Consider the following 55,333-nt stretch of genomic DNA (forward strand, 5'->3'; position numbering starts at 1 on the left):
GTGCTTGCCGCTCAGGCGCTCAAGGTTTTTTGCGGCGGCGGTAGGGATGATGCCGTGGTGGGCACTGACTTTGGCATCGTTCCACGCTCGTGAACGGCGTTTTGGCTCAAGGTATTCAGCCAGAGGCGCAAGGCTTGGATCGGCTTGGCGCAATGCGGCCAAAATTGAGGCGGCCTCGCTATGCTGGCTGAGGGGTAAGTAGCCGCAATCGCTGCGCGGGTAGGTCACGACCTTGTAGGTTTCGTAGAGCGCTTGGGCGACGTCGAGGGTTTCTTGCGCACCAAGACCGAGTTTTTTTGAACACACTTCTTGCAAGGTGCCGAGGTCGAAAGGCAAGGGCGCGACCTCGCGCATGCGTTCTGTGTGCAGCTTGTTGACCCGCGCATGGCCGGCCTGTTGAATTGCAGCCGCTGCTTGTTGGGCGTGGGCCTGATTGAGACAACGGTCTTGATCGTCGCAGGTCTGCGGGTCGGCCCGCCATTGGGCCGTGAACAGGTGTTGGTTGTGATTAAGTTGCACGTCAATCGCCCAATACGCGATGGGCACGAAGTCGCTGATGCTGCGGTCGCGGTCGACAACCAGTCGCAGGGTAGGGGTTTGCACCCGGCCGACCGGCAGCACGCCTTGGTAGCCAGACTGGCGCCCCAGCAGGGTAAACAAACGGCTCATGTTCATGCCGATGAGCCAGTCGGCCCGCGAGCGGCCCAATGCGCTGTGGTACAGGTTGAAGGTCTCGCTGCCAGGCTTGAGGGCCGCCAGCGCCTTGCGAATAGACGCGTCGTCCAGTGCAGACAACCATAGACGCTGGATCGACCCACGGTACCGGCAATGCTCGACCAGTTCCCGGGCGATCATTTCGCCTTCGCGGTCGGCATCGGTGGCAATCACCAGTTCACTGGCCTCACCGAGCAAGCGTTTGACGGCTTTGAATTGGCTGGCGGTTTTGGGCTTGACCCGCATCTTCCATTTATCAGGAATGATCGGCAGGTCGGCCAGCACCCAGCGTTTGTAACGCTCGTCGTAAGCGTCTGGCGGAGCGGTTTCGAGCAAGTGGCCAATACACCAGGTTACGGTTGCATTAGGCCCTACCCAGCAGCCATCACCGCGTCGGCTTGCACCGAGCACCGCAGCAATATCTTTGGCTTGGGAAGGTTTTTCACACAAAAACAGCCGCATAGCTCCGCTCATTCATCAGGTTGCCCAGAAGGTGCACAGCATGAGCAGAGAATGCAAAGAGGGCAACAGTTTTTACTGTGTTTTTGTACAGGTTATGTTGTTGGACGTGTCGATGAGCTTGCCTCGCGACCTTTTAAAAATCAAAAGATCGCGAGCAAGCTTGCTCTTACGGGACTAAGGCTTATTGAACGGTGTAAATCTGATCAAACACACCGCCGTCGCTGAAGTATTTTTTCTGCACTTCACGCCAGTCGCCGAAGGTTTTCTCAACCGAGAGGAAGTCGACTTTCGGGAAGCGATCGTTGTACTGGGCCAAAACCTTTTCATTGCGTGGGCGCAGGTAGTTCTTGGCAGCAATTTCTTGGCCTTCTGGCGACCAGAGGTATTTCAGGTATTCCTCAGCCACTGCACGCGTGCCCTTTTTGTCGACGACTTTATCGACCACAGTCACTGGCGGCTCAGCTTCAGCGGATACGCTTGGGTAGATGACTTCGAACTGGTCACGACCAAACTCGCGAGCAATCATTTCTGCTTCGTTTTCGAAGGTCACCAGCACGTCGCCAATCTGGTTAGTCATAAAGGTGGTGGTGGCTGCACGGCCGCCAGTGTCTAGCACAGGCGCTTGCTTAAACAATTTGCCGACAAAGTCGCGGGCTTCAGCTTCGTCCGCACCATGTTTGAGTTTATAGCCCCATGCAGAGAGGAAGGTGTAGCGGCCGTTGCCCGAGGTTTTCGGGTTAGGGACGATCACTTGCACGCCGTCTTTAAGCAGATCAGGCCAGTCCTTCAGGGCTTTAGGGTTGCCTTTGCGCACGATAAATACGGTGGCTGAGGTGAACGGTGCGCTGTTGTCCGGTAGGCGGGTGACCCAGTTTTCTGGCACCAGTTTGCCGTGGTCGGCGAGGGCGTTGATGTCGGTGGCCATGTTCATGGTGATCACGTCAGCTTTGAGGCCGTCGATCACGGCGCGCGCTTGTTTGCTCGAGCCCCCGAAGGACATTTGCACAGTTTGCTTTTCGCCCTGCTCTTTTTCCCAATGCTTTTGGAAGGCCGGGTTGTAGTCTTTATAGAAGTCGCGCATCACGTCGTAAGACACGTTCAGCAACGGAGGATTGGCGGCGTGCGCGAGGCTGCTGAGGGCCAGGCCGGCGGCCAAGACGGAAGCGCTAAAGAGTTTTTTCACTGCGTGTTCCTTGTTATAGGGGCAATAGGGGCCATTTGCCATCGACTATAGCGGGTGTCGCATAGTCCTTAAAAGATTAAAAAGCACTTTGGTTATACGTTTTTGACGAATAGCGCGTTACCACATTGCGAACAAAAAGAGGCTGAAGCTTCGTGCTGGCTTTTCTTGCAGGTTGAGCACGTGTGTTTGAGCTGTTCGCCGCGCATGGCGTTGGCCAGCTCGGCGGTGAAAATTCCGGTGGGTACGGCAATGATCGAATAACCCGTGATCATCACCATGGCCGAAATGACTTGGCCGGGTACGGTGATGGGCACGATGTCGCCATACCCCACGGTGGTCAGGGTCACAATGGCCCAATAGATACTGACCGGGATGCTGGTAAAGCCGTGCTCGGGGCCTTCGACCACGTACATCAACGTGCCGAACACGGTGACCAAGGTGGAGACTCCGAGCAAAAATACGATGATTTTCTGTTTGCTGCCGCGCAACGCTGAAAGCAGGTAGTTAGCCTGGCTCAAGTACGGCACCAGCTTTAGGATTCGGAAAATACGCAGCATGCGGATCACCCGAATAATCAGCAGGTACTGCGCGTCGCTGTAATAGATCGCCAAAATCCCCGGCACAATGGCCAGCAAGTCCACCAGCCCATAAAAGCTGAGAGCGTAACGCAGGGGCTTGGGTGAGCAGTACAAGCGCAGGGCGTATTCGACGGCAAATATGAAGGTGAAGCCCCATTCGATAGCCGCGAGCAGGTTGCCGTACCGGATATGAATGCTGTTGATGCTGTCGAGGACCACCACCACCAGACTCGTCATGATGATCAGCAGCAATGTGGTATCGAAGCGACGCCCGGCCGGTGTGTCGGACTGAAAGACCATCACGTACAGGCGCTGACGCCAATCCTGATTATTCATGTAAGTTGCTCGATACCCAAAAGTCAGAAGATTCGGGTATTAGCGCTCGATGCGCAACCTGCTTTGCGCTTTGGTTTCGACGCTTTTGCGGCTCAACAACCGCACACCGCTACTGACCAGCCAGCAACTGAGCACAAAGGGAGCGGTTAAAAGAGGCAGCCCTAATGCGCTAATCGCGGGTGTGAGCAGCAAGGTCACGACGATACCGATCAATGGCAGCCACAGGCGTCGCGTTTGTAGGCTTAAGGCCAATGCCGTTAACGCCGTGTTGTAGCCTCCAAGCCCGCTGAGTGCAGTCCCTACGTCTTGTTGATAGAGACTCCAGGCAAGCCCTGCAAGTGAGCCGATCACTACCCAAACCGCCGAGCGCCAGTGGCTTAAGCACAGGCCGATAACAATCAGCAGCCCGGCGAGCGAATGGTTTAGCAGCATGACCTGACCGACGCCTTTAAAGAGCGCTTGCGCGAGGGTTAACGCGTTGACGGTGTGCAGTTCAATCACCGGCTCAGGCGCTGGGTGCAGGCCGAGCAACAACCAGCCCAGCCCCACAAACGGTGCGGTGTAGAGCATCAGCCCGTAAGGTTGAGTGATTCGTTTGAGCCATTGATGAACCAACAGGCTGCTGAAGCCGGCGCTGGCGATGATCAGCAGTGGCAAGAGGGCCGACCACGCCAGTTGATGGCTCAGTAATAGCCCCAGTAGGACGCCGTTGTAACTGTAGAGTCCGGCTTGGCGTTGAGACTTTTCATAGCCACGCCGCTGCGCGGTCAACAACCCTGCAACCGCGCCCAGTAAAGCGCCGCCGAGCAGCGTGGGGTTGCTGATCAAAATGGCCAGTAGGCACAGGACACCACATAAAGGGTGACGTTGCAGGAAGATCTGGCTGAAGCCATTGCACAGGGCAGTGGCCCAATCTGGGCAATGATTCATGGCGCGATCAACTTTCTTGGGGATGAGCGAATGCCCCGTAGGCGCTGCAGAGATCTGCGGCCGCGCCTACGGTGGGTGGGATCGCTAGTAGTTATTTGTCGCGGATAGAGAAGTTGGCCATGTGTTCCAGACCTTTGATCAGCCCGGAGTGGTCCCAGTTACTGCCGCCAAGCGCTGCGCAGGTGCTGAAGACTTGTTGCGCGTTGGCGGTGTTAGGCAGGTTGATCCCCAACTCACGAGCGCCTGCCAGTGCTAGGTTGAGGTCTTTTTGGTGCAGGCTGATGCGGAAACCTGGGTCGAAGGTGCCTTTGATCATGCGTTCGCCATGCACTTCGAGGATTTTCGACGAGGCGAAACCGCCCATCAGGGCTTCGCGAACCTTGGCCGGGTCTGCACCGTTTTTGGCGGCAAATACCAGGGCTTCGGCCACGGCCTGAATGTTCAGTGCCACGATAATCTGATTCGCGACTTTGGCGGTCTGGCCATCGCCGTTGCCACCGACCAGCGTGATGTTTTTGCCCATGCTTTGCAGCAGGGGCAGGGCGCGTTCAAAGGTTTTCTCGTCGCCACCGACCATAATGCTCAGCGTGCCAGCCTTGGCCCCGACTTCACCGCCGGACACCGGCGCGTCTAAGTAGTAGGCGTCTTTGGCGTTGATTTTTTCAGCGAAGGCTTTGGTGGCGCTTGGGGAGATCGAGCTCATGTCGATCACCACTTTATTCGGGCTCAGGCCCGCCGCGATACCGTCCTCGCGAAACAGCACGTCTTCGACCTGTGGGGTGTCTGGCACCATAACGATGATGAATTCGGCTTCTTGGGCAACTTCTTTAGGGCTGGCTAATGCAACAGCGCCCGCCGCCAACAGGTCGGCCGGAGCCGCACCATGATGGGTGGATAAGAACAGCTGATGACCGGCTTTTTGCAGGTTGCTGGCCATGGGTGAGCCCATGATTCCGGTGCCGATGAATCCGATGTTAGCCATGACAAATCCTCTTGTTTTTATTGATTCTAGGCGCGCGTTTTGATCGTTTAAAAGATCGCGAGCAAGCTCGCGCCTACAGTAGTTTCTTACACAGCGTTGTGGGTTTTGAGCCATCCCAGCCCAGCTTCGGTGCTGGTCAGCGGCTTGTATTCGCAACCCACCCAGCCGTCATAGCCAATGCTGTCCAGATGCTCGAACAGGAAGCGATAGTTGATCTCGCCTGTGCCCGGCTCATGGCGACCAGGGTTGTCAGCCAATTGAACGTGGTTGATCTGCGGCAGGTGCGTTTGCAGTGTGCGCGCCAAGTCGCCTTCCATGATTTGCATGTGGTAGATGTCGTATTGCAAATACAAATTGGCACTACCAACTTTGTCCTGAATCGCCAGCGCCTGCTGGGTGTTGTTCAGGTAAAAGCCTGGAATATCGCGGGTGTTGATGGCTTCCATCACCAGCTTGATACCCACCGCTTGCAGTTTGTCAGCCGCGTAGCGAAGGTTGCTGATGAAGGTTTTTTCGACTGTGGCATCGTCAACGCCTTGTGGGCGTATCCCGGCCAAGCAGTTGATTTGGTCATTGCCCAGGACTTTGGCGTAGGCGATGGCTTGGTCGACCCCCGCGTGGAATTCTTCGACCCGGTCGGGGTGGCAAGCAATGCCACGTTCCCCTTTGGCCCAATCACCAGCAGGCAGGTTGAATAACACCTGAGTCAGTTTGTTGGCATCTAGATGGGTTTTGATTTCTTCAGCGCTGTAGTCGTAAGGAAACAAGTATTCAACGCCGTGGAAGCCAGCGTTGGCAGCCGCTTGGAAACGGACAAGGAAATCCTGTTCGGTGAACAGCATGGACAGGTTGGCGGCAAAACGCGGCATGGTGAACTCCTGCTTTCGAGCCCCCTGCCTAATGGCAGAGGGGGAGGGCTTTAACGTTAATCGAGCATTGAAATAGCGGTCGGTGCATCGTTGCCCACCAGCGCCAGATCTTCAAATTCATTGATGGCGTTGATCTCGGTGCCCATTGAGATATTGGTCACGCGCTCCAGAATAATCTCCACCACCACCGGTACGCGGAATTCTTTGAGCATGTCTTGTGCTTTGCGCAGCGCTGGTTGAATTTGATCCGGTTGGAACACCCGTAGCGCTTTACAGCCCAGACCTTCAGCAACCGCGATGTGGTCAACGCCGTAACCGTTAAGTTCTGGGGCGTTGAGGTTGTCGAAAGACAACTGCACGCAGTAGTCCATTTCGAATCCACGCTGAGCCTGACGGATCAAGCCAAGGTAGGAGTTGTTAACGACCACATGAATGTACGGCAGGTTGAATTGCGCGCCCACGGCCAGCTCTTCGATCATGAACTGGAAATCATAGTCGCCCGACAGGGCCACTACATTACGGTTCGGGTCAGCCTTGACCACGCCCAGCGCCGCTGGAATGGTCCAGCCCAGAGGCCCGGCTTGGCCACAGTTGATCCAATGCCGTGGCTTATACACGTGCAGGAACTGCGCACCGGCAATCTGCGATAAACCAATGGTGCTGACGTAGCACGTGTCTTTGCCAAACACTTGGTTCATCTCTTGGTACACGCGTTGCGGTTTGACCGGTACTGAGTCGAAATGGGTCTTGCGATGCAGGCTGGCTTTGCGTTGTTGGCAGTCTTGCAGCCATGCGCTGCGGTCTTTGAGCTTGCCAGCGGCTTTCCATTCACGGGCCACTTCCAGCAACACCTTGAGCGCAGAACCGGCGTCGGAAACGATGCCTAAATCCGGGGTGAACACGCGACCGATTTGCGTCGGTTCGATATCGACGTGGATAAAAGTACGGCCTTCGGTATAGACCTCGACCGAGCCGGTATGGCGGTTGGCCCAGCGGTTGCCGATGCCCAGTACCACGTCGGACTTAAGCAGCGTGGCATTACCATAGCGGTGCGAAGTTTGTAGGCCAACCATCCCCACCATCAGCGGGTGATCGTCAGGGATGGTGCCCCAGCCCATAAGCGTTGGGATCACCGGAATGCCGGTTAGCTCTGCAAATTCGACCAGCAACTCGCTGGCGTCAGCGTTAATCACCCCGCCGCCACTCACCAGCAGTGGGCGTTGCGCTTTATCGAGCATGGCCAAAGCTTTTTCGGCCTGCACGCGGGTCGCCGCAGGTTTGGCCAGTGGCAGCGGTTGGTAGGCGTCGATGTCGAATTCGATTTCAGCCATTTGCACATCAAATGGCAGGTCAATCAGCACAGGGCCTGGGCGCCCGGAGCGCATTTCGTAAAAAGCTTTTTGGAAGGCGTATGGCACTTGGCCCGGCTCAAGCACGGTGGTCGCCCACTTGGTCACGGGTTTGACGATGCTGGTGATATCGACCGCTTGGAAGTCTTCTTTATGCATCCGCGCCCGAGGGGCTTGGCCGGTGATGCACAGAATCGGGATCGAGTCGGCCGAAGCGCTGTAAAGCCCGGTCACCATGTCCGTGCCCGCAGGGCCAGAAGTGCCGATGCACACACCAATGTTGCCGGCTTTGGTGCGGGTATAGCCCTCGGCCATGTGCGAGGCGCCTTCTACGTGGCGAGCAAGGACATGATCGATGCCGCCCACTTTTTGCAAGGCTGAATACAACGGGTTGATGGCGGCGCCCGGAATACCAAAGGCGGTGTCGACACCCTCACGGCGCATCACCAAAACGGCGGCTTCGATTGCTCTCATTTTGCTCATACGATTGTGCCTCTTACGTTTTATAATTGTATACAAGTGGCTAGTGATGCGAGTGTATTCATGGACTGGCTTGTAGGTCAATGGGTTTTGTTCAATCTATGACTAAGCGGTCTAGATCCAGTATTCGGGGGGGATAGGGGATTTTTATTTATTTTTAACCTTAAAATTGTATACAAAATACGTAATTTTTGTGTTCTATTGTTGTGATAAAACTCGCCTGAAATTGGCGCGTGCAAGGCTTTCCAATAACAAAAGAAGGACGGCAACCATGAGTGCTTTAACCTTGAAAGTCGCTTTAAACCTCACTGCGCAAGCGCTGAGTGCGGGTCGTGCTATCAGCGCGTCCCCACTGACGGTCGCGGTGCTCGATTCAGGCGGGCATCTATTGGCCTTGCAGCGTGAAGATGGTGCAAGCCTGTTGCGGCCTGCTATCGCCATTGGCAAAGCCTGGGGGGCGATTGCTTTGGGCAAGGGCTCACGTTTGCTGGCGCTGGAAGCGCAACAGCGGCCCACGTTTTTCGCAGCGCTTAACGGGATGGGGCAGGGCGACATTGTGCCGGTGCCGGGTGGGGTGCTGATCCGTGATGATCACGGCCACGTACTGGGTGCGATCGGCATCAGCGGCGATACCTCAGACATCGATGAGCAATGCGCAATCAGCGCGGTAGAAGCGCAAGGGTTGCAGGCCGATACCGGGGTGGCGGTGTAGGTTTCAAAAGTGAAGCAAAAGCCCCTCGCCAAAACCTTCTTTAATGAGCGGTGAGGGCGTTGCTTTAACCCGGCGCGCAGCCTTTGAGTACCAGCCGAATAATGGTCTGGGTCGCGGCCTCGTAGTCACTGTCGTCAAGTTTGGCCTTGCCGGTGACCGCGGATATTTGCCAGTCAAAGTCAGCGTAGGTTTGGGTCGCGGCCCAGATGCTGAACATCAGGTGGTGCGGATCAATCGGGGCGATTTGCCCACGGTCGATCCAAGTCTGGATGCAGGCGATGTTGTGTTTGGCCTGGTCATTCAGCAGTTCGACTTGTTTCTCACTCAGGTGCGGGGCGCCGTGCATGATTTCGCTGGCGAAGACTTTTGAGGCAAACGGCAGTTCACGGGAGATAAGGATCTTGGAGCGGATGTAGTTGCTCAGCACCTCGTTTGGCTCGCCGTCAGCGTTGAACGGGGTCGACACGCGCAGTATCGGCTCGATAATGCTTTCGAGCACTTCGCGGTACAGGTTCTCTTTGGACTTGAAGTAGTAGTAGACGTTGGGCTTGGGGACGCCCGCCTTGGCCGCAATGTCGCTGGTTTTGCTGGCGGCGAAACCTTTGTCAGCGAACTCTTCGCTGGCGGCTCGCAAAATCAGTTCTTTGTTGTGCTCGCGGATACGACTCATAAACCCGGTAATTCCTTGCCTGTTTTTGCGGTCTGGCATGGTAGCACCGGGCCTGCAAACGGCTCAAGATGACGGGTAGCAGGGGTTCGTGCACTGGCTGCTAAGCCAGCGCATTAGCGGGGCGAACGGTGCTGTTTTGCAACAGACGATAGCCCGCGACGGCAAACAGCAGCATGCACAATCCTGCTACAAGAGACACCCTGAAACCTGCCGGTGCTCCGTAGGCATCAATGACCCAGCCTCCGATGACGGCGCCAAGGGCAACCCCCATACCCAACCCGGTAATCATCCACGTCAGGCCCTCAGTCAGCTTGGCCGGTGCGACGACGTTTTCGACCAGCGCCATAGCGGTAATCAGGGTTGGCGCGAAGAACAATCCTGCAACAAACATGGCAGCTGACAAGGTGAAGATGCTGTTAGCCCACATCAGCGGCACCATGGTCATGGCCGTCGCCAGCGCACCGAGCAAGAACAATTTAGGCAATGGCGTTTTAAGTTTAAGGGTACCGAATACCAGCCCTGCCAAGCAGGAGCCTAAGGCGTAAACCGATAACACAATGCTCGCTGCCGCGGGTTGGCCTTGATGCTGGGCAAAGGCCACGCTGACCACGTCAACGGTACCGACAATGGTGCCTAACCCGATCAGTGCCATCATCAAGACGGTGACCGCGCCTTGACGCAGGACCGTGCCATTGTTGTCCAAGCTGCGAGGGTGAACCGGTGGTTCGGTTTTACGTTGCAGCACAAAGGCGCTCACGCCTACGGCCAGAAAAATAGCGGCGGCGAGCGGTCCGGCTTGAGGGAACAGGGCAACACTGAGACCCACTGAAATAGGCGGGCCGACGATAAAACAGACTTCGTCGAGTACCGATTCAAAGGCGAAGGCGGTATGCAGTTTGGGCGAGCCGCGATACAGCTCGCTCCAGCGAGCGCGCACCATCGCCGGCATGCTGGGCATACAGCCCGCTAAGGCGGCGCACACAAATAGCGTCCAATCGGGAGCGTTCAGGTAACTGCACAGCAGTAACGCCAGCATGGCGCAGACGCCGACGGCGGCGACACCGGGCAACACGCGGCTTTGACCATAGCGGTCGACAGCACGGGAGATTTGAGGCGCGAACAGCGCAATCGCTAGGGCGAAGGTGGCCGCCACAGCGCCCGCCAACCAATACGAACCCTGTAACTGCGAGAGCATGGTGATGATGCCAATACCCGCCATGGAAATCGGCATGCGGGCCATCAGGCCGGCGGCACAAAACGCCTTGCTGCCGGGGGCGCTGAAAATCTCGCGATAAGGGTTGGCCATACAGGCTCCGAGACGCTGCAGTTAGAAATGTGTACTTACATACACGGCGTAGGTAGAAATATACGCATGCGCCGCGTATGTCAAATAAAGACGAGCAATCGGCGTGGTTGTGGCATGCACCTCGGCCAATTTTGAGGCTACGGCCGAGGTGGGTTTATCAGAAGTGGTACTTGACCAACAGGCTTGCGGTGTCCTGAGTAGTTTTGAAAGAACCGCTGTCTTCGATGCCGTATTTGTTTTTCCAGTAGTCGTATTCGATACCCACGTACAGCTGTTTCGCGCTCCAGTTCAAGGCTTTGCCCAAGTCATATTTGATCTGTGGGTTGAAGTGCAGGTTGGCGTGATACGTGCCGCGCGAGTTTTGATCGTTGTCGACCACCCAGTCCATGTAGCCGTCGATGACCAGATCCGATTGACCGACAGGCAAGGTGTAAGACCACACTGGCGTGATTTGCCAAACGCCACGGCCCGCTCGATTGCCTTCTGGGTAGCGTTTGTAGAAGTTCAGTTGGAAGAAGTCAAAGCCTGGAACATTCAGGTCGAACCCTGGGCCGATCAAGTAAGCGTCGGAGTCACCTTCGCCAAACTCATACGTCAGGGCCAGCAACACGTCTTTGATGGGGCCGAACTCAAACGTCTGGCCGAAGATTTTGCCGAATGACAAGCGCGGGGTGATTTCGCCGTAATACGTGTTTGGGCCGAGGTTACTGTCTTTTTTGCCGTTGTAAAAAATACGGTCGACGAAGATGAAGTTATCGCCGTATTTCCAGCTGTCTGCATGCTCGAAGGTTAGGGTCTGTTGAATCTTGGGGTTGACCTGAAAGTCCTTGCCGTACAAGTACGTCAGGCTGTTGGTTTGCCATTGCAACAAGTCTTCGGCGGCTGCCGTTGTACCGCCCAGCAGGCTCCCCGCAAGCATCAGGCTGGTAAGAGTGCGCTTCATTCGGTTGCTCCAAAATTTAATCAATGCTGCATAAATAAGAACTCGGCACTCTGTTTGGTGCCTTGGTTCTTTTGTTTTGAAGCGCGCCTTTGCGCTCAACGTTGCTGCGTACACACCTTGTTTAACGGCAAACAAGCATCGCTCAACTGTCCTCAGACAGTTGACTGGTGGGAAACTAATGCAGGCCGTAAACGCTCGGCTTAGACACGTAAAGTTGGCTTCAAAGTCAGCTTTAAAACAGCGCCCATCTGTGAGCGGCCGCGGAGAATACTGGCTCCGAGGCCACGACTCAAGCGCGCAGTTATCACCTAAGCGGGGGGTGGCCTAAAAGTGAACTTTGATCAGTGCACTGGCGGTGTTTTGATTCGTGTCTAAACGGCTGCTGTTTTCAATGCCGTATTTGTTTTTCCAGTAGCTGTATTCAATACCGACATACAGCTGTTTTTCACCCAAGTTAAGCGCTTTGCCTAGGTCATATTTGATCTGTGGGTTGACGTGCAAATTGGCGTGATAGGACCCGCGTGAGCGCTGATCGTTATCAACCACCCAGTCGATATAGCCGTCGATTAACAGGTTGGAACGACCTAAGGGGATCGTGTAAGAGAATGACGGCGTTATCTGCCAAACCCCTGTGCCAGGGCGCGGCCCTTCGGTGTGACGGCGGTAAAAGTTGAGGGTGAAGTAGTTAAAACCAGGAACGGCCAGATCAAACCCCGGGCCAATTAAATAGGCCTCGCTATCGCCTTCGCCGTATTCATAGGTCATGGCCAGCAATACGTCCTTAATGGGGCCGTATTCGAGTTTTTGATCAAAGATCTTACCGAACGATAAACGCGGGCTGAACTCGCCGTAATAGGTATGCGGGCCTTTGTTGGGGTCGGGTTTGCCGTTATAAAAAATACGGTCGACGAACAGAAAGTTATCGCCGTACTTCCACTTGTCGGCATGTTCAAAGGTGACGGTTTGCTGGATCGAAGGGTTGATCGCGAAGTTCTTACCGTAGAGATAGGTAAGGCTGTTGGTTTGCCATAAAAACAGATCACCGGCCACGACTTGACCGGCAGCCAACATCCCACCGGCGAGCATGGCGCCCCAGTGTTTGCAGTGCATGGGAAACTTCCTTTTTATTATTGTTTTGGAAATCTTATTGGCGCTGCCTCATGCGTGGGCAGCGGCAACAATAAGAGGCAGAGCCCTCAGGAAGAGGGCGTTGTTGGTCAGTGCTGATGCACGTGACCGCTCATGGCAGCGCGCTCGGGGCCGCCCAGCACGTTGAACAGCAGGTTCAGGGACACGGCGCTGACGGCCGCCATGGCGATGCCGCTGTGGGTGATGGGGCCCATCCATAGAGGCAAATGCGCGAAGAACTCTGGGCGCACGACCGGAATCAGACCCATGCCGATACTCACGGCCACCAGCAATTGATTGCGACGGTCGGCAATGTCGGCTTCTTGCAAGATTTTAATCCCCGTGGCAGCGACCATCCCGAACATCGCAATCGCCGCGCCGCCGAGTACCGCAGGCGGAATCGAGGCCACTAGAAAAGCAGCCTTGGGCAGCAAGCTTAAGGCGATCAAGAAGATACCCGCGACGATCGTCACCGAGCGGCAGCGAACCCCGGTCATTTGCACCAGTCCGATATTTTGCGCAAAGGACGAGTGTGTGAATGTGTTGAAAAATCCCGCCACGAATGAAGCGCCGGCATCACACAGCAAGCCGCGTCGAAGCATGCGCGGAGTCACTTCTTGATCGGTGATTTTGCCCAGCGCCAGAAACATCCCGGTGGACTCGACAAAAATGATCACCACCACCAGACACATCGAAAGGATGGGCGCCAAGTGGAACTCAGGCATGCCGAAGTGCAGGGGCGTGACGATCTGGAACCAAGGGGCGAGGTCGATGCCCTGAAGGTTGACCATGCCAATGGCACCACACAAGACGTAACCCAACGCCATGCCGATCAATACAGAGACATTGACCCAGAAGCCGCGCATAAAACGGTTGATCAGCAAAATGGTGCCCAGCACCAAGGCTGCGATAAACAGGTAAATGGGAGAGCCAAATTGGGCCGCGGTGCTGCCGCCACCGGCCCAGTTTACGGCCACCGGAAACCGTGACAGGCCGATAGAACTGATCACGGGTCCAGTGACTAGAGGCGGGACGCAAGCCATCGCCACCATGCTGCCGACCGCAGCAAAACTGGCGCCCATCATGACCGGCATGCGGATACCCATTGGCCCGATGCCCAGTGATTGGACAATGGTCGCCACCCCGGCCACCAACAGGTCGGCGTTGATCAGAAAAGCGATCTCTTCACGGCTCAGACCGGCGGCTTGCCCGATGATCAGCGGTACGGCGACTGCACCCCCGTACATCAGCAGCACGTGCTGTAAACCGACCAAAATTAATTGTAACAACGGCAGTCGCTGGATCGGCGGCGGCGCTGTTATAGCGGGTATGCGCGGTTCGGTTAAATCGGACATGCAACACCTCGGTCATTTTTATTGTTGTGAGCTAAGGGTGTAGACGTGTGGCCACCCACGGCTGTGGCCACACCGTGAGGGTCAATTAATTTGGGCTCCTGCGCTAATCCAAGCGCCGACCAGATCACGTTCTTGTTGGGTCATCTGAGTGATGTTGCCCAGCGGCATGATCGGGCTGGCGATGGCTTGCGCTTGAATGCGCGGTGCCATCTGCTGAATTTGCTGTGCGGTATCGAGCATGACGCCAGCCGGGGCCGCGCTGAACAGTGGGCTGGTCGGTGAGGCGGAATGGCAGACGGTGCAGCGCTCTTGGATCACCTCATGGACTTTTTCGAAGTCCACGTCCGCCATGGCCGGTGCCGAAGGGGCGGCAGGAGCGGGCGCGGCTGGCGGGGCATCTGCTGCTTTTACGCCACCCACGGCTGTTTCCGGCAAGGGTTGGTATTTGATGACCTTGGCCACGGCCGGTGCAGTGGCGGTTGGGTTCGGCCCGGTCACATACGCCAAGCAGATCATGCCCAATGCCGCGACCGGTAAGGTCCACGCATATTTATGGCTGTCATGGCGGGTATTGAAGTAGTGACGCACCAACACCGCGAGCACGGCAATCCCGGCCAAGATCAGCCAGTTGTATTGGCTGCCATAGGTGCTCGGGAAGTGGTTGCTGATCATGATGAACAGCACGGGCAGGGTGAAGTAGTTGTTATGGCGTGAACGTAGCAAGCCTTTGGCTGGTAATGTCGGGTCGGGCGTACTGCCTTCTTTAATGGCCGCTACCAGCGCGCGCTGCGCGGGCATGATGATGCGGAACACGTTACCGACCATGATGGTGCCGATGATGGCACCGACATGCAGATACGCACCGCGGCCACTGAACACTTTGCTCAGGGCAAAAGCGGCAACCACCAGCAGCACAAACAGGATAAAGCCCAGCAACGCCGGGCGTTTACCCAAGGCGGAGTCGCACAGGAAATCGTAGATAAACCAGCCCGCAATCAACGAGCCGATACCGATGGCAACCGCTTCAGGGCCGCTCAAGCTCGAGCCTGGAGCAATCAAATACAGCGCGGGGTTGAAGTAAAACACCAAGCACAGCAGGGCAATGCCTGACATCCAAGTGAAGTAGGCTTCCCATTTGAACCAGTGCAGGTTGTCCGGCATGGTCGGTGGGGCCAATTTGTATTTTTCGAGGTGGTAAATCCCGCCTCCGTGGATGGCCCATAAGTCGCCCGATAGGCCTTGTTTGGGGTTGGCTCGATTGAGGTTGTTCTCAAGCCAGACAAAGTAAAACGACGCGCCGATCCAGGCCACGCCGGTAATCATATGAATCCAGCGCACACCCAGATTCAGCCATTCCATTAAATGTGCTTGCACAGTCTTGACCTCTCGCCTGTCACTCACGAATGAATGAACAGACCTTCTCTTATTGGTGGGGGGCGAGGACTAACCACTCATCCTCTTTTAAGAAATGCTCATCGCAGTTGTTACCAGAACCACTGCGATCAACCACCAGGAAGTCATCCCGCTTTTCGATCGTCAGCACCGGGTGGTGCCAGACGCCGCGATGGTAATTAATGCCCTGCCTGCCATTACTGACAAAGGCGCGGACCAAGCCTGATACAGGTTCATCGCCAAGTGGCGCGACCACGATCAGAAAGGGGTTGCCGAGCAGCGGAATGAAAGCTTGGCTGCCCAGCGGATGGCGCTCCAACATGCGTACGGTGAACGGCATCTCCATCGCTTCAGCGCGGAAGATGCTGATGATCGCCTTGCACTCTGGGGTGGCGGTTTGGACCTCGGCCAGACGATGAAAGCGCATGGTTGAACCGTTGTTGATCATGAAGTGGTCGCTGCCATCGGTTTCAATCACGTCACCGAACGGGGCGAAGGCTTCTTTGGTCAGCGGTTCAATCTGTAATGTGCGCATGTTGGTCTTCTTTTTCTCGTGACTGTCAGGTATTCGTTTTGCTTGGGTAGAGCGGGTTAAGGCTGCGTTTTTTAACCTCGAAAGATCGCAGGCTCCGCCAGCTCCTACGCGTTTTACGTTACTTGGCGACCTTGCCCAATACACGCAGACGGCTTACACCGCCGTCCGGGAACAGGTTCAGACGAATGTGAGTGATTGGGCCCAAGGCTTTGAGCTGCTCGCTGAAGCTATGCTCGGCGTGCATCTCGAGCTTTTGGCTTGGCAGTAATTCACGCCAGAACAAGCTCTGGGTTTCGATTTGGCTATCGGTGCCGCCTTTTACGAATGCGCCCTGAATGGAGCAGCTGTCCGGGTAGTTGCCTTTAAAGTGCAGCGTGTCGACGACGATCTGTTCAACTTCACCGGCATGCCCCAGCGCGACGATGACCCAGTCGTTGCCTGGCGTGCGACGACGTGCGGTTTCCCAACCGTCGCCCATGTTGATGCCGCGGCCTGGGTTCAAGATGTTACTCATGCGCCCAAAGTGTTCATCGGAGCAGGCGAGGGCACGGCCCCCGTTGAGTGCAGCGGCCAAGTCGACCTGTTCGTTGTCGCCCAAGGCTGACCAGTCACGGAACGGCACACCGTATACACGCAGACGCGCTACGCCGCCGTCCGGGTAGATATTGAAGCGCAGGTGGCTGAATGCCTGATCATTCTGAATTTCGTGGTAGTGATGGCTATTGCCTTGCAGCTCAACGGCCGACAGCACTTCAACCCACTGGGTGTTTTCGGTGGGTTCACCTTCGGCCAAAAAGCAGGCTTCAAGGGAGGCCGATGGCGGGAAGTTACCGGTGAAGAATGAAGTGTCGATGTCCAGGCCCTTGATCGAGCCCGGAACGCCGAGGCGGATGACTGCACTGTCATAGCCTTCAAAGCGCTTGCGACGGGACTCCCAGCCGTCCATCCACTTGCCGTTGTCATCGAAAACGCCCTCCTTCCATACGGCCGGGGTCGGCTGAAACAGGCGGTTGGCGTCTGCGAACCAGTCATCGGTCACCGAAATAATTTTGGTCCCAAGACGGGCGTCGGCCAAGTTAACGAACTTCTCGAAAGGTACGGCGTAAGCTTTCATTCTTCTGGTCTGCCTTTAAATAAGTGGCTGGAGATGCGTTACCGACAGGTGTCGGTTCGGCTTAGAGCTGGAGTAATCGGGACAGGGCGATTTTGTTGATTTCTGCCAACGCGCATTTGAACTCGGCATCTGCCGGGTTGTGGATGCGGGTTTCGAACGCGGCGAGGATCTGGTGCCGGTCGCTGCCTTTTACCGCCATGATGAAGGGAAACTTGAACTTGGCTGTGTAAGCTTCGTTCAGCTCGGTGAAGCGTTGGAACTCTTCTGGCGAGCATTGGTGAATACCGGCACCTGCTTGTTCATTGCTGCTGGCTTCGGTCAGTTGGCCTTGGATGGCAGCTTTGCCAGCCAAGTCCGGGTGAGCGTTGATCACTGCCAATTGTTGGCTGTGATCGGCGCTCAATAAAAGGTCACTCATGCGTTGATGCAGGGTTTCGACGTGGTCAACGCTGGCATCCAGGCCGAGGTCATACGCCTTCTCAGCGACCCAAGGCGAGTGTTCATAAATGTCGGCAAAGGCCGCCACAAACGCTTCACGGCTCAGGGCTGATGGCTTGAGAGTCTTAAAGTCAGTCATTGGGCTGCCTCGGCATTAAAAGGGTGAGTGGCTTGCCAGTGTCGGGCGATGTCCACGCGACGGGCGAACCAGACCTGTTCGTGACCCTTGACGTATTCAATAAAGCGCTTGAGGGCAGCGAGACGCGCAGGGCGGCCAATGAGGCGGCAATGCAGGCCGATTGATAGCATTTTCGGCGACTCTGCGCCTTCGGCGTACAGCACATCGAATGCGTCCTTGAGGTACTGGTAAAACTGCTCGCCCGTGTTAAAGCCCTGCGCTTGGGTGAAGCGCATGTCATTGGTGTCCAGTGTGTAAGGGATCACCAGGTGTGGCTTGGGGGTTGGGTTGTTCGGTTCCCAGTAAGGCAGGTCGTCGTCATAGGTGTCGCAGTCATACAAAAAGCCGCCTTCTTCCATCACCAGTCGCCGGGTATTGGGGCCGGTGCGCCCGGTGTACCAGCCTAGCGGGCGCTCGCCGCTGATTTCAGTGAGGATGCGGATGGCTTCGAGCATGTGCTCGCGCTCAAGCGCTTCATCCATGTACTGGTAGTCGATCCAGCGGTAGCCGTGGCTGCAAATCTCGTGCCCGGCGGCAACCATGTGCTTGATCACGTCGGGATGACGCTGCGCGGCCATGGCGACTGCAAACACCGTAAGGGGAATGTCGAATTCCTTGAGCAGCTTTAGCACGCGCCACACGCCTGCACGGCTACCGTATTCGTACAAGGACTCCATGCACATGTTGCGTGCGCCTTGCAGCGGTTGCGCAGAAACCATTTCCGAGAGGAAGGCTTCTGATTCTTTATCACCGTGCAGAACGTTACGCTCGCCGCCTTCTTCGTAATTGAGCACAAAAGACAGGGCGATGCGGGCGTTGTTAGGCCAGTGCGGATGAGGAGGGTTGGGACCGTAACCAATCAGGTCGCGTGGGTAGTCAGCGCTCACTACAGTCTTCCTTATTGTGGGTGTTGGCAGTCGACTGCGCAGACTTGGCGTCACTGCTGTGGTCTGATTGTATACAACTTAATTGTGTATTTGTAACCCTATATTTGTGCATTTTTACCATGCTTTGTGCTGTCTGGGTACTTGCAAAAAACCTGCCTGATTAGTCAGCTTTTGAATATGAGGTGTCCAAATGCCGCGGTCTACGGTGCAGATACCGTGTCGGGCCTAGGCTAGACACGCTGAGAAAAAACGCCGATTTAATTGTGTACAATTTTTTTAAAAAGTGTCTTAATCCTGTCTTCGCTGTGTCCTTAAGCGGTTTCAAAAAAGGCCAGTGACCGAATTTATTCATCGAGTCGGGGGAGGTCGCAGAATCAATGGGACGTTTGACTACGCACGTTTTAGATGCCGCACACGGCTGTCCTGGCAGCTCGATCAAGGTCGAGTTGTACCGGGTTGAAGGGAATCAACTGACGTTGGTGGCCAGCAGCCAGACCAACAGTGACGGGCGTTGCGACACCCCGCTGCTTGAGGGTGATGACTATTGTTCTGGGGTTTACCAGTTGCAGTTTGCGGCGGGTGATTACTACCGCGCTCGGGGTGTGACGTTGCCCGAGCCGGCATTTTTGGATGTAGTGGTTCTGCGTTTCGGGATCAGCGCCGAGCAGGATCATTACCATGTTCCTTTGCTGATCTCGCCGTACAGTTACTCGACGTATCGTGGGAGTTAGGGGTTAGAACTGCGCATCGTGGTGGATGTTTTGCCCGCTTACACTGCGGGCTTTTTTTTGCCTGGGTGTTGGAGCGAGCGTGCTCGCGATCTTTTGATCGTTTAAAAAAGATCGCGAGCACGCTCGCTCCTAAAGTGCAGGGGGGTCAGCGGCTTAGCAAAGACGCGGTACCCGCCACGCCAAACAGGCCCGCGCTGATGCGGTTGAACCAGCTCTGGCCTTTGCCGCTGCGTAGGTAGTTTGCGGCGCCGTGGGCACCCAGCCCATAAGCCAGCTTGCACAGCAGGTCGAGTACGGTCCACGTGGCGATCATCACCAGCAGTTGCCCGAGAAAAGGTTGATCGGGGTTTAAAAACTGCGGCAAGAATGCGGCGAAGAACAAAATGTCTTTCGGGTTGCTGGCGCCGAGTACGAACGCGCGACCAAAGAGCGCACTAAAGCGCGGTTTTGGTGCAGCTTCGGGTACTTTGGCCACGGTTGCCGGCTGGCGCGATTGCTTCCAGCTTTGCCAAGCGAGATAGAACAAATACAGCGCGCCGACAATTTTAAGGGCGCTGAACAATTGCTCTGATGCCAGCAGCAATGCCCCCAGGCCCAGTGCCGAGGCGCTTAGCAGGCAAATCGAGGCGATCACGCCGCCTAAAAATGCAGGGTACGAACGGCGTAAGCCGTAATTCAGGCTATTACTGATCATCAGCAACGACAGCGGCCCCGGGATTAGGATTACTACTAATGCCGCGCTGCTGAACAACAGCCAAGTGTCGAGACTCATCACTTCCTCCATGTATACACGTTGCCCGATACAGTGCCGGGGACCTGCTGATTTATGCGGTTGTATACAAATAATGCAAGTATTGTTTTCATTTTTAGCGTGTTTGCCCTAGGGCTTCATTAATCGTGAGCCAGCCGTTGACGGCTTCTTCGCCTGCTTGAGCGAACACCCGCTGTAGCAGTTTGACTTGCTCATTGCGCAGGCTGGCCTCAAAGCGAGCGCCGTCTGAGGTTAGCTCCAACAGCCGCTTACGTTTGTCAGCCTCCGGCGCCACGCTGCGCACTAGGTCCATTTCGATCAATTGGCGCAGCGGCGTGTTAAGTGCTTGCTTGGTCACGCCCAGCAAACTCAATAACTCTGTGATGCTGACGCCTGGATGGTGGGCGATGAAAAATACAATGCGCTGATGCACCCGGCTCAGGCCGCGCCGCGCCAGCATTTCGTCGGCCTTGGCGGTAAAGGCTTGGTAGCCGTAGAAGAATGCTTGCATGGCGGCACGCTGGGAAATTGGGTTTTTAAGGTCAAGCATATTGACGTATCCAGTCTGCGCGGAGTAATTTCGGTCAACCAGTTTGACTTATTTCCATTTAATTCTGCTAGCGGTGATCTGAATGGCCTTTTCCGAACGTGCGTCCCGCCTTAAAAGTTCTTTGATTCGTGAAATTCTGGCCGCAGCTCAGCGCCCAGAAGTGATGTCATTTGCTGGGGGGCTGCCGGCAGAATCTATGTTGCCAAAGGTTGACTGGACTGACATGCCTGTTTCGCTCGGCCAATACGGCATGAGCGAAGGCGAGCCCGCCCTGCGCGAAGTGCTGGCCGCAGAAGCCCGCGCACTGGGGATAAAATGCGATGCGAGCCAAGTATTAGTACTGAGCGGTTCGCAGCAGGCGCTTGATCTGGCCGCCAAACTGTACATCGACAAAGGCACTGAAATCATGCTCGAAGCGCCGACGTATCTGGCGGCGCTGCAAATCTTCCAACTGTTCGGCGCCGAGTGCCTGACGCTCCCGCTGCAAGCTGATGGGCCGGATCTGGCCGCGCTGCGGACTCAGTTGGAGACTCATCGGCCAGCTTTTATGTACCTGATTCCGACCTTCCAAAACCCATCTGCCGTGCGTTACAGCGAAGCCAAACGTGATGCGGTCGCCGCGTTGCTGGATGAGTTCGGTGTAACCCTGATTGAAGACGAGCCCTACCGCGAACTGAGCTTCGACGGCGGCAGTGCGACGCCGATTGTCAGCCGTCTGCAAAAGGCCAGTTGGATCTACACCGGCACCGTGTCGAAAACGCTGCTGCCGGGGTTGCGAGTTGGCTTTCTGATTGCGAGCCCAGATTTATTCCCGCATCTGCTGCGGCTTAAGCAGTCTGCGGATCTGCACACCAACCGTATGGGGCAATGGCAGGCGTTGCAGTGGATTGGTACTGAAAAAATGTCCAACCATCTTGCTCAGCTGCGTGATTTCTATCGCGTGCGCCGTGATGACTTTCAGGAGGCGTTGGAGCAGCATTTCGCCGACCTTGCCGACTGGCAAGTGCCCCAAGGCGGGCTGTTCTTTTGGCTGACCCTTAAGCAGCCACTGGATACCCGGACTTTACTCCAACCCGCGCTGGCGCAAGACGTAGCGTTTATGCCAGGCGAGCCATTTTTCGCCAACCCGGATCAAAACATCGGTAGTCTGCGTCTGAATTTCAGTCACGTTAATCCGGAACGTTTGCACGAAGGTCTTAGGCGTCTGGCGGGTGTTATCCGTCAAGCACAAGCCGCACAGGCGGCTTAGAGCGTTGTGATGAATGTTTGCCGACCGAGCCGCGTTAGCGCACCCAAGCGAGTAGGATCTGCCGCAGGCTTCGATCTTTTGATCTAAATATCAACAGATCGCAGCCTGCGGCAGCTCCTACAGGCCTTTAAACGTTGGCGAATCGCTGATTCAAGTAATCAATGATCACTTTGGAGTCGTACATCCAAGTGGTCTTGCCGTCTTCTTCGATCCGCAGGCAAGGGACTTTTATTTTGCCGCCTTGCTCCAGCAAGGTGTTGCGATCTTGCGCGTTATTTTTAGCATCACGCAAGGTCACCGGTACGTTCAGGCGGCGCAGGTTGCGACGGGTTTTGACACAGAACGGGCAGGCATGAAACTGGTACAGCGTCAGGCTTTTGGCCGCTTGGTCAACCTGTGCCTGGGCAGCCGCTGGGCGCTGTTTTTTGCTAGGGCGGGTAATGAAATCGCCAGCAATAACCAATTGCCCTAAACCGATGCGAAGCGCTTTGATAAACACAGTAAAAGCCTCATGGGCAAGTCAATAAAGGTCGAAGCTTAGCCGAAAAAGGCTGGCGAAAAAAAACCGGCGATGAACGCCGGCTCTTTTGCGTTTGCATCATTTGATCAAGCTGAGAAATTCGCTACGAGTGGCCGCATTTTCGCGGAACTCACCCAGCATCACCGACGTGATCATGGACGAGTTTTGCTTCTCAACCCCGCGCATCATCATGCACATGTGCTTGGCTTCAATCACCACCGCAACGCCCAAGGCGCCAGTGACTTGCATTACTGCGTCGGCGATCTGGCGGCTCAGGTTTTCCTGAATTTGCAGGCGTCGAGCGTACATATCAACGATGCGCGCAACCTTCGATAAGCCCAGCACCTTACCGCTCGGAATGTAAGCCACGTGAGCTTTGCCAATGAATGGCAGCAAGTGGTGCTCGCACAACGAGTACAGCTCGATGTCCTTGACCAACACCATTTCGCTGTTGTCAGAGCTGAACAAGGCACCGTTGGTGACTTCTTCAAGCGTCTGCTCATAACCGCGGCAAAGGTACTGCATGGCTTTGGCGGCACGCTTTGGGGTGTCCAACAGACCTTCACGGGACACGTCTTCGCCAAGCTGACCGAGGATGGCGGTGTAATTTTGTTCCAGGGACATTAATCTACCTGTCGGATTTTTCGCAAAGAGCAAGGGTACGGGGGCTGACTCGGCGCTGCAAGTGTGGTGATACGCGGCTACTCGTCGCGGCCTTCCATCATGGTGCGTTTAAGCATGACGTAAACCGCTCCGGCGCCGCCATGCTTGGCTTGGCAAGAGCAGAAACCCAAGACTTTAGTGTGTTGGCGCAACCACGTGTTGACGTGGCTTTTAATCATCGGTTTTTTGCCGTCTAGGCGGACCGCTTTGCCGTGTGTGACTCGAACGCAGCGCACTTCAAGGCGAGTGGCTTCGCTGAGGAACTCCCACAGCGTTTCGCGGGCTTTTTCGACAGTCATGCCGTGTAAGTCCAGGCTGCCTTCAAAGCTGATCTGCCCGAGTTTGAGCTTACGCATCTGGCTTTCTTGCACGCCATCGCGCGCCCAATGCAGTTGATCTTCTGGGCCAACGTCAATCACAAATTGGTCTGACAAGCCGTCAATGATCGTCGTGTGAGTGCGCACGATAGCGTTTTGGCGCAGTTTGGCCAGTTGGGCGCGGTCAGTTTTGGGTTTGCCTGTGTCGGCGCGATCATGTTTGATCGGTTTGACGCCACGTATCTCGTTTTTGAACAGGGAAAAGTCGTCGTCTTGCATGTCAGCCTCCGCGAAGGGCGCACAGTTTACCCAAGTCGACGACAATCGGTGTGGCGATGTCTCTTAGTCGCGCTTTTTCATTAGGTGTGGGGCCATGTTCAAACCAGACGGTTGGCGCAGGCGGCGACGGTTGCGGCGCCATAGCGCTATGCCTAACCAACTGACCAACAGCCCTGCGACCAGCACTAGCACTGCTGCGGTGGGGTTGGCATTCAGATCGCCTAAAGCCGCCGGGTGGCCGATCAAGCTGCTGGCGCCGGTCAGCAGAATCACTACGCCAGCCAGTGTCAGCAAGATGGCCAGTGTCAGCGCCAGTCGTGCTCGCCAGTTTCGGTTTTCTTTAGGGCGTAAGCGTCGTGCATCAAAACCATCGGAGATCTTCATTCCGATCTTTCCTTATAGGGTGTCGGCCCTTCAGACAGGAACATGGGCAGGTTGTTCCTGAGCTGCTCTGAAAACAGAGTTAAGCAGGCCTTCAGCAAGGCTGCAGATAGGCGGTAGAGGTCTGCCGCCTATCAGTCAATGACAGGCTCAGATCAGGTTTTTGGTCACGGTCAGGGTGGCGAAGTTGTCATTCATGATTGCCATTTCAGTTCTTTGCACATCTGCCGCGCTGATGATGCCGGTGGCGGTGGGCAGGTCGCGCGTGGCGCAGGCATCCTCAACCAATGTGCAGCGCAAGCCATAGTCTTTGGCTGCGCGCACGGTGGTGCTGACGCTGGAGTGGCTCATGAAGCCGCAGACGATTAAGTCCAAGGAGCCGAGTTTTTCCAGTGTGCTTTGCAGGCCGGTATCGTTGAAGGCGTTTGGCATACGCTTCTCGATGATCACTTCATCACCGATGGGCTCAAGCCCCGGGATGAATTCGCCACGCTCGCCTTGTGGGTCGAACATGCCGCCTACAGTGCCTAGGTGGCGAACATGGACTACCGGGCGCTTGGCCTTGCGGGCGGCCTCCAGCAAAAGGGCGATGTTAGCGGTAGCGGACTTCATTCCGGTCAAGGCCAGCGGGCCCTCCAAGTATTCTTTTTGCGCATCAATGATCAGCAGGCTCGCATTGCTCAGATTAGCTGCGGCATAACCACGCCCAGTGAGTTGAAACATCGTCTTTAAAGCGGACATTCGGGGGCTCCTTTGTGTGGGGCTTTTGCGACATTCTCCACTGGCGGAGCGTTTATGTGAATGGGCAGTCGTGTAAGCCACGCCGTTGTTGGCCTGTAGCGATGTCAAGAAGGATTGGTAGGGCGTATAGGCATCCGAAATGTAACGATTTTAAGTTTTTTACAGCGTATTCGATCGGTCAGAAATAGGGGCGCTTGCAGTGCCGTCGGGCACAACTTTGGCCGTGCCGGAGTTTGACTGTTAGAATCGCCGGTCGATTTTGAGGAGTAAGTCCGTTGATCACTTCCCGACTGCGCACACTGCGCGACCATATTCGCTGGGCCGTTAGCCATTTTCATGGGGAAGATCTGTTCTTCGGTCATGGTACCGACAACGCTTGGGACGAAGCGCGTCAACTGGTGTTGGGTGCGTTGAATCTGCCGTGGGAGATTGCTGACAGCTACCTCGATTGCCGTCTTGAAGACGACGAACTGGTTAACCTGCAGCATTTGCTTAAACGCCGCATTGAAGAGCGCGTGCCAACGGCTTACCTGCTAGGTGAAGCGTGGTTCTGCGGTATGTCGTTTATTGTCGATGAGCGTGTGCTAATTCCACGCTCCCCAATCGGCGAGTTGATCGAAAAACGTTTTGAACCGTGGCTGGGCACAGAGCCTGCGCGCATTCTCGACCTTTGCACCGGCTCGGGTTGCATTGGTATTGCCTGCGCTGATGAGTTTCAACATGCCGAGGTTGTACTGGCTGACCTGTCGTTTGAAGCACTTGAAGTGGCCAATCAAAACATTGAGCGCCACGGCGTGGATGAGCGCGTGTACACGGTTCAGGGTGATGGTTTCGAAGGTTTGCCGGGCCAGCGTTTTGACTTGATCGTGTCGAACCCGCCGTATGTGGATGCTGAAGACTTCGCCGACATGCCCGCTGAATATCAGCACGAGCCTGAACTGGGGCTGGCATGTGGTGATGACGGTTTGAACCTGGTTCGTCGGATGCTGGCAGAAGCCGCTGATCATTTGACCGAAAAAGGATTGTTGATTGTTGAAGTCGGTAACAGCCAAGTGCATGTTGAAGCGCTGTACCCGGAAGTGGATTTTGCTTGGCTCGACTTTGAACGCGGCGGTCACGGGGTGTTTATGTTGACGGCTGAGCAATGCCGTGAGCATCAAGCCCTGTTCGCGGCTCGAATCTAAACGCTCAAGCCCGGCAGGCCGCTCTCTGTGTGCCTGCCTTCAGCGATGTGTGGCAATCCAGATGAGTAGTCCTGCCTGAAACACCGCAAATGCCACCAGACACGCGATGGTGAAGCGCAAGCCTGTGTCTTCACGCTGGTACTTGCTGATTCTTTCGTCCTTGCCACGCAGCTTCAGCTCTTGTTCCTGCAAGTTTTGCTCGGCTTGCTGGAGCATCTGAGCAGCGTCGAGGATCTCGACGAACTGAATTTTTTCGTTGTTCCACGTGGTGTATAGATCAGCGGCTTGACCCGCTTCAATTCGCGCCTTGAGCAAGAGGGCGTCTTCGTAGACCACATCAAACCCTTGCGTGCGCAAGCAATGATCACGGCGCAGGCGCATGTCTTCTTGAAGGGCGTACTTGGCTGGCAGATCAAGGCTTTCAAAGCAATAAGTCGGCCATTTTTTTTGCACCCATTGCGCACCCTGTGCGATGAGAAAGCCGCCGATGCCTCGGTTTAAGGGCTCCGTCAGCAAACCTCGTTCTGGGCTGATGCTCACGCGTTGAATGCTGTGATCGAGCCAGATATCGAGTTGGTTTTGCTCTTTGCGCAGGTGTTGCCCAGGCACTGAAACGCTCAGTCGCAGCAAGCTTAGCGCCTTGCTGTGACGTTCTGCATAGCCAAACTGAACGAACCGCAATGGCCGCGCTCCGGTGCTGCGATCTATGGGCAGCGGCGCCAAGCGCAGCATTTTGAAATGCTCGGGCTGCACGTCAGCCCAAGGCCGGGAGGCAGTCTCTGGCGTTGCCGACTCGGATGAGTCGGCGGAGTGTGATGGGGTGTCGCTCATAGCGGCAAAATCCTGTGCAAGCCCGATATGTCGGCTCAATGTAGACGGCCGACAATGACTTATCGGCCGTTATGCGCAGGACTGGAGGGTTTGCTTGCATTCACTTTTGCGATAAAGCGCACAATCCGATCACCGACTTCACCTGCTAAGCGCTGATTAGGGTCGTTGTAGGACATGATTTGGCGCTTCATGTCCATCGGCACAATCCGCATCACGTGGTTCATGCCGTGGACCAGTGTCAGGGAGGCGTCAGGCTTGGCGGCTTTAAGCAGGCGCGCGTCTTTGACATCGACCTGAATGTCGTGAGTGCCCTGAATAATCATCGCTGGCATCTTCAATGCAGCAAAGGCTTTTGCCGGGTTGTAATGCAGCAAGCTGATTAGGTAAGGCTGCACGCTAGGGCGGAAAATCGCTTCGAGATCGGGCGGTACGTTATTGTCGGTGTGTCCGGCTTCGAGGCTGCTGATCAGCTCGAGGCTGCGTTTGAGCAGAGCGGGTGGCAAATTGTTGCGCTGTAATTGCTCACGTAGCAACTGGCCGACTGGCCGCCCCGAGCCTGCAATTGAGATCACGCCAGCGGCGTCCATACGCGGGGCGGCCAAGGCCGCAATGAGTGCGCCTTCGCTATGCCCCAAGACAAATACTTTGCTAAAGCGCGGGTCGGCCTTGAGCTTATCGCCCCATGCCACAGCGTCAGTCACGTATTGGTCCAGGCTCAATTGCCGCTCATCTGGCCCGGCAGGTTGGCTTTGCGCAATGCCGCGTTTGTCAAAACGCACGCTGGCAATGTTGTTTTGCGCTAGGCGCCAGGCGAGTTTTTTTAGGCTGTCGTTGCGTCCGCCGATAGGGTTGTTGCCATCTCGGTCGGTAGGCCCGGATCCGGCAATGAGCAAAACCACCGGCACTGGCTTGTCACTTTTTGGCAATACCAGTGAGCCATACAGTGTCCCGGAGCCAGTATCGAGCTCAATGGGGCGCAACAATACGTTGGACTGGATTGCCGCAAAGGCTTGAGTGCCGAACAAGGTTAGAACCAAAAAGAGTATTCGCAGCATCGTCACGCCATCATTGTTTAAAGTGCCGGTTGCACAAACCCGGATGAGTAAGGTTGGAGGATGAACTACTGAGGCAGCCTGCGTATACTGGCGCGCTTAGTTATCCAAGCCTGGTTTATAGGCTGATTTTCACGGAGCGCCCTGAATGTCCGGCAATACCTTCGGCAAGCTGTTCACTGTTACCACCGCTGGCGAAAGCCATGGCCCGGCGTTGGTCGCTATTGTAGATGGCTGTCCATCCGGGCTTGAGCTGTCTCTGGAAGACCTGCAACGTGACCTGGATCGCCGCAAACCGGGCACTAGCCGTCACACTACACAGCGTCAAGAAGCCGACGAAGTCGAGATTCTCTCCGGTGTGTTTGAAGGCCGTACCACAGGCTGTGCCATTGGTTTACTGATCCGCAATACCGACCAGAAGTCCAAGGACTACTCGGCCATTAAAGATCTGTTCCGTCCGGCTCACGCCGATTACACCTACCACCATAAATACGGTGAGCGCGATTATCGCGGAGGCGGACGCAGTTCTGCACGTGAAACTGCCATGCGGGTTGCAGCTGGGGCGATTGCGAAAAAGTATCTGGCCACCCAAGGCATTGTGATTCGCGGCTACATGAGCCAGTTGGGTCCGATTGAAATCCCTTTCAAAACCTGGGACTCGGTCGAAGAAAACGCCTTTTTCAGCCCTGATCCCGACAAAGTGCCTGAACTTGAGGCTTACATGGATCAACTGCGCCGTGATCAGGATTCGGTCGGGGCCAAAATCACTGTGGTCGCCGAGGGTGTGATTCCAGGGTTGGGCGAGCCTATTTTCGACCGTCTGGATGCCGAGCTGGCCCACGCACTGATGAGCATCAACGCGGTCAAGGGCATCGAGATTGGTGCCGGTTTTGCCAGCGTTGCTCAACGCGGCACCGAACACCGAGACGAACTGACCCCGCAAGGCTTCCTCAGCAATAACGCGGGCGGCATTTTAGGGGGGATTTCGTCAGGTCAGCCGATTGTGGCGCACTTAGCGCTCAAGCCAACCTCGAGCATTACCACGCCGGGCCGTTCGATTGATAAAGACGGCAACCCGGTTGACGTGATCACCAAAGGGCGCCATGACCCGTGTGTCGGCATTCGAGCAACACCGATTGCCGAGGCCATGATGGCTATTGTGTTAATGGACCATCTGCTGCGTCATCGCGGGCAAAATGCCGAGGTGCGTGTCAGTACGCCTGTACTGGGCCAGTTGTGAGACTGCGATCGTTAAGCGCTATGGTCTGACGACGATGGCGCCTCTTCCTTACTGGCGGTTGTCAGGGTTTTACCTTTTTTACTTCGCTTTACTGGGAGCTACAGCGCCTTTTCTGGCGCTGTATTTCCATCACCTTGGGTTTTCCAGTGCGCGGATTGGCGAGTTGGTCGCTATTCCGATGCTGATGCGTTGTGTGGCGCCCAATTTGTGGGGATGGCTTGGCGATTACACCGGCAAGCGCCTGCTGATCGTAAGGCTGGGTGCGCTTTGCACCTTGCTGGGGTTCAGTCTGATCTTTATCAGTAAGAGCTACGCGTGGTTGGCGTTGGTGATGGCGTTACATGCGTTTTTTTGGCATGCCGTACTGCCTCAGTTTGAAGTCATTACGTTCGCCCACTTGCGCGAGCAACCTGAACGTTACAGTCAGGTGCGTTTGTGGGGGTCGGTTGGTTTCATTCTGACAGTGATTATTTTAGGCCGTTTATTTGAGTGGTTGAGCCTAGATATTTACCCCGTCGCGCTGGTCGTGGTCATGGCTGGCATTGTGTTATGCAGTTTGTGGGTGCCCAATGCCCAGCCCTCGAGTCAGGGCCGAAAAGCCATAGAGGGCGGCTTTTTAAAGCAGTTACTCAGCCCAGGGGTGCCGGCTTTTTACATCACCGTTGCGCTGATGCAAATGAGCCATGGTCCGTATTACACCTTTATCACCCTGCACCTTGAAGATTTAGGGTATAGCCGAGGGGTGATTGGTTTGTTGTGGGCGTTGGGGGTGGTGGCTGAAGTGTTGATGTTTTTGGCCATGCGCCGCATTTTGCTGAGGTTTTCCCTACGCCGTGTGCTGATGGCCAGCTTTGTCTTGGCGGCCTTGCGCTGGCTGTTACTGGGTTCGTTTGCTGAGTATCTATGGGTGTTGCTGTTGGCACAGCTGATGCACGCGGCGACCTTCGGCAGTTTTCATGCGTCTGCCATGAGTTTCGTCCAACGCAGCTTTGGCCCTGGCCAACAAGGGCAGGGGCAAGCGTTGTATGCCACCTTGGCGGGTGTGGGCGGCGCGGCCGGAGCCTTATATGCCGGTTACAGTTGGAACACTCTGGGCCCTACTATCACCTTTAGTATGGCGAGCCTCGCAGCGCTGGCTGCAGCCGTTATCATCGCTACTCGATTGCAAGAGGACAGGGCATGAGCCTTACCCGTCAACACTTAAGCCTGGAAATCATTGAAGCCGGGCGTTTTTTATATGGTCGCGGCTGGTCGCCAGCCACCAGCAGCAACTATTCGGCGCGCTTGTCGGCCACCGAAGCCTTGCTGACGGTTTCTGGCAAGCACAAAGGCCAACTGGGTCTTGATGACGTGCTGAGCACGGATTTGTCCGGCAACAGCCTAGAACCCGGCAAAAAGCCTTCTGCGGAAACCTTGTTGCACACCCAGCTTTACAGCTGGCGCCCGGAGATCGGTGCGGTGCTGCACACGCACTCAGTGAATGCCACGGTGTTGTCGCGTTTGACGCCGGGTGACAGGCTGGAATTCGAAGACTACGAGCTTCAAAAAGCCTTTAGTGGCATTTCGACTCATGAGTCGAAGGTGTTAGTGCCGATTTTTGATAACGATCAAGACATCAAGCGTTTGGCCGCTAAGGTTCAGCCTTGGTTGGATGCGCACCCTGATTGCGTGGGGTATTTGATCCGCGGGCATGGCCTCTACACGTGGGGTGCGCGAATGAGCGATGCTTTGCGTCAGATTGAAGCTTTCGAGTTTTTGTTTGAATGCGAACTGAAAACCCGTGCCGTACTCAACCGTTAACGCTGACTTCACCTCGAAGAAGCTCACCGCCTGATTTGAACGGTCTGCCTGAACGGCCTAAAAAAGCCGAAAGTGCATGCCGAAGCTGAGGAACTACATCTATGAGCAGCCTTTCCGTTTACCACGTTTCGAGCCCTGACTTGCCCAACAAGGTGTTGACGCATGTGGATGACATTGCCTCTACGCTGGCAGAGCAGGGCGTGCGTTTTGAGCGCTGGCAGGCGGCTGCGCCGATTCAGCCGGGCGCCAGTCAAGATGAGGTGATCAGTGCGTATCGCACTCAAATTGATCAGCTGATGACCGAGCAAGGCTATGTCACTGTCGACGTGATCAGCCTGAACAGCGACCATCCACAAAAAGCTGAACTTCGCGCCAAGTTTCTTGACGAGCACCGTCACGGCGAAGATGAAGTGCGTTTCTTCGTCGCTGGGCGCGGGCTATTTACCCTGCACATTGGCGATTATGTGTATGCGGTGCTGTGTGAAAAAAACGACCTGATCTCAGTGCCAGCGGGCACGCCTCACTGGTTCGACATGGGTGAACACCCGCATTTTGTGGCCATTCGGTTATTCAATAACCCCGAAGGCTGGGTAGCTAATTTTACCGGCGAAGACATCGCCAGCCGCTTCCCGCGCCTCGAAGATTAAGGAATCTGTATGCCGATCAAAGCCATCCTCACTGACATTGAAGGCACCACCAGCGCTGTTAGTTTTGTGTTTGACGTGTTGTTTCCCTATGCCGCTCAGCATCTCCCTGAATTCGTCCGTGATCACGCTGAGGAACCGGAGGTGGCGCTGCAACTGGGGGCAGTACGTCTGGACAGTGGTGAACCTGAGGCAGACGTTGAGCGGGTGATCGAGATTCTTCAGCAGTGGATTGCCGAAGATCGCAAAGCCACGCCACTCAAAGCCTTGCAAGGCATGATCTGGAAGCAGGGGTACGAGACGGGGGAGCTCAAGGGGCATGTTTACCCGGATGCAGTGGCGGCGCTAAACGCTTGGCACGAGCAGGGCTATGAGTTGTACGTGTATTCGTCAGGTTCGATTCAGGCGCAGCAGTTGATTTTTGGCTGCTCTGAAGCGGGCGATTTGACTGACTTGTTCAGTGGCTATTTCGACACCACTTCTGGGCCTAAGCGTGAAGCCCAATCGTATCGACACATCACAGAAGCCATTGGTTGCCCGGCAGGCAAAATCCTGTTTCTTTCTGACATTGTCGAGGAGTTGGATGCAGCGCAAGAAGCCGGTATGCAAACCTGCGGCTTAGCGCGAGAAGGCGGGGAGAAGCTAGGTGATCATCTGACGGTAAGCAGCTTTGCCGAGATCGATATTTAATCTTTGAATGTGTAAGAGCTAGTTCGCGATCTTTTGATGTTTAAAAGATCGCGAGCAAACTCGCTCCTACACTGCAAAATTAGCGCGTGTGATAGGTCGGCAGGGCGAAGCGGTGTTGGCTTTGTAGCAGCGAAATCGTTGGCAGTTCACTGGCCGTGCCAGCAAGGTCGCGTCGAATCGCGCTAATAACCCAGGTCAACTGTTCTGCCGTATGCAACTGAGCGTACGAAATCACACGTTGAGTCTGTTTACCATCGCTGTCACACAACGTGAGCAGCACACCGCCGTCCGGGCGAGGTTTCACGTTGACCGAATAGTTGGAGAACAGTGACGCGAATTTTTCTTGGATCAGGCTCATGTGATTCAGCTCCAGTAGCTCATCAGTGCTTGCATGGAGTAGAAGTTGCAGCGTTTGTGCCAGTATTAGATGTTTAAAAAGTCATTTAAAATCAACCAGTTACAAACTAAGCATATTTAGGATTTCGTGCATTTTGCATGAATGGCCATCATGCATCCTGCATTTTGCCCATTCGCACAGCTTTGTTTTTTGCATGGCGGTCTTGTCCTGATTGATTGTCTCTATCCCCCTATTACGCAAAAAAGGGATGACACCGTGAGTGGCTCTCACGACACTGTGTTTTTTCGTAATCCACGTGGAGCCTCAAATGTCAGATAACCAGCCAGTCGATCAACCACGGCAGATGACCCCCGAGGAAGCGGCAGACTTTGCTGAGCAGGTGTTCAATAAAGCCCGCGAAGGCGACGCCGCAATGCTGGCCGCTCTGTTGAGCAAAGGGTTGCCGCCTAATCTGCGAAATAGCAAGGACGACACCTTGCTGATGTTGGCCAGTTATCACGGTCATGTTGACGCTGTGAAGGTACTGCTTGAGCACAAGGCCGATCCTGAAATTCGTAATGCCAATGGTCAGAGCCCAATTGCCGGTGCTGCCTTCAAGGGCAATTTGGAGATGGTAAAAACGCTGGTTGAGGGTGGGGCGCAAGTTGAGGGGGCTTCGTTTGATGGCCGTACTGCCTTGATGATGGCGGCGATGTTCAATCGTGTCGAAATCATCGAGTACCTGATCAGTAAAGGGGCCGACCCTAAAGCCAAAGATGCTAACGGAATCACGGCACTTGATGCAGCCAGGACCATGGGCGCAACCGACAGTATCGAGCTGCTGAATAAGCTATTGGACTGATGAGCGCCCTTGAGGCGCGCAATTGATATATCCTGCGCGCCCTCAATTTTCCTTGTGATAGGCCTCGCCCATGAAAAACACACTTGTAGAACTCATCAGCAAAATTAGCTCTGGGTGCATGGGTGATGAGGAAATCCACACTATCGCTGATGAAGCGGCTCAAGCCTACGCTGATCAAGACGCCTTTCTTGCGGCAAATCCTGACATCAATTACGACGATAGCTTTCCTATTCCATTAGGCGAGTGGGTTGTAATCGGTAGCTTGCCAGAAACCGTTCTGTTTCAGGCCGATACCTATGTCGACCTGTTTAGCCAAATTGTTGCTTCGTTCGGCCCCAGCGTTACCTTCAACATCAAGCCCAAGCAATTGGCTAAAACCGAAGCATTGACCGCGCTCAATCGCATTCAGATTCAGATGAGCAGCATGAACCCTGAAAACGGTGGCTATGTGCTGATGAACCTTAGCCAGCCGTTGGATGATGAGTTGCAAATGGTGCTGGTGTATGGCCGTGACGTGCCGCGGGTGCTGGAGTTGTGTGCCGAAGTTGGCATCAACGCAGCGCCTTCGCTGGAAGCGCTGAAGGTCGCAGTTCACGTTTGAAGGGTATAAACCTGCAATAAGCCACGGAACCCTCGCAACGCCCGACTATCCTATGAGAACACGCACTCACTCTGGAGCAACATCATGGGTTCGACGTTTAATGGTCTGATAGGTCTGATTATTCTGGCGCTGGATATTTGGGCCATTATCAATGTGCTCAAAAGTAATACCGGAACCGGGATGAAAATTATCTGGGTGTTGTTGATTATCTTCTTGCCAGTATTGGGCTTGATCATTTGGGCTATTGCCGGGCCGCGGGGCAATGTACGCGTCTAAGTAGACTATTAGCGGGGGTGACAGTTGTATTTGTCGCCCCCGTTGAGTTTGTCTGCGTCAAGGTTCGACCTGTCATGCTCCTCGAAGTAGAATGCGCGCCTTTGTTGGGCAGTTGCAAACGTCTGTTGCGAGAGTGACAAGCGATTTGGCTGTCGACCTTGGGCGGGTGACCGTCCGTTGCCATCTGCATTCAAAGGAACTTCCCATGACTGAAGTACTGAACACCGACTATCTCGAAACGCTCTATGAAGGTTATGGCCAGCGTTTTCGCATGGACAAACTGCTGCACGAAGTTCGCACTGATCACCAACGTTTGGTGATTTTCGAAAACCCGGTGATGGGCCGGGTGATGGCGCTGGATGGCGTGATTCAAACCACAGAAGCGGACGAGTTCATCTACCACGAGATGCTGACCCATGTGCCGATTTTGGCTCACGGCACAGTCAAGCGTGTGTTGATCATTGGCGGCGGTGACGGCGGTATGGTGCGCGAAGTGACCAAACATGCCGGTATCGAACATATCACCATGGTCGAGATCGACGGCACAGTGGTCGATATGTGCAAAGAGTTCCTACCGAATCACTCCAATGGTGCTTACGACGATCCGCGGCTGACGCTGGTGATTGATGACGGCATGCGCTTCGTGGCAACCACTGAAGAAAAGTTTGACGTGATTATTTCCGACTCCACCGACCCGATTGGGCCCGGTGAAGTTTTGTTTTCTGAAAACTTCTATCAAGCCTGCCACCGTTGCCTAAATGAAGGCGGTGTATTGGTGACACAAAACGGCACGCCGTTTATGCAGTTGGAAGAAGTTAAAACCACCGCACAGCGCATGCGCGGTTTGTTCGCCGATTGGCACTTCTATCAAGCAGCAGTACCCACCTATATCGGCGGCTCTATGACATTTGCATGGGGCTCGACCAACAGCGACTACCGCAAGTTGCCATTGGAAACCTTACGCCAGCGTTTCGCCGGCAGTGGCATCGTGACCCGTTATTACAATCCAGAAGTACACATTGGCGCGTTTGCTTTGCCGCAATACGTTTTGCAGGCAATTAATAAGTCAAGCAACGTTTAATGGGTTGTTAGGATAAGAAAGGGCCTCGAGGCCCTTTCTTATGTTTCAAATTATGCTCTGCACAAAATTTTCACGTACGGTCTATGACAATTTGCGTGAAAAATGTCGGCTCGGCTGCCACTCAGATGGCATTGACTTGAGTTTTTTGTTCAGATGCCGAGCCAAACCTTGGGTATAAATGCGTGCAGTATCAGTGGTAAAGCACTGGTGATCGTGCAACATTTGCCCGCCCGCGCATGACCTCATTGCACGAGTGCCTCTTGGCGCAAGTGCGGGTCGTGCACAGAAAAGCCACTTCAACTTGAACCAATGGGTCCTACAACGACATGGCAAACCCGGACGCCTTAAAACAACAGAACGCTGCCAAGCGAGTGTTGCAACCGACCGTTAAATCGCATCTGGCGTTTACGCTGCTCAGCGCCTTGATCATGATGCTGATGTTTACCCTGTTGCGGGTGGCATTGCTGGTTTACAACCGGGAAATGATCCTGGACACCCCGGCTTCGACTTTCCTCGAAGCTTTTTTCAACGGTCTGCGTTTTGACCTGCGCATTGTGGTTTACCTCAGTATTCCTCTGCTGCTGTCGTTGCTCAGTGCGCATGCCATGCGGTTGCGCGGCGCTATGCGCTTGTGGCTTACAGCGGCCTCCAGCTTGGCGCTGTTTGTGGGCCTAATGGAGATGGACTTCTACCGTGAGTTTCACCAGCGTCTGAATGGTTTGGTCTTTCAATATGTGAAGGAAGACCCGAAAACCGTAATGAGCATGCTCTGGTACGGGTTCCCGGTTGTACGCTACTTGCTGGCTTGGGCCGTGGGTACGGTGATTCTGTACTTTGCGTTCAAAGGTGCAGAGCGCGTGACGCGCTCGCAAGTAATGACGGCGCCTGCTGCTCGCGCGGTCGCGCCGTGGTATGCGCGCATTGCGATATTCATGGTGGTTTTGGTCGTATGTGTGGTTGCTGCTCGCGGCACGCTGCGTCAAGGTCCTCCGCTGCGCTGGGGTGATGCCTACACAACAGACTCCAACTTCGCCAACCAGTTAGGGCTTAACGGTTCTTTGTCGTTAATCTCTGCGGCACAAAGTCGTTTCTCTGACGACCGCACCAACATCTGGAAAGCCAGCCTGCCGCAGCCTGAGGCTCAGCAGACAGTGCGTGACATGTTGCTGACCGAAAATGACAAGCTGGTTGATCCGGATACTGCACCGGTACGCCGTGATACCACCCCGCCTGTGCAAAACACCCTGCCGATCAAGAACGTTGTGGTTATCTTGATGGAAAGCTTTGCAGGTCATTCGGTGGGCGCGTTGGGACGTACGGGCAATGTCACGCCTTACTTCGACAACTTGGCCAAAGAGGGCCTGTTGTTTGAGCGCTTCTTCTCCAACGGAACGCATACCCACCAAGGTATGTTCGCGACTATGGCGTGCTTCCCGAACCTGCCAGGCTTTGAGTACCTGATGCAGACCCCAGAAGGCAGCCACAAACTGTCCGGTCTGCCAGAACTGCTCAGTGCGCGTAATTTTGATGACGTGTATGTGTATAACGGCGATTTTGCTTGGGATAACCAGTCGGGTTTCTTCAGCAACCAAGGCATGACTACTTTTATTGGTCGTAATGATTTCGTGAACCCTGTGTTCTCAGATCCTACGTGGGGCGTGTCTGACCAAGACATGTTCAGCCGCGGTCTTGAAGAACTGAAAAAGCGCGAAGGTAAAGAGCCGTTCTATGCGTTGCTGCAAACCTTGTCCAACCATACGCCTTATGCGTTACCGACGCCGTTGCCTGTCGAGCCGGTTACCAATCGCGGTTCGTTGAATGAGCATTTGACCGCCATGCGCTACTCGGACTGGGCGCTGGGGCAATTCTTCGAGAAGGCACGCAAAGAGCCATACTTCAAGGAAACTCTGTTTGTAGTCGTGGGCGACCATGGCTTTGGTAACGAGCAACAGATCTCTGAAATGGACCTTGGACGCTTTAACGTGCCATTGCTCTTGATCGGGCCTGGCATTCAAGAGAAGTTTGGTGCGCGGGTTGACACCGTGGGCACTCAGATCGACATCGTGCCAACCATCATGGGCCGCTTGGGTGGTGAGTTTCGTCAGCAATGCTGGGGCCGCGATCTGTTGAACTTGCCTGAAGGCGATAAAGGTTCAGGGGTGATCAAGCCGTCGGGCAGTGATCAGACAGTGGCCATCATCAGCGGCGATCATTTGCTAGTTCAGCCTAAAGATATGCCAGCCAAGGTTTGGCAATATCACCTAGGCCCTAATGCAGACGCTAAAGTGGTGACCAATTCGCCAGAAGAAGCTGAGCTTAAAAAGAAGCTTGAAGCCTTCTTGCAAACAGCAACCAAAAGTTTGTTGGATAACACCGCAGGTGTGGCTGATCCGAAGTAAGTTTTAGCCATTAAAAAAGTGGCCAAATGGCTAATGCCGATCAGTTAAGCCTTCTCGCTTGACCTTTGGCCGCAAGAAATCAAAATCCGATGCCTGTACTGGCATCGGATTTTTTTATGCGTCTCGCTCGGGCCCTGGAACTGACCCACAACATCGCCTCCACTCCCAATTCAATCGAGGGACTGGATTCTTTACTCGATCCTTCTTTGGTCGAGCAGGCCCTTGAACAGGCCGGTGTGGCGACCCTTCGCAAGCGGCGTTTGCCGCTGGAAATGATGCTTTGGTGCGTGATTTCCATGGCCTTCTTTCGACGCATGTCGGCATGGGATGTGGTTAGTCGCATGAACATCATGCTGCCGGGCCAACGTCCGTTGGTGGCACCCAGCGCTGTGGTTCAAACCCGTCAGCGGTTGGGCTGCGAGGCTGTCCGACAGGTCTTCCATCTGACTCAGAAAAGTTGGCATGCGGCCGTGGATCACCCAACTTGGGCAGGCTTGCGTTTGCTGGGCGTCGACGGTGTGGTCTGGCGAACACCGGATACCCCGGAAAATCGGGCGCGCTACGACTCGGCCAGCACTCAGCATGGCGACACTGGTTTTCCTCAGGTGCGCATGGTCTGCCAAATGGAATTGACCAGCCACATGCTGATCGGCAGCGCGCTTCATGGCTATCGCAGCAACGAAATGAAGCTGGCCGAACAACTGATCGACACCACGCCCGATCACTCGTTGACCCTGTTCGATCGCGGCTTTTACTCCTTGGGTTTGCTGCACCAATGGCAGCAAGCAGGCACCGAACGCCACTGGCTGATGCCACTGAAAAAAGGCACGCAGTACGAAGTGGTTCAGCGTTTGGGGCGCCAGGATGCGGTGGTCTCGTTAAGCACTTCGCCGCAAGCCCGCAAACAATGGCCGGGGCTGCCCGAGCGCCTGACTGCGCGACTCCTGAGCAAAACCGTCAAGGGCAAGGTGTGTCAGATCCTGACGTCGATGGCCGACCCGCTTCCCTTCCCAAGAAATCGTCGACCTGTACAGCCAGCGCTGGGAGATCGAATTAGGATTTCGAGAGATGAAACAGACTCTGCTCAACAGCAGCTATACGCTGCGTAGCAAGACACCCGAGATGATCGAGCAGGAACTGTGGGGGGTGTTGCTGGGCTACAACTTGTTGCGCTATCAGATGATGGAAATGAGTCGTCACTGTCCAGGTATTTACCCGTGTGAAATGAGCTTTAGCGCGTGTACCTGGGCGATTTTAGGGTTTATTAATAGTGTCTCGGCCGACCGCTCCGGGAACATCCCCAAGTACCTGGCCGAGCTTCATGCCTCAGCCCCGCACTATGTCCTGCCTCATCGGCGAGAGGAGCGTATTTATCCTCGCGCCATCCGGCTCAAATCACCGAAGTATCCGATCAGAAATAAAAATGCCAGTCAGCTTAACTGACTGGCATTAACCGTTTGGGGTGGCTTTTTAATGTCACGGTTTAGTCGCCGTAATAAATACAGCCACTGGTGCACGTTTCATGAATCCTAATTGCAGACAGTTCTGGAAGCAGAGGTTTAAGCTGCTGCCATATCCACTTAGCAAGAACTTCGCTGGTTGGATTTTCTAGGCCAGGAATATCATTTAAATAGTTATGATCAAGCTGCTCGTAGAGCGGTTTGAAAATCGCTTTTATTTCCGAAAAATCACGAATCCAGCCCGTTGCTGGATCGATGTCGCCACTCAAATGAATTGCAACCTTGAAGGAATGACCATGCAAACGACCGCATTTATGTCCTTCAGGTACATAGGGCAGGCGATGCGCTGATTCGAAAGTAAACTCTTTAAAAATTTCCACGATGTTTATAGCTCTGAAAAGGGGGACTACCGCTTCGGCGGTGAATGCAGGGCCGCAGTTTAGCAGCTAACGCAGTGCTGACGAAAATAGCTCTAGGCCGGTAGGCTATCACTCTGCATTTTCAGTTTCGCTTAAGCGAATAGCGCTATAGTGCAGTTTTTACGTCGCAAAGGTCGGAGGTCATTGTTTACAGTGAATCTGTACGTTCGTAGCTCTGTTGCGCTATTGCTAGTGATTTTTTCATGCGTAGCCATCTCGCGGGATCTAGACCAAGACGAGGCGTTACGTTTACGTGAGAAAGGCATCATCCAGCCTTTGCATGAGCTGCTCCAAAAGGCGTTAGAGCGCCATCCAGGTGCCAAGCTGCTAGAGGCGGAGCTTGAGGAGGAGGACGATATTTATGTGTATGAAGTTGAGTTACTGACTCAGGACGGTGTTGTCCGTGAGCTCAAGCTGAATGCCGCTAATGGCCAATGGCTCAAAGATGAGGTTGATGATTAATGCGGTTGTTGCTTGTAGAAGATCACGTCCCTCTGGCAGATGAACTGGTAGGCGAGTTAACGCGCTTGGGTTATGCAGTAGATTGGCTGGCAGATGGCCGGGACGCCCTCTATCAGGGGCAAAGCGAGCCGTATGATCTGATTATTCTGGATCTGGGGTTGCCTGGAGTTCCAGGTATAGACGTTCTTAAGCAATGGCGCGCACAAGGCCTGGCTACGCCGGTGTTGATTCTTACGGCCCGTAGCTCATGGTCTGAGCGTATAGAGGGACTCAAGGCCGGGGCTGATGACTACGTGACCAAACCCTTCCATCCCGAAGAGCTGCAGTTGCGAGTACAAGCACTCTTGCGTCGCTCACATGGCCAGTCCAACCAGCCGCTATTGAAGTCGGCCGGTCTGCATTTGGATGAGTCGCGCCAATCGGTAACGAGTGGCGAGAGTGAAGTACAGCTGACTGCTTCCGAATTTCGCCTGTTGCGCTATTTCATGCTCCATCCTCAGCAAATTCTCTCCAAAAGCCATTTGGCTGAGCACCTTTACAACGGTGAAACTGAGCGCGACTCCAATGTGTTAGAGGTTCATGTGAATCACTTGCGGCGTAAGCTCGGGCGCTCTGTGATTGAAACTCGACGCGGGCAGGGCTACATTTTTGGGGCTTCTGGCCAGTGAAATCCATTCAACGACGTTTGAGTGTTGGCTTGCTCAGTGTTTTGTTGATAGCGGGTTTAGCGGTCAGTCAGGTCAGCCTTTGGTTGTTCGAAAGTGGCCTACAGCGTTATTTAGAGTCCGGCCTGCAAAACGACAGCGAAAACCTGTTAATTGCGATAAGTCGCGGCACTCAGGGCTTGCAACTGGATGAGCGACGCCTCTCACCCGCCTATCAGCGACCTTTTTCAGGGCATTATTTCAGTATCGAATTTGGCGACACACATTGGCGCTCGCGCTCGCTATGGGACGCTAAATTACCCAAGCCTAAGCAGTATGGGCTGGACAGGACCCTTCAACCTGGGCCAGATAAACAGATGTTGTTGCTACTGCGCAGCGATTATCAACGTTTTGGTCAGCCTGTTTCTATCACAGTAGCTCAGGACTACACGCCTATACGTGAAAGCTTTAAGCAAGTGCAAAAAATTGGTTTGGGCATTGGCATCTTCGCTCTCACGATCATTTTGCTTATGCAGCGGCTAATGGTTCGTCGATCACTACGGCCACTGGATACAGCGCGTAAACAAATTATTCAGTTGCAATCAGGTCTTCGTTCACAACTGGATACTCAGGTTCCTCTTGAGCTTGAGCCGTTGGTCACACAAATTAATGATCTGTTGGCCCACACCGAAGACACGTTAAAGCGCTCGCGAAATGCTCTGGGTAACTTGGGCCACGCCTTAAAAACGCCTATGGCTGTTTTATACAGTCTGATTAATGGTCAGCAGCTTGAGGGCTATCCTCACTTACAGCAAAGTCTGCGAGATCAACTTGAGCAGATTCAACAGCGTATGAGTCGTGAGCTTAATCGTGCTCGTTTGGCCGGTGATGCCCTGCCAGGTGCACAGTTTGATGCCGATACCGAGCTTCCCGCTCTGCTGTCGACTCTAGGCATGATTCACGGCGATCACCTTCAACTAACGCTGAATGCGTCACCGGGCTTGCATATGCCTTGGGACCGTGAAGACATGCTTGAATTACTCGGTAATCTATTGGATAACGCCTGTAAATGGGCGGACTCCTGCGTTGAACTGAGTGTTCGCCAAAACTCGAGCGGCTTTATTATCGAGGTTCAAGACGATGGTCCTGGTATTCCTGAGTCTGAACGCGACCAAGTTTTCAGTCGCGGTACTCGCCTAGACGAGCAAACCAGCGGCCACGGCTTAGGATTGGGTATTGTGCGCGATATTGTAGACACTTGGAGAGGGCAGATGCGGCTTGAAACAGGCCCGATGGGCGGACTCTTAGTGATCATCGAACTGCAAAAGCGTAAACGTTAAAAGCGACGACTGTATAAATCAGCCGTCGCTTTTCCAACAAATCAAACCCGGAACTGATCCATTAGGTTTTGCTGTTGATTCGCCAGCGTATTAAGCGACTGGCTAACACGTGCTGACTCATTAGCTTGCCCCGACAACGATTCGGTAACGTCGCGAATTGTGGCAACGTTGTGGTTAATCTCTTCGGCTACGGCACTTTGCTCTTCAGCGGCGCTGGCGATCTGCAAGTTCATATCGGTAATCACTGTCACCGCCTCGCCGATTTGTTGCAGTGCGCTGACCGCTTGCCCCACTTGCTCGACACTACCCTGTGCCTGTCGATGACTGTTGCCCATGGACGTCACGACCTCTTGAGTGCCCACTTGTAGTTGTTCAATCACCTGACGGGTTTCTTCGACCGACTCCTGAGTACGTCTTGCCAGATTGCGAACTTCGTCAGCCACGACAGCAAAGCCACGACCCGCTTCGCCGGCACGCGCTGCCTCAATCGCCGCATTCAAAGCGAGCAAATTGGTTTGTTCGGCAATCGCACGAATGACCTCAAGGACTGAACCAATCTTTTCGCTGTTGGCAGCCAGACCTTCCACTTGTGTCATCGCCTCGCTCATATCAGCCGCAAGGTGATCAATGCTGTTGGTTGTGCGGTCAATGATGGTCAAGCCCTGACGTGTTGCCTGATCGGCATTACGGGCGGCTTGAGCCGCCTGTGCCGCGCTGCGTGCTACATCCTGCGCTGTTGCACTCATCTCATGAGACGCAGTGGCAACTTGATCAACCTGGCGATATTGCTGCTCCATACCAGCGCTAGTTTGGGTCGCAATCGCCGCCGATTGGTCAGCGGTGTTGCGTGCATCCTGTACCGAGCGTTTAACCTCGGCAATGATCGGTTGCAGTTTATCGAGGAAGCGATTAAACCAGCCAGCGAGCTGGCCAAGTTCATCCTTTTTATCGTAAGCCAGCCTGCGCGTCAGATCGCCTTCACCGCTCGCGATATCTTCAAGCATACGTGCGACGCTTAGGATGGGCCGGGTAACGCTGCGGGCCATGAGCCATACCAATAAAAGACCGATGATCGCGGCCAAGGAGCCAAGAGCTAATTCAATCAGGGCCCCGGTGGTATTACGGTTCTCGAGGTCTGCCTGCAATACTTGAGCTGGCCCGATCACAACCTCTTCAGGAACGTCTAGCAACACGGCCCAAGGCTTGCTGCCTGGAATAGGTAAGAACGGAGTCAGCACTTTCAGCCGTTGCTGGCTGCGAATGCTATTTGTCTTATCCGAATTGTTCATCAACGCTGTCAGCTTTGCGCCGTCTTCGGAATCGACCAGATTCAGAGGCAAGCTGAGTTTGCTGGCATCGGCGCTGAAGCCTGCCAGCAACCCCGCCGAGCTAATGATGCTGACACGAGTTTTCCCGTCGTATAGTTTTTTGCTTGCTTGCAAACTAATGGACTGCAAGCTATTGATATTGATATCAACCGAAAGCGAAGCGATAACCTTACCGTCGACGATCAGTGGAAAAACGATGCTAGTCATCAGCACTCGTTGCCCGTCAATGTCATAAAAGTAAGGTTCGATGATGCAGGGCTTGAGCGTAGCGCGTGGGCAGGTAAACCATGAATTATTGGCCTGACCGCTAGGCCCTATGCTGGTGTCAGTCATATCGGTTTCAGGCAATGCCATGGAGGTCAGTTTGCCGGGTGTCGGTTGCGTCCAGTAAAGGGCAAAACGGCCTTTTTCATTGCTGCCCAGCGTTTGCTGCTGATCAAACAACGAATCTTTACCATCCAACGCGTTGGTTTCAAAAACCAAGGATAAACCGAGCAAGTCAGGGTTGGCCTGCAACGCAGCTTTGACTTGGCGGGTCAGGTCCTCACGAAGATCGAATGCATCTAAAAAACGCTTTTCAGATTGCTCACGTAAAAACAGGACTTGGCGGGCAAATCCGCTGCCATATTGGTAGGCGTCCATGAATTGACGACTGATGGTCTGAGCCTGAACCTCTCCCTGAGCTTCTATGCGTGCTTGAGCCGACTCATTCAGCATCTGTGCGCTTGAGGTTTCTACCAATGCGGCTGTGTACTTCATGCGGTAGAGAGAAAGCCCCACCAGCAGGGTAACAATACCCACAAGGCAAAGTCCGGCGAGGAGCGTGATTTTCCATTGGATGGAAAGCTGTCTGAGCGACATGGGGACATCCTAAAAAGAGGCTTATATCCTTAGCGGCCATTAAGCTTATTTCTTTACGATGAAAGTTGAATTTCATGTTTACAGAAATACGCCAAAACCCTTTAAACGTTAGGGTTAAGCCGGTTAGTACGGCGGCTTTCCATAGTTTATGGCCTGTGCTTTGACAAGGCAGTGAAGCTGCTGCAAAGTGTGCGCCCTCAAATAACTCCTACTTCCAATCCGGCGACTCGAATAGCAGTCCATGCCCGGTATTTCCGCTTTACGGTGTTTTATCGTGGTGCGCACTATGAGGTTTTAAAGATGAATGCAGTCATTGCCGCGGTCGGCATCATGTTGGTGCTCAGTCTGTCCCGTGTGCATGTAGTAATCGCTCTAATTATCGGTGCTGTGGTCGGTGGTCTAGTGGGTGGCTTAAGCATCCAGGCGACACTCGATGCATTCAACAGCGGCTTGGGTGGTGGTGCCACTGTAGCGTTGTCTTACGCGCTACTCGGTGCCTTTGCGGTCGCCATCGCTAAGTCTGGCCTGGCTCATGCCTTGGCTGACAGAGCCTTGGCCATGGTCAACAAACAGCACGCTAATGGTAGTAACCGCATTAAATGGCTACTGATCGGTTTACTACTGGTGGTTGCGATTTGTTCGCAGAATATCCTGCCGATTCATATCGCCTTTATCCCGCTGCTCGTGCCGCCTCTATTGTATGTGCTGACTAAACTTAAAATTGACCGTCGTATGGTCGCCTGTGTCATGACGTTTGGTTTGATTACGCCGTACATGTTCTTGCCGGTAGGCTTTGGCAATATCTTCCTTAACCAAATCTTGCTCGCTAACGTTAGCAACAGTGGCGTGGATACCAGCCAAGTCAATGTCACCCACGCGATGGCAATTCCTGCATTGGGCATGCTGGTGGGGCTGCTGGTGGCCGTGTTCGTCAGCTACCGGAAAAAGCGCGACTATGACTTGGCCAAGATCGAGCAGGTTGAGCAGACGGCAATTAATTACAACCCGCTAACCCTGTTGGTGGCTGGTTTTGCGATTGCTGCCGCCTTCATTATCCAGCTGTGGCTTGGCTCCATGATCATCGGCGCTTTGGTCGGTTTTCTTATTTTTTCGGTGTCGGGCATTGTGCGGTGGCGTGAGACTGATGATCTGTTCACCGAAGGCATGAAAATGATGGCCATGATTGGTTTCATCATGATCGCCGCTTCAGGTTTTGCAGAGGTGATGAAGGCTACCGGCGAGGTGAAGTCTCTGGTTGAGGCCTCGGCTGGTTGGATTAATCACAGCAAGGGTGTTGGCGCATTACTGATGTTGCTAGTCGGATTGCTAGTAACCATGGGGATTGGTTCATCATTTTCGACCGTGCCGATTTTGGCGGCGATATTCGTTCCTTTGTGCGTGCAGTTGGGGTTCAGCCCGATGGCGATTGTGTGCATCGTCGGTACTGCGGGAGCGCTGGGTGATGCAGGTTCGCCAGCGTCAGACTCGACGCTGGGCCCCACATCAGGTTTGAACATAGACGGGCAGCATCACCATATATGGGACACCGTGGTTCCGACCTTCCTGCATTACAACCTGCCATTGCTAGTCTTTGGATGGGTTGCCGCCATGGTTTTGTAAGGTAGGTTCAGTTTTTAAGGTAGCTCAATCCGACCGCTCTCACCGAGAACGGTCGGCCAATCGCCTGCCGCCCAACGGGTTTTAGCCCGCTTGATTAATGCATGATCGCTGGCGACGAAGTTCCAGCTCATCCGCCGCGGCCCATCGAGTGGCGCACCGCCGATTAGCACCGCGTGGCAATCGCCATCTGCGCTCAGTGTTAGCGCTTCACCAGCCGGTAATAGCACTAGGCTTTGAACTTCAAGGGGTTGGTCTTCCAACTGCATATCGCCTTGCAGCACATACAGTGCTCGCTCCTGATGCTCGTTCGGAATCAGCAGGGTGGTGGCTGTTTGCATGTGTATTTCGGCATACACCGTAGGTGACAGCACAGGCACAGGCGACTCAAGACAAAAGCCTGTGCCTGCAATCATCCGGATTCTGACGCCAAGATTGTCGCTTACGGGCAGGCTGTCTGCGGGGTGATGGCTGTAAAAGCCTTCGCCTTGTTCATGCTCCTTGGGCGACGCCAACCATACTTGCAGGCCGTGCAAGGTCGAGCCTTGATCTCTGAGGGAGGAGGGTGTGCGTTCGATGTGGGCAATAGCTGCGCCTGCAGTCATCCAACTGACTTCACCAGGGCGTACTAGCTGATCAGACCCCAAACTGTCCTTGTGCTGCAACTGGCCTTCAAACAGGTACGTCAGAGTCGATAGGCCAATGTGCGGGTGCTGTTTAATATCCACACCGTGACCCGGCGAATATTCCGTCTCTAGCATGTGATCGAAAAACACAAACGGCCCAACACTGCGGGATTTGGCTGAGGGCAGCGGGCGCAAGATTGGTTGGCCCTCAACCTCTTCGGCTCGCGGTTTGATCACGGTGGATGTAGGCATGGACCGGTCCGGGCAATTAGAGAAGGCGTTGAGCATAACCCAACGCCCCCCAAGCCGGCATTATTGGCTGAAAGCGCCTTCCGACAGATGAGTTTCAATCGTGACATCAGCCGTGGTCATCAATTTGTGTACCGGGCACTTGTCGGCGACTTTATGCAGCTCTTCGCGTTGTTGGTCGGTCAATACGCCCTTGAGGGTCAGTTTGACGTGTACCGCATACTTGCCGTTTTGCTCTTCGCTGGCGTCGTGCTTAACCTCAACCGTGACACCTGTGAGCGGGATATCCTTCTTTTGCGCATAGAGCTTGAGAGTTAACGCTTTACAGGCGCCCAGTGCCGCATCGAAATAGTCATGCGGCGAGGGCGCGGAACCCTCGCCACCGATTGATTTGGGAACATCAGTAAACACTTCGTAATCGTCGATTTTAATGCTGTGACGAAAACCTTCGTGGGATACGGTATTAACGGTAACAGTCATGGCAAACCTCAGAGTGCAGTGATAAAGGTCCTGATCTTTATAGAGCACTCTGTAGTGTTGTACGTTCCATGAGGCAAAAAAAATGCCCCGACTAAGTCGGAGCATTTTTTATAGAGCGAGGAGGCTTACTTGCCTTCCCAGCGCTTCAGAACCAGAGTGGCGTTAGTGCCGCCGAAACCGAAGCTGTTGCTCATCACGGTGTTGATAGTGGCATCTTCACGCGTCTTGGTCAGTACTGGCATATCAGCAACCGCTGGGTCCAGTTCTTCGACGTTAGCAGAGCCAGCAATGAAGTTGCCTTCCATCATCAGCATGCAATAGATTGCTTCATGAACGCCTGCGGCGCCCAAAGAGTGACCTGATAGGCTTTTGGTCGAGCTGATAGGCGGTGCCTTGTCTGCGAAGACCTCACGAATACCTTTCATCTCTGCCACGTCGCCAACCGGAGTCGAAGTGCCGTGGGTGTTGATGTAGTCGATCGGTGCGTCAACAGTCGACATTGCCATCTGCATGCAGCGGATAGCGCCTTCGCCACTTGGGGCAACCATGTCATAGCCATCTGACGTTGCGCCGTAGCCAACGATTTCGGCGTAGATCTTGGCACCACGCGCCAAGGCGTGCTCTAGCTCTTCAACCACAACCATGCCGCCACCACCCGCGATGACAAAACCGTCACGCTTGGAGTCGTAGGCACGGGAGGCTTTTTCTGGTGTTTCATTATATTGGCTGGACAGTGCGCCCATGGCGTCGAACAGGAACGATTGGCTCCAATGCTCTTCTTCACCGCCGCCCGCAAATACGATGTCTTGCTTACCCATCTGGATCTGTTCCATGGCGTGACCAATGCAGTGAGCACTGGTAGCGCAGGCAGAGGCGATGGAGTAGTTCAAGCCCTTGATTTTGAATGGTGTCGCCAGACAAGCCGAAACAGTGCTGCTCATGGTCCGCGTTACACGGTACGGGCCGACACGTTTCACGCCTTTTTCGCGCAGGATGTCCAGCGCTTCCATCTGGTTCAAGGTCGACGCGCCACCGGAACCTGCGATCAGACCCGTACGCGGGTTGGATACTTGCTCATCGGTCAGACCCGAATCGGTGATGGCGTCTTTCATGGCCAGATAAGCGTAAGCCGCGGCATGGCCAACGAAACGATAAATCTTACGATCTATCAGCTCTTCGAGGTTCAGGTCAATGGAGCCGGAAACCTGGCTACGCAGACCCATTTCAGCGTATTCCGGGTTGAAGCGGATGCCAGGGCGACTAGCACGCAGGTTAGCGGAGACGGTCTCTTTGTCATTGCCTAAGCACGAAACGATGCCCAGACCAGTGATAACGACGCGGCGCATGCGGATAACCCTTAAAAGTTGTCAGTTGAGGTGAACACGCCGACCCGTAGGCCTTCGGCGGTATAAATCTCGCGACCGTCGACAGCCACCGAACCATCAGCAATGGCCAGGTTCAGCTTGCCCTTCAGCACGCGTTTGATCTGAATGTTGTAGGTGACTTTCTTGGCAGTCGGCAAAACCTGACCAAAGAACTTCACTTCGCCCGAACCCAAGGCGCGACCACGTCCTGGTAAACCTTGCCAGCCCAAGTAAAAGCCTACCAACTGCCACATGGCGTCGAGGCCCAGGCAGCCTGGCATTACCGGATCACCCTCAAAGTGGCAGGCAAAAAACCACAGGTCTGGAGTGATATCCAGCTCGGCGACCAACTCACCTTTGCCGTACTTGCCGCCATCTTCACTGATATGGGTGATGCGATCCACCATCAGCATGTTAGGGGCGGGCAGTTGCGCGTTACCTGGGCCGAACAGTTCGCCGCGGCTACAGCGCAGCAGATCTTCCCGAGTAAAGGCGTTTTGTTTGGTCATGCGAGCTCCTCAATAATCCCATGCGGCGGGGTGGGGCAAATCTTCCCGACCAACCGAAACATCGTGTCTCAGTTCGCCAGCCTAAACATAGACTATTGCGTTGTAGTGAAAGTCACAGCGCAAAGGACAGGAATGTACACTTGTGCACTGAAAATTTAAATCGAACCGGTTCAGGGGTCCATTCGGGTGCCTAAGACTGCCGCACTTTTGCATTTTACGCCAGTCGCAGGTGGCTCTTTAGCCTCAAGTTACTGGATCCAGTACTGTAGAATTTGCTCCAGATCGGTTCGCTTGAATGGCTTTGCGAGGTAATCATTCATACCAGCTTGTAAGCAAGCTTCCCTATCCCCCTGTAATGCATTCGCGGTCAGGGCAATAATTGGCACCGTCATACATCCTACTAATTGTCGGATTTGCCGGGTGGCTTCATAGCCATCAATGATCGGCAAGCGACAGTCCATCAGAATTGCTGCATAACGCTCGGTATTTGCGTGGTGGATAGCTTGTGCGCCGTCACTGACCACGCACACGTCATAGCCCAAGCTTCGTAACGTAGCTCCAATTACCGCTTGATTGACCGGGTTGTCTTCTACCAGCAGCACTCTGCGTCCTTGCAGTGGCGGCGGTTGTGCAACCAATGCCGGTTGGAGGGCAGTGACTTTGGGTTGATGACGCTCCAGCGTGATCTTTAGGGTGAACACAGAGCCCTGACCTTCTTTACTCTTGGCACGCAGTGTGCCGCCCATACGCTCCGCTAGCGTTCGGGCGATGGGCAGACCCAAACCTGTACCACCATAGCGACGGGATATAGAGCTGTCCGCTTGTTTAAAAGCGTCAAACATCGATTCAAGTTTGTCGCCACTAATCCCGATGCCGGTATCACGTACCGTGCAGGTGAGGCCAATCAATGTGTGATCAAGTGATTGCCATTGAACTTCAATATTGACGCCCCCGGACTCGGTGAACTTCAAGGCATTATCAATCAGGTTGACCAGAATTTGCCGTATCCGGGTAGGGTCCCCGAGTACGTGTAAGGTCGACAAGCCTTCAGGGCGTGTCAGTTGCAGGAACAGGCCACGCTGGTCTGCGCTGAACTGGAAGGTTTGCGCGCAGTTGTCGATTAGGTCCAACAAGTTGAACGCAATATGTTCAAGCTCTAGGGTCGAACGTTCAATCTTCGAGAAATCGAGGATGTCGTTGATCACCTTTAGCAAATGTTCAGTAGATTGTGAGGCGAGATCCGCATACTCCTTCTGTTCCTCAGTCATCTCAGTAGTTTCGAGTAACTGCAGCATGCCCAGTACGCCATTCATTGGGGTGCGCAACTCGTGACTCATCATTGCCAAAAAGTCAGTTTTGGCACGGTTAGCCCGCTCGGCCTCTTCACGCGTTTGAATAAGCTGAGACATAGCGGTTTGCTGTTCGCGGCTGGCTTGCTCAAGACCTTCGGCCAAATTGTTGATGTGCTTAGCCAAGCTACCTAGCTCGCCATCGTCAACCACCGGCAAAGGCGCTGTGTAATCTGCGCGCTGAATCGCCTTGACCGCTTTGCTCATATCACTGATGGGCTTGGACAGATTTGAAGCCAGACGCCGTGCTAGCAAGTAGGTAAAGCCCAGGGCGAATAGGGCGAGAATCACCGCTTTAAGCAAAATCTCTTGTTGACGCTTACTAAACGCATCATTGGACATGCCTACCAGCACGCGGCCCAAGTAATCTTCTTCGGGGGCTATCGTGTGGTGGCTATGAAGGAGTGTTGAGTTGCTGGTGCGGTTTCTTTGCCAGCGAACCGGCGCCTGGAAAACCTTAAGCTGCGCTCCCTCGTGGTGGGAGTACTCAGCCTTCTTAGCCTGAGCCAGCGTTTTGCCCGCACGGTCCTGTATTTGAATGAACTCGACATGGGGAGTATTGAGTGAGGCGTTTATCAGGCTTTTTAAGATCAGCGCGTTACCTGAAAAGACCCCGTATTCACTGGCCGGAGCTAACTGATTAGCGATCAACTGACCCGTATAGTTAAGTTCCTGGCGCAAGTCCTGAATCCGCACACAGGTAAAAAAACTGATTAACAACAGCGTTATTAATAAAGCTGGACCCAGACTCATCATCTGCGTTCGGGTATGAATATCCCAGCGACTACGTGTCGTCATGAATGATGAATTCCTTCAGTGGTGCGCGTGTCAGCAAAAATGTCGCCCGTAGAAGCTGTCATCCGTGACTCGATAGTGGTCATTTTATATGTAGCAGAGCTGCCATTAGTTATCAGTGCATGCGTGGCATGGTAACTGAGCCGTCAGACATTGATAGTCGAGGTCTGTTTTTTCTTAAGCTAAAGCGTAAATTCCGATGCTTTATGGGGCTGGTCGCCCGGCACGCGGCCCGTATAATGCCGCGATTGCCACTGCTAGATGGATGACGGGATTGCATATGACTGAACAGCACGCTATTGCGGTCTTGGGAGGCGGAAGCTTTGGCACCGCTGTGGCCAACTTGCTGGCAGAAAACGGTCATCGTGTGCATCAGTGGATGCGCGATCCCGAGCAAGCCGAGGCCATGCGCCTTAATCGTGAGAACCCGCGATACCTCAAAGGCATCAAAATTCATTCCGGTGTCGAGCCGGTCACTGATCTGCAAGCCACGCTAGATAGCTGCACATTGTGTTTCGTCGCATTGCCCTCCAGCGCGTTGCGCAGTGTGCTGGCAGCGCACGCTGAGCGGCTGAGGGGCAAAATGCTGGTCAGTTTGACCAAGGGTATTGAGGCTCACAGCTTCAAACTGATGAGCGAAATTCTTGAAGAAATCGCCCCTCAAGCCAGAATAGGCGTCTTGTCCGGCCCAAACCTAGCGCGTGAAGTGGCAGAGCATGCGCTCACCGCTACTGTAGTTGCGAGCGCCGACGAAGCATTGTGCGCCAGTGTACAGGCCGCTTTGCATGGTCGTACGTTCCGCGTCTATGCCAGCGCTGACCGCTTCGGCGTTGAGCTGGGCGGGGCATTAAAAAACGTTTACGCCATCATTGCCGGCATGGCGGTGGCGCTGGGTATGGGTGAAAACACCAAAAGCATGCTGATCACGCGCGCATTGGCAGAAATGACCCGGTTTGCGGTCAGCCAAGGCGCTAATCCTATGACCTTTCTTGGTTTGGCGGGCGTAGGAGATTTGATCGTGACCTGTACGTCGCCTAAAAGCCGCAACTATCAAGTTGGCTACGCGTTGGGGCAGGGGCTGAGCTTAGAAGATGCGGTTGCCCGTTTAGGCGAAGTGGCCGAGGGTGTGAATACGCTTAAAGTACTCAAGGCCAAAGCACAGGAGTTGAACGTTTACATGCCATTGGTTGCAGGCTTGCATGCCATTCTGTTTGAAGGCCGTACGCTCAATCAGGTGATCGAGCTATTGATGCGTGCAGAGCCCAAGACCGATGTCGATTTTATCTCCACCAGTGGTTTTAACTGAGCACGAAAGGAGCAGCACATGAGTGATAGCAATAACGCCCCTAAGTACGAGTCCATTGTGATACGCGCGCTGTGGATGCTGGTTTTCCTACTGGTTTGGCAGGTCGCGCAATTAGTGCTCGGCGGCCTGGTGCTGGTGCAACTGATTTACCGCCTGTTATACGGCGCACCCAATCGCGGCTTGATGAATTTTGGTGACAGTTTGAGTCTCTATCTCGCTCAGATTGGGCGTTTTGGCAGCTTCCATACCGAGCAAAAGCCTTGGCCGTTTGCTGATTGGCCAGCGCCGAGAGCCCCGGAAGGTGAAGCGCCGTATGTCTCCCCCTCAGGCAGCACTGAGACCAAACCATGAAACTCTGGATTTTGCGCCACGGCGAAGCCCAGCCTCATGCCCCGCGTGATGCCGATCGCGAGCTCACGCCCTTGGGGTGTGAGCAGGTGTTACGCAGTGCCGAACAATTGCGCTCTAAGCCACTGAACAGTATCTGGGTCAGCCCTTATGTAAGAGCCCAGCAAACCGCAGCACTCGTGCGCGAAGCCTTAGGTTTTACCTCAGACCTCATCACCGTGCCGTGGCTGACCCCAGATAGCGAACCTAAATACGCTGCGAGTCAACTGCCCGACAACGCACATGTCTTGCTGGTCAGCCATCAGCCTTTTGTGGGGGAACTGATCAGTCTGTTGCAACACGGTCACGTGCGCAAACCACAGCCGATGCACACGGCCAGCTTGGTAGAACTCGAAGGTGAGTGGCCGCTAGCGGGCAGCATGAAATTGCTTAGTGTGCGCCACCCTTAGTCATCGGTTTGCAGATGGCAGCGTAGCGTTAGTAGCGGCAATGGTTGCAGAGTCGGGTGCGTGTGAAAGATAGTTGGGTTTAAGTTTGCAGAAGTTTCCTACAGCATAATGGCAGCCAACATTCACAGAGCAAGGAATGACTCATGAGCTTGTGGACGACCCAACCGGACCTCGCGGACCTCAACGCGAAACGTAAAAACACCATCTGTGACCTGCTCGACATCACCTTTGACGCCTTCGACGATCACTCCATCACGGCGAGCATGGTGGTGGATCATCGTACTCATCAACCGTTTGGCTTGTTGCATGGCGGGGCTTCGGTGGTGTTGGCCGAAACACTCGGCTCCATGGCCAGCTATCTGTGCATCGACACACAAAAGTTCTTTTGTGTGGGCCTTGAAGTCAACGCCAACCATCTGCGCAGCGTGCGCAGCGGACGGGTGACTGCGATAGCAAAACCGGTTCATATCGGGCGCACGACCCATGTCTGGGACATTCGTCTGAGCGACGATAACGGCAAACTCAACTGCATTTCTCGGCTGACCATCGCTGTCATACCGTTGGGCGAAACGCCGCCCGCGCGATGATTCAACTCGGTAATGGCCGTAGTGGCGTCATGCATGGCGCATACGGTCGTTGCTGTTGGGGTTTCACCTGCAGACAATAAGGCTGACTTCTATGTATGGACGCCTTATATGTCTCGGCAGATTTTCTTCGCCCATGCCAATGGATTTCCGTCAGGCACCTACGGCAAATTGTTTGATGCATTAGCCCCGGATTATAGCGTCGCCCGTTTATCCCAGCACGCCCACGACCCCCGGTTCCCGGTGGACAACAACTGGAACAATCTGGTCGATGAGTTGATTTATCACCTGCAAGATCAAGCCGAACCGGTGCTGGGTGTCGGTCATTCGCTGGGCGGCATTTTGCATTTGCACGCGGCGTTGCGCTGCCCGCACTTGTACAAAGGTGTGGTAATGCTCGACTCACCTGTTCTCACAACGGCCGATCAATGGATGATTCGCGCCGCCAAGCGTTTTGGCTTTATTGACCGTCTGACTCCTGCGGGGCGCACGTTGGGGCGGCGTGAAGAATTTGCTGATCGTACTGCAGCACGGCATTACTTCGCGAGCAAGAGCCTGTTTCGCAGTTTTGATCCTGATTGCTTTGAGGCGTACCTAGAACATGGCTTGCAACCCGTCGACAATCGGCTGCGGCTGAGGTTTGACCCAGCCACAGAAATTGATATTTATCGCGGCGTTCCCCACACCAGTCCCGGACGTATCGTTCAATTGCAGGTGCCTTTAACTATTGTGCGTGGGCGAGACAGTCGTGTGGTCATGCGCCATCATGCCCGTGCGGTGGGGCGCCTGCCGCACGGCGAGTCATTGAGTGTGCCGGGTGGACACATGTTTCCGCTGGAACAACCGCAAGAAACCGCTAGCCTGCTCAAACACATTTTTGCCCGCTGGGAGCTTCGTCAGCCCAGCCCTTGAAGAGCATTTTGAATGAGCCCTGTGGTTGAAGAAATCCGTCTGAGCCTGCCGCACATCGAACTGGCGGCACATATTTTTGGTCCAGAAGAGGGGCTTCCGGTCATTGCCCTACATGGTTGGTTGGATAACGCCAACAGCTTTGCACGGCTGGCGCCCAAGCTGTCAGGCTTGCGCATAGTGGCGCTGGACTTCGCCGGGCATGGCCATTCAGACCACCGCCCACGAGGTGCGGGCTATGCTTTGGCCGATTATGCTTTTGACGTATTGTGCGTCGCCGAGCAGTTGGGTTGGGAGCGATTCGCCTTGTTAGGGCATTCGCTCGGCGCGATTGTTTCGATGATAATCGCGGGCTCGTGCCCAGAGCGCGTGACCCAGTTGGCATTAATCGACGGGATTATCCTGCGCAGCGGCCCCGAAAATGACGCCGCGACCAACATGGGCAAAGCCCTTCAGGCGCAGTTGGCGCTCGCGCATAAACGCAAAACGGTGCACCCAACACTTGATCGGGCCA

Annotated in this window: 58 protein-coding genes and 2 pseudogenes (1 of these 60 cut by a window edge); 25 read left to right on the plus strand and 35 right to left on the minus strand. The window is 54.5% G+C overall.

Annotation, left to right across the window (positions count from 1 at the left end; genetic code table 11):
- From AQS70_RS19300 to gcl, 7 genes are all read right to left on the minus strand, one after another.
- Positions 1-1,176, minus strand: a 1,176-nt coding sequence (locus AQS70_RS19300) for a DNA topoisomerase (protein ID WP_241492869.1), incomplete at its 3' end; no start/stop codon positions are given.
- A gap of 181 nt (positions 1,177-1,357) precedes the next feature.
- A complete protein-coding gene (locus AQS70_RS19305; protein ID WP_055104345.1) occupies positions 1,358-2,359 on the minus strand; it encodes a sulfate ABC transporter substrate-binding protein in 1,002 nt (333 codons plus the stop codon).
- A 92-nt stretch (positions 2,360-2,451) separates the two neighbouring features.
- Positions 2,452-3,273: an ion transporter gene (locus tag AQS70_RS19310; protein WP_055104346.1), complete on the minus strand. Its 822-nt coding sequence runs from the start codon at positions 3,271-3,273 to the stop codon at positions 2,452-2,454.
- 39 nt (positions 3,274-3,312) lie between these two features.
- Entirely contained in the window at positions 3,313-4,203 is an 891-nt protein-coding gene (locus AQS70_RS19315; protein ID WP_055104347.1) for an urea transporter, read from the minus strand.
- A gap of 91 nt (positions 4,204-4,294) precedes the next feature.
- The gene (locus AQS70_RS19320) at positions 4,295-5,185 is read right to left on the minus strand and encodes a 2-hydroxy-3-oxopropionate reductase (protein WP_055104348.1); all 891 of its coding nucleotides are present in this window, start codon (positions 5,183-5,185) and stop codon (positions 4,295-4,297) included.
- An 86-nt stretch (positions 5,186-5,271) separates the two neighbouring features.
- Positions 5,272-6,054, minus strand: coding sequence for a hydroxypyruvate isomerase (gene hyi / locus AQS70_RS19325; RefSeq protein ID WP_055104349.1), 783 nt, complete (start codon positions 6,052-6,054; stop codon positions 5,272-5,274).
- A 56-nt stretch (positions 6,055-6,110) separates the two neighbouring features.
- Entirely contained in the window at positions 6,111-7,886 is a 1,776-nt protein-coding gene (gene gcl, locus AQS70_RS19330) for a glyoxylate carboligase (RefSeq protein WP_055104350.1), read from the minus strand.
- Between the two features lie 268 nt (positions 7,887-8,154).
- Here gcl and AQS70_RS19335 point away from each other — a divergent pair, with 268 nt between their 5' ends.
- Entirely contained in the window at positions 8,155-8,595 is a 441-nt protein-coding gene (locus tag AQS70_RS19335) for a GlcG/HbpS family heme-binding protein (RefSeq protein ID WP_055104351.1), read from the plus strand.
- A gap of 64 nt (positions 8,596-8,659) precedes the next feature.
- Here the strand turns inward: AQS70_RS19335 and AQS70_RS19340 are convergent, their stop codons facing one another.
- From AQS70_RS19340 to puuE, 10 genes are all read right to left on the minus strand, one after another.
- On the minus strand, positions 8,660-9,265 hold the full coding sequence (locus tag AQS70_RS19340; RefSeq protein ID WP_055104352.1) for a TetR/AcrR family transcriptional regulator: 606 nt from the start codon (positions 9,263-9,265) through the stop codon (positions 8,660-8,662).
- A 100-nt stretch (positions 9,266-9,365) separates the two neighbouring features.
- Positions 9,366-10,571 (minus strand): MFS transporter, encoded by a 1,206-nt coding sequence (locus AQS70_RS19345; protein ID WP_055104353.1) that lies wholly within the window; start codon positions 10,569-10,571, stop codon positions 9,366-9,368.
- 157 nt (positions 10,572-10,728) lie between these two features.
- Complete coding sequence (locus AQS70_RS19350; protein ID WP_055104354.1) at positions 10,729-11,514, minus strand: outer membrane protein OmpK; 786 nt, start codon at positions 11,512-11,514, stop codon at positions 10,729-10,731.
- 324 nt (positions 11,515-11,838) lie between these two features.
- A complete protein-coding gene (locus tag AQS70_RS19355) occupies positions 11,839-12,624 on the minus strand; it encodes an outer membrane protein OmpK (protein WP_055104355.1) in 786 nt (261 codons plus the stop codon).
- A gap of 107 nt (positions 12,625-12,731) precedes the next feature.
- Positions 12,732-13,997 (minus strand): nucleobase:cation symporter-2 family protein, encoded by a 1,266-nt coding sequence (locus tag AQS70_RS19360; RefSeq protein ID WP_055104356.1) that lies wholly within the window; start codon positions 13,995-13,997, stop codon positions 12,732-12,734.
- 81 nt (positions 13,998-14,078) lie between these two features.
- The gene (locus AQS70_RS19365; protein WP_055104357.1) at positions 14,079-15,371 is read right to left on the minus strand and encodes a urate hydroxylase PuuD; all 1,293 of its coding nucleotides are present in this window, start codon (positions 15,369-15,371) and stop codon (positions 14,079-14,081) included.
- 49 nt (positions 15,372-15,420) lie between these two features.
- Entirely contained in the window at positions 15,421-15,924 is a 504-nt protein-coding gene (locus AQS70_RS19370) for an ureidoglycolate lyase (RefSeq protein ID WP_055104358.1), read from the minus strand.
- Between the two features lie 118 nt (positions 15,925-16,042).
- Complete coding sequence (gene alc / locus AQS70_RS19375; protein ID WP_055104359.1) at positions 16,043-17,038, minus strand: allantoicase; 996 nt, start codon at positions 17,036-17,038, stop codon at positions 16,043-16,045.
- 61 nt (positions 17,039-17,099) lie between these two features.
- Entirely contained in the window at positions 17,100-17,615 is a 516-nt protein-coding gene (gene uraD / locus AQS70_RS19380) for a 2-oxo-4-hydroxy-4-carboxy-5-ureidoimidazoline decarboxylase (protein WP_055104360.1), read from the minus strand.
- The gene (gene puuE, locus AQS70_RS19385; protein WP_055104361.1) at positions 17,612-18,541 is read right to left on the minus strand and encodes an allantoinase PuuE; all 930 of its coding nucleotides are present in this window, start codon (positions 18,539-18,541) and stop codon (positions 17,612-17,614) included. The genes uraD and puuE overlap by 4 nt, the downstream gene beginning before the upstream one ends.
- A gap of 377 nt (positions 18,542-18,918) precedes the next feature.
- On the opposite strand from puuE, the gene uraH reads away from it, so the two are divergent.
- Positions 18,919-19,272: a hydroxyisourate hydrolase gene (gene uraH / locus AQS70_RS19390; RefSeq protein ID WP_055104362.1), complete on the plus strand. Its 354-nt coding sequence runs from the start codon at positions 18,919-18,921 to the stop codon at positions 19,270-19,272.
- 145 nt (positions 19,273-19,417) lie between these two features.
- On the opposite strand, the gene AQS70_RS19395 is transcribed toward uraH, so the two are convergent.
- Positions 19,418-20,044, minus strand: coding sequence for a LysE family translocator (locus AQS70_RS19395; protein ID WP_055104363.1), 627 nt, complete (start codon positions 20,042-20,044; stop codon positions 19,418-19,420).
- A gap of 94 nt (positions 20,045-20,138) precedes the next feature.
- Positions 20,139-20,573 carry a MarR family winged helix-turn-helix transcriptional regulator gene (locus AQS70_RS19400; protein ID WP_055104364.1) on the minus strand — a complete coding sequence of 145 codons (435 nt, stop codon included), beginning with the start codon at positions 20,571-20,573 and terminating at the stop codon, positions 20,139-20,141.
- An 82-nt stretch (positions 20,574-20,655) separates the two neighbouring features.
- Here AQS70_RS19400 and AQS70_RS19405 point away from each other — a divergent pair, with 82 nt between their 5' ends.
- A complete protein-coding gene (locus tag AQS70_RS19405; RefSeq protein WP_055104365.1) occupies positions 20,656-21,822 on the plus strand; it encodes an aminotransferase-like domain-containing protein in 1,167 nt (388 codons plus the stop codon).
- Positions 21,823-21,949: 127 nt separating this feature from the next.
- On the opposite strand, the gene AQS70_RS19410 is transcribed toward AQS70_RS19405, so the two are convergent.
- The 5 genes from AQS70_RS19410 to AQS70_RS19430 all read right to left on the minus strand — a co-directional run bounded on the left by AQS70_RS19410 (position 21,950) and on the right by AQS70_RS19430 (position 24,723).
- Positions 21,950-22,321 (minus strand): glutaredoxin family protein, encoded by a 372-nt coding sequence (locus AQS70_RS19410; protein WP_055104366.1) that lies wholly within the window; start codon positions 22,319-22,321, stop codon positions 21,950-21,952.
- A gap of 99 nt (positions 22,322-22,420) precedes the next feature.
- Complete coding sequence (gene folE, locus AQS70_RS19415) at positions 22,421-22,966, minus strand: GTP cyclohydrolase I FolE (protein ID WP_003442011.1); 546 nt, start codon at positions 22,964-22,966, stop codon at positions 22,421-22,423.
- Between the two features lie 77 nt (positions 22,967-23,043).
- The gene (locus AQS70_RS19420; protein WP_055104367.1) at positions 23,044-23,601 is read right to left on the minus strand and encodes a Smr/MutS family protein; all 558 of its coding nucleotides are present in this window, start codon (positions 23,599-23,601) and stop codon (positions 23,044-23,046) included.
- A gap of 63 nt (positions 23,602-23,664) precedes the next feature.
- Entirely contained in the window at positions 23,665-23,985 is a 321-nt protein-coding gene (locus AQS70_RS19425) for a hypothetical protein (RefSeq protein WP_055104368.1), read from the minus strand.
- A 147-nt stretch (positions 23,986-24,132) separates the two neighbouring features.
- On the minus strand, positions 24,133-24,723 hold the full coding sequence (locus AQS70_RS19430) for a cysteine hydrolase family protein (RefSeq protein ID WP_055104369.1): 591 nt from the start codon (positions 24,721-24,723) through the stop codon (positions 24,133-24,135).
- 275 nt (positions 24,724-24,998) lie between these two features.
- On the opposite strand from AQS70_RS19430, the gene prmB reads away from it, so the two are divergent.
- Positions 24,999-25,907, plus strand: a complete 909-nt coding sequence (prmB, locus tag AQS70_RS19435; RefSeq protein WP_055104370.1) for a 50S ribosomal protein L3 N(5)-glutamine methyltransferase — start codon at positions 24,999-25,001, stop codon at positions 25,905-25,907.
- Positions 25,908-25,946: 39 nt separating this feature from the next.
- On the opposite strand, the gene AQS70_RS19440 is transcribed toward prmB, so the two are convergent.
- Together AQS70_RS19440 and AQS70_RS19445 are read right to left on the minus strand one after the other, a co-directional pair.
- Complete coding sequence (locus AQS70_RS19440) at positions 25,947-26,738, minus strand: hypothetical protein (RefSeq protein WP_055104371.1); 792 nt, start codon at positions 26,736-26,738, stop codon at positions 25,947-25,949.
- Between the two features lie 59 nt (positions 26,739-26,797).
- Entirely contained in the window at positions 26,798-27,793 is a 996-nt protein-coding gene (locus AQS70_RS19445; protein WP_055104372.1) for an alpha/beta hydrolase, read from the minus strand.
- Positions 27,794-27,938: 145 nt separating this feature from the next.
- Here AQS70_RS19445 and aroC point away from each other — a divergent pair, with 145 nt between their 5' ends.
- From aroC to mtnC, 5 genes are all read left to right on the plus strand, one after another.
- Entirely contained in the window at positions 27,939-29,030 is a 1,092-nt protein-coding gene (gene aroC / locus AQS70_RS19450) for a chorismate synthase (protein WP_055104373.1), read from the plus strand.
- A 34-nt stretch (positions 29,031-29,064) separates the two neighbouring features.
- Complete coding sequence (locus AQS70_RS19455; protein ID WP_055104374.1) at positions 29,065-30,213, plus strand: MFS transporter; 1,149 nt, start codon at positions 29,065-29,067, stop codon at positions 30,211-30,213.
- Positions 30,210-30,830: a methylthioribulose 1-phosphate dehydratase gene (locus tag AQS70_RS19460; RefSeq protein WP_055104375.1), complete on the plus strand. Its 621-nt coding sequence runs from the start codon at positions 30,210-30,212 to the stop codon at positions 30,828-30,830. Before AQS70_RS19455 ends, AQS70_RS19460 begins: the two co-directional genes overlap by 4 nt.
- Before the next feature lie 101 nt (positions 30,831-30,931).
- Positions 30,932-31,477 carry a 1,2-dihydroxy-3-keto-5-methylthiopentene dioxygenase gene (locus AQS70_RS19465; RefSeq protein WP_055104376.1) on the plus strand — a complete coding sequence of 182 codons (546 nt, stop codon included), beginning with the start codon at positions 30,932-30,934 and terminating at the stop codon, positions 31,475-31,477.
- A gap of 9 nt (positions 31,478-31,486) precedes the next feature.
- Positions 31,487-32,164 (plus strand): acireductone synthase, encoded by a 678-nt coding sequence (mtnC, locus tag AQS70_RS19470; protein ID WP_055104377.1) that lies wholly within the window; start codon positions 31,487-31,489, stop codon positions 32,162-32,164.
- A gap of 79 nt (positions 32,165-32,243) precedes the next feature.
- On the opposite strand, the gene AQS70_RS19475 is transcribed toward mtnC, so the two are convergent.
- Positions 32,244-32,522: a DUF3509 domain-containing protein gene (locus AQS70_RS19475; protein WP_055104378.1), complete on the minus strand. Its 279-nt coding sequence runs from the start codon at positions 32,520-32,522 to the stop codon at positions 32,244-32,246.
- 307 nt (positions 32,523-32,829) lie between these two features.
- On the opposite strand from AQS70_RS19475, the gene AQS70_RS19480 reads away from it, so the two are divergent.
- The 6 genes and pseudogenes from AQS70_RS19480 (at position 32,830) to AQS70_RS19505 (ending at position 39,163) form a co-directional block, all read left to right on the plus strand.
- Complete coding sequence (locus AQS70_RS19480) at positions 32,830-33,363, plus strand: ankyrin repeat domain-containing protein (RefSeq protein ID WP_055104379.1); 534 nt, start codon at positions 32,830-32,832, stop codon at positions 33,361-33,363.
- A 70-nt stretch (positions 33,364-33,433) separates the two neighbouring features.
- Complete coding sequence (locus AQS70_RS19485) at positions 33,434-33,964, plus strand: hypothetical protein (RefSeq protein ID WP_055104380.1); 531 nt, start codon at positions 33,434-33,436, stop codon at positions 33,962-33,964.
- An 84-nt stretch (positions 33,965-34,048) separates the two neighbouring features.
- Positions 34,049-34,240 (plus strand): PLDc N-terminal domain-containing protein, encoded by a 192-nt coding sequence (locus tag AQS70_RS19490; protein ID WP_055104381.1) that lies wholly within the window; start codon positions 34,049-34,051, stop codon positions 34,238-34,240.
- A gap of 205 nt (positions 34,241-34,445) precedes the next feature.
- Entirely contained in the window at positions 34,446-35,321 is an 876-nt protein-coding gene (gene speE / locus AQS70_RS19495; protein ID WP_055104382.1) for a polyamine aminopropyltransferase, read from the plus strand.
- 326 nt (positions 35,322-35,647) lie between these two features.
- On the plus strand, positions 35,648-37,720 hold the full coding sequence (locus AQS70_RS19500; protein WP_055104383.1) for an LTA synthase family protein: 2,073 nt from the start codon (positions 35,648-35,650) through the stop codon (positions 37,718-37,720).
- A gap of 116 nt (positions 37,721-37,836) precedes the next feature.
- Positions 37,837-39,163, plus strand: a pseudogene (locus AQS70_RS19505) (IS4 family transposase).
- A 40-nt stretch (positions 39,164-39,203) separates the two neighbouring features.
- Here the strand turns inward: AQS70_RS19505 and queD are convergent.
- Complete coding sequence (gene queD, locus AQS70_RS19510) at positions 39,204-39,560, minus strand: 6-carboxytetrahydropterin synthase QueD (RefSeq protein ID WP_048386287.1); 357 nt, start codon at positions 39,558-39,560, stop codon at positions 39,204-39,206.
- 192 nt (positions 39,561-39,752) lie between these two features.
- Here queD and AQS70_RS19515 point away from each other — a divergent pair, with 192 nt between their 5' ends.
- The 3 genes from AQS70_RS19515 to AQS70_RS19525 are packed head-to-tail and all read left to right on the plus strand — an operon-like array spanning position 39,753 to position 42,045.
- Positions 39,753-40,061, plus strand: a complete 309-nt coding sequence (locus AQS70_RS19515) for a PepSY domain-containing protein (protein WP_055104385.1) — start codon at positions 39,753-39,755, stop codon at positions 40,059-40,061.
- Positions 40,061-40,729, plus strand: coding sequence for a response regulator transcription factor (locus tag AQS70_RS19520; RefSeq protein ID WP_055104386.1), 669 nt, complete (start codon positions 40,061-40,063; stop codon positions 40,727-40,729). Before AQS70_RS19515 ends, AQS70_RS19520 begins: the two co-directional genes overlap by 1 nt.
- Entirely contained in the window at positions 40,726-42,045 is a 1,320-nt protein-coding gene (locus AQS70_RS19525; protein ID WP_055104387.1) for an ATP-binding protein, read from the plus strand. The genes AQS70_RS19520 and AQS70_RS19525 overlap by 4 nt, the downstream gene beginning before the upstream one ends.
- A gap of 41 nt (positions 42,046-42,086) precedes the next feature.
- Here the strand turns inward: AQS70_RS19525 and AQS70_RS24345 are convergent, their stop codons facing one another.
- Together AQS70_RS24345 and AQS70_RS24350 are read right to left on the minus strand one after the other, a co-directional pair.
- The gene (locus AQS70_RS24345) at positions 42,087-42,842 is read right to left on the minus strand and encodes a methyl-accepting chemotaxis protein (RefSeq protein ID WP_420912360.1); all 756 of its coding nucleotides are present in this window, start codon (positions 42,840-42,842) and stop codon (positions 42,087-42,089) included.
- Positions 42,843-42,944: 102 nt separating this feature from the next.
- A pseudogene (locus AQS70_RS24350) lies at positions 42,945-44,234 on the minus strand (cache domain-containing protein); the annotation flags it as partial.
- A gap of 300 nt (positions 44,235-44,534) precedes the next feature.
- On the opposite strand from AQS70_RS24350, the gene AQS70_RS19535 reads away from it, so the two are divergent.
- Positions 44,535-45,854, plus strand: a complete 1,320-nt coding sequence (locus tag AQS70_RS19535; RefSeq protein WP_055104389.1) for a Na+/H+ antiporter family protein — start codon at positions 44,535-44,537, stop codon at positions 45,852-45,854.
- Positions 45,855-45,868: 14 nt separating this feature from the next.
- On the opposite strand, the gene AQS70_RS19540 is transcribed toward AQS70_RS19535, so the two are convergent.
- From AQS70_RS19540 to AQS70_RS19560, 5 genes are all read right to left on the minus strand, one after another.
- Positions 45,869-46,729 carry a pirin family protein gene (locus AQS70_RS19540; RefSeq protein ID WP_055104390.1) on the minus strand — a complete coding sequence of 287 codons (861 nt, stop codon included), beginning with the start codon at positions 46,727-46,729 and terminating at the stop codon, positions 45,869-45,871.
- Positions 46,730-46,789: 60 nt separating this feature from the next.
- Entirely contained in the window at positions 46,790-47,206 is a 417-nt protein-coding gene (locus AQS70_RS19545; RefSeq protein WP_055104391.1) for an OsmC family protein, read from the minus strand.
- A gap of 125 nt (positions 47,207-47,331) precedes the next feature.
- Positions 47,332-48,552 carry a beta-ketoacyl-ACP synthase I gene (gene fabB / locus AQS70_RS19550; protein WP_055104392.1) on the minus strand — a complete coding sequence of 407 codons (1,221 nt, stop codon included), beginning with the start codon at positions 48,550-48,552 and terminating at the stop codon, positions 47,332-47,334.
- Between the two features lie 11 nt (positions 48,553-48,563).
- Positions 48,564-49,079 carry a 3-hydroxyacyl-[acyl-carrier-protein] dehydratase FabA gene (gene fabA, locus AQS70_RS19555; protein WP_055104393.1) on the minus strand — a complete coding sequence of 172 codons (516 nt, stop codon included), beginning with the start codon at positions 49,077-49,079 and terminating at the stop codon, positions 48,564-48,566.
- 248 nt (positions 49,080-49,327) lie between these two features.
- Positions 49,328-51,226, minus strand: a complete 1,899-nt coding sequence (locus tag AQS70_RS19560; RefSeq protein ID WP_055104394.1) for an ATP-binding protein — start codon at positions 51,224-51,226, stop codon at positions 49,328-49,330.
- A 277-nt stretch (positions 51,227-51,503) separates the two neighbouring features.
- Here AQS70_RS19560 and AQS70_RS19565 point away from each other — a divergent pair, with 277 nt between their 5' ends.
- The 6 genes from AQS70_RS19565 to AQS70_RS19590 all read left to right on the plus strand — a co-directional run.
- Positions 51,504-52,529, plus strand: coding sequence for an NAD(P)H-dependent glycerol-3-phosphate dehydrogenase (locus AQS70_RS19565; RefSeq protein ID WP_055104395.1), 1,026 nt, complete (start codon positions 51,504-51,506; stop codon positions 52,527-52,529).
- 18 nt (positions 52,530-52,547) lie between these two features.
- Entirely contained in the window at positions 52,548-52,880 is a 333-nt protein-coding gene (locus AQS70_RS19570) for a DUF4389 domain-containing protein (protein ID WP_055104396.1), read from the plus strand.
- Positions 52,877-53,326 carry a phosphohistidine phosphatase SixA gene (gene sixA / locus AQS70_RS19575; protein WP_055104397.1) on the plus strand — a complete coding sequence of 150 codons (450 nt, stop codon included), beginning with the start codon at positions 52,877-52,879 and terminating at the stop codon, positions 53,324-53,326. The genes AQS70_RS19570 and sixA overlap by 4 nt, the downstream gene beginning before the upstream one ends.
- A 143-nt stretch (positions 53,327-53,469) precedes the next feature.
- Entirely contained in the window at positions 53,470-53,913 is a 444-nt protein-coding gene (locus tag AQS70_RS19580) for a hotdog fold thioesterase (RefSeq protein ID WP_055104398.1), read from the plus strand.
- A 108-nt stretch (positions 53,914-54,021) separates the two neighbouring features.
- Positions 54,022-54,822, plus strand: coding sequence for an alpha/beta hydrolase (locus AQS70_RS19585; protein ID WP_055104399.1), 801 nt, complete (start codon positions 54,022-54,024; stop codon positions 54,820-54,822).
- 12 nt (positions 54,823-54,834) lie between these two features.
- Positions 54,835-55,333 carry the 5' portion of an alpha/beta hydrolase gene (locus AQS70_RS19590; protein ID WP_055104400.1) on the plus strand. Its footprint extends 356 nt past the window's final position, so 499 of the gene's 855 nt are visible here — the first part of the coding sequence; the start codon lies at positions 54,835-54,837; its stop codon lies beyond the right edge, outside the window.

This window comes from Pseudomonas endophytica (assembly GCF_001411475.1).
GTDB classification, from domain to species: Bacteria; Pseudomonadota; Gammaproteobacteria; order Pseudomonadales; family Pseudomonadaceae; genus Aquipseudomonas; species Aquipseudomonas endophytica.

What these genes read in the sequence shown, in the direction of transcription:
- AQS70_RS19310 (WP_055104346.1), bottom strand. Translation starts at nt 3,273, where the DNA reads ATGAATAATCAGGATTGGCGTCAGCGCCTGTACGTGATGGTCTTTCAG.
- sixA (WP_055104397.1), top strand. Translation starts at nt 52,877, where the DNA reads ATGAAACTCTGGATTTTGCGCCACGGCGAAGCCCAGCCTCATGCCCCG.
- AQS70_RS19580 (WP_055104398.1), top strand. Translation starts at nt 53,470, where the DNA reads ATGAGCTTGTGGACGACCCAACCGGACCTCGCGGACCTCAACGCGAAA.
- AQS70_RS19545 (WP_055104391.1), bottom strand. Translation starts at nt 47,206, where the DNA reads ATGACTGTTACCGTTAATACCGTATCCCACGAAGGTTTTCGTCACAGC.
- uraD (WP_055104360.1), bottom strand. Translation starts at nt 17,615, where the DNA reads ATGACTGACTTTAAGACTCTCAAGCCATCAGCCCTGAGCCGTGAAGCG.
- aroC (WP_055104373.1), top strand. Translation starts at nt 27,939, where the DNA reads ATGTCCGGCAATACCTTCGGCAAGCTGTTCACTGTTACCACCGCTGGC.
- uraH (WP_055104362.1), top strand. Translation starts at nt 18,919, where the DNA reads ATGGGACGTTTGACTACGCACGTTTTAGATGCCGCACACGGCTGTCCT.
- AQS70_RS19315 (WP_055104347.1), bottom strand. Translation starts at nt 4,203, where the DNA reads ATGAATCATTGCCCAGATTGGGCCACTGCCCTGTGCAATGGCTTCAGC.
- AQS70_RS19570 (WP_055104396.1), top strand. Translation starts at nt 52,548, where the DNA reads ATGAGTGATAGCAATAACGCCCCTAAGTACGAGTCCATTGTGATACGC.
- alc (WP_055104359.1), bottom strand. Translation starts at nt 17,038, where the DNA reads ATGAAAGCTTACGCCGTACCTTTCGAGAAGTTCGTTAACTTGGCCGAC.
- AQS70_RS19485 (WP_055104380.1), top strand. Translation starts at nt 33,434, where the DNA reads ATGAAAAACACACTTGTAGAACTCATCAGCAAAATTAGCTCTGGGTGC.
- AQS70_RS19345 (WP_055104353.1), bottom strand. Translation starts at nt 10,571, where the DNA reads ATGGCCAACCCTTATCGCGAGATTTTCAGCGCCCCCGGCAGCAAGGCG.
- AQS70_RS19455 (WP_055104374.1), top strand. Translation starts at nt 29,065, where the DNA reads ATGGCGCCTCTTCCTTACTGGCGGTTGTCAGGGTTTTACCTTTTTTAC.
- mtnC (WP_055104377.1), top strand. Translation starts at nt 31,487, where the DNA reads ATGCCGATCAAAGCCATCCTCACTGACATTGAAGGCACCACCAGCGCT.
- AQS70_RS19480 (WP_055104379.1), top strand. Translation starts at nt 32,830, where the DNA reads ATGTCAGATAACCAGCCAGTCGATCAACCACGGCAGATGACCCCCGAG.
- AQS70_RS19500 (WP_055104383.1), top strand. Translation starts at nt 35,648, where the DNA reads ATGGCAAACCCGGACGCCTTAAAACAACAGAACGCTGCCAAGCGAGTG.
- AQS70_RS19565 (WP_055104395.1), top strand. Translation starts at nt 51,504, where the DNA reads ATGACTGAACAGCACGCTATTGCGGTCTTGGGAGGCGGAAGCTTTGGC.
- AQS70_RS19425 (WP_055104368.1), bottom strand. Translation starts at nt 23,985, where the DNA reads ATGAAGATCTCCGATGGTTTTGATGCACGACGCTTACGCCCTAAAGAA.
- AQS70_RS19475 (WP_055104378.1), bottom strand. Translation starts at nt 32,522, where the DNA reads ATGAGCCTGATCCAAGAAAAATTCGCGTCACTGTTCTCCAACTATTCG.
- folE (WP_003442011.1), bottom strand. Translation starts at nt 22,966, where the DNA reads ATGTCCCTGGAACAAAATTACACCGCCATCCTCGGTCAGCTTGGCGAA.
- AQS70_RS19395 (WP_055104363.1), bottom strand. Translation starts at nt 20,044, where the DNA reads ATGAGTCTCGACACTTGGCTGTTGTTCAGCAGCGCGGCATTAGTAGTA.
- AQS70_RS19445 (WP_055104372.1), bottom strand. Translation starts at nt 27,793, where the DNA reads ATGCTGCGAATACTCTTTTTGGTTCTAACCTTGTTCGGCACTCAAGCC.
- AQS70_RS19430 (WP_055104369.1), bottom strand. Translation starts at nt 24,723, where the DNA reads ATGTCCGCTTTAAAGACGATGTTTCAACTCACTGGGCGTGGTTATGCC.
- AQS70_RS19490 (WP_055104381.1), top strand. Translation starts at nt 34,049, where the DNA reads ATGGGTTCGACGTTTAATGGTCTGATAGGTCTGATTATTCTGGCGCTG.
- AQS70_RS19560 (WP_055104394.1), bottom strand. Translation starts at nt 51,226, where the DNA reads ATGACGACACGTAGTCGCTGGGATATTCATACCCGAACGCAGATGATG.
- AQS70_RS19335 (WP_055104351.1), top strand. Translation starts at nt 8,155, where the DNA reads ATGAGTGCTTTAACCTTGAAAGTCGCTTTAAACCTCACTGCGCAAGCG.
- AQS70_RS19360 (WP_055104356.1), bottom strand. Translation starts at nt 13,997, where the DNA reads ATGTCCGATTTAACCGAACCGCGCATACCCGCTATAACAGCGCCGCCG.
- fabB (WP_055104392.1), bottom strand. Translation starts at nt 48,552, where the DNA reads ATGCGCCGCGTCGTTATCACTGGTCTGGGCATCGTTTCGTGCTTAGGC.
- AQS70_RS19535 (WP_055104389.1), top strand. Translation starts at nt 44,535, where the DNA reads ATGAATGCAGTCATTGCCGCGGTCGGCATCATGTTGGTGCTCAGTCTG.
- AQS70_RS19400 (WP_055104364.1), bottom strand. Translation starts at nt 20,573, where the DNA reads ATGCTTGACCTTAAAAACCCAATTTCCCAGCGTGCCGCCATGCAAGCA.
- AQS70_RS19340 (WP_055104352.1), bottom strand. Translation starts at nt 9,265, where the DNA reads ATGAGTCGTATCCGCGAGCACAACAAAGAACTGATTTTGCGAGCCGCC.
- hyi (WP_055104349.1), bottom strand. Translation starts at nt 6,054, where the DNA reads ATGCCGCGTTTTGCCGCCAACCTGTCCATGCTGTTCACCGAACAGGAT.
- AQS70_RS19420 (WP_055104367.1), bottom strand. Translation starts at nt 23,601, where the DNA reads ATGCAAGACGACGACTTTTCCCTGTTCAAAAACGAGATACGTGGCGTC.
- gcl (WP_055104350.1), bottom strand. Translation starts at nt 7,886, where the DNA reads ATGAGCAAAATGAGAGCAATCGAAGCCGCCGTTTTGGTGATGCGCCGT.
- AQS70_RS19405 (WP_055104365.1), top strand. Translation starts at nt 20,656, where the DNA reads ATGGCCTTTTCCGAACGTGCGTCCCGCCTTAAAAGTTCTTTGATTCGT.
- fabA (WP_055104393.1), bottom strand. Translation starts at nt 49,079, where the DNA reads ATGACCAAACAAAACGCCTTTACTCGGGAAGATCTGCTGCGCTGTAGC.
- AQS70_RS19370 (WP_055104358.1), bottom strand. Translation starts at nt 15,924, where the DNA reads ATGCGCACATTACAGATTGAACCGCTGACCAAAGAAGCCTTCGCCCCG.
- AQS70_RS19585 (WP_055104399.1), top strand. Translation starts at nt 54,022, where the DNA reads ATGTCTCGGCAGATTTTCTTCGCCCATGCCAATGGATTTCCGTCAGGC.
- AQS70_RS19465 (WP_055104376.1), top strand. Translation starts at nt 30,932, where the DNA reads ATGAGCAGCCTTTCCGTTTACCACGTTTCGAGCCCTGACTTGCCCAAC.
- AQS70_RS19440 (WP_055104371.1), bottom strand. Translation starts at nt 26,738, where the DNA reads ATGAGCGACACCCCATCACACTCCGCCGACTCATCCGAGTCGGCAACG.
- AQS70_RS19355 (WP_055104355.1), bottom strand. Translation starts at nt 12,624, where the DNA reads ATGCACTGCAAACACTGGGGCGCCATGCTCGCCGGTGGGATGTTGGCT.
- AQS70_RS19460 (WP_055104375.1), top strand. Translation starts at nt 30,210, where the DNA reads ATGAGCCTTACCCGTCAACACTTAAGCCTGGAAATCATTGAAGCCGGG.
- AQS70_RS19350 (WP_055104354.1), bottom strand. Translation starts at nt 11,514, where the DNA reads ATGAAGCGCACTCTTACCAGCCTGATGCTTGCGGGGAGCCTGCTGGGC.
- AQS70_RS19520 (WP_055104386.1), top strand. Translation starts at nt 40,061, where the DNA reads ATGCGGTTGTTGCTTGTAGAAGATCACGTCCCTCTGGCAGATGAACTG.
- AQS70_RS19540 (WP_055104390.1), bottom strand. Translation starts at nt 46,729, where the DNA reads ATGCCTACATCCACCGTGATCAAACCGCGAGCCGAAGAGGTTGAGGGC.
- AQS70_RS24345 (WP_420912360.1), bottom strand. Translation starts at nt 42,842, where the DNA reads ATGGAGCAGCAATATCGCCAGGTTGATCAAGTTGCCACTGCGTCTCAT.
- speE (WP_055104382.1), top strand. Translation starts at nt 34,446, where the DNA reads ATGACTGAAGTACTGAACACCGACTATCTCGAAACGCTCTATGAAGGT.
- AQS70_RS19320 (WP_055104348.1), bottom strand. Translation starts at nt 5,185, where the DNA reads ATGGCTAACATCGGATTCATCGGCACCGGAATCATGGGCTCACCCATG.